The 52,314-nt window shown below is 68.5% G+C and carries 58 protein-coding genes (1 of these 58 running past the window's edge); 27 read left to right on the top strand and 31 right to left on the bottom strand.

Annotated features, from left to right (window positions below; all coding sequences use genetic code 11):
* The first annotated feature begins 112 nt into the window (after positions 1–112).
* On the top strand, positions 113–511 hold the full coding sequence (locus HHL11_RS01915; protein WP_169416694.1) for a hypothetical protein: 399 nt from the start codon (positions 113–115) through the stop codon (positions 509–511).
* Positions 512–572: 61 nt separating this feature from the next.
* Here the strand turns inward: HHL11_RS01915 and HHL11_RS01910 are convergent, their stop codons facing one another.
* The 4 genes from HHL11_RS01910 to HHL11_RS01895 all read right to left on the bottom strand — a co-directional run bounded on the left by HHL11_RS01910 (position 573) and on the right by HHL11_RS01895 (position 4,289).
* Complete coding sequence (locus HHL11_RS01910) at positions 573–1,268, bottom strand: DUF4130 domain-containing protein (RefSeq protein ID WP_169416693.1); 696 nt, start codon at positions 1,266–1,268, stop codon at positions 573–575.
* A 75-nt stretch (positions 1,269–1,343) separates the two neighbouring features.
* Positions 1,344–2,294, bottom strand: coding sequence for a lysylphosphatidylglycerol synthase domain-containing protein (locus HHL11_RS01905; protein WP_240979983.1), 951 nt, complete (start codon positions 2,292–2,294; stop codon positions 1,344–1,346).
* On the bottom strand, positions 2,291–3,514 hold the full coding sequence (clsB, locus tag HHL11_RS01900; RefSeq protein ID WP_169416691.1) for a cardiolipin synthase ClsB: 1,224 nt from the start codon (positions 3,512–3,514) through the stop codon (positions 2,291–2,293). Before clsB ends, HHL11_RS01905 begins: the two co-directional genes overlap by 4 nt.
* Before the next feature lie 7 nt (positions 3,515–3,521).
* A complete protein-coding gene (locus HHL11_RS01895) occupies positions 3,522–4,289 on the bottom strand; it encodes an endonuclease/exonuclease/phosphatase family protein (protein ID WP_169416690.1) in 768 nt (255 codons plus the stop codon).
* Positions 4,290–4,454: 165 nt separating this feature from the next.
* Here HHL11_RS01895 and HHL11_RS01890 point away from each other — a divergent pair, with 165 nt between their 5' ends.
* Both HHL11_RS01890 and HHL11_RS01885 read left to right on the top strand, forming a co-directional pair.
* Positions 4,455–5,009, top strand: coding sequence for an acyloxyacyl hydrolase (locus tag HHL11_RS01890; protein WP_169416689.1), 555 nt, complete (start codon positions 4,455–4,457; stop codon positions 5,007–5,009).
* Positions 5,010–5,137: 128 nt separating this feature from the next.
* Positions 5,138–5,566, top strand: coding sequence for a hypothetical protein (locus HHL11_RS01885; RefSeq protein ID WP_169416688.1), 429 nt, complete (start codon positions 5,138–5,140; stop codon positions 5,564–5,566).
* Between the two features lie 54 nt (positions 5,567–5,620).
* Here the strand turns inward: HHL11_RS01885 and HHL11_RS01880 are convergent, their stop codons facing one another.
* Entirely contained in the window at positions 5,621–6,124 is a 504-nt protein-coding gene (locus HHL11_RS01880; RefSeq protein WP_169416687.1) for a Spy/CpxP family protein refolding chaperone, read from the bottom strand.
* A 217-nt stretch (positions 6,125–6,341) separates the two neighbouring features.
* Between HHL11_RS01880 and HHL11_RS01875 the strand changes: the two genes are divergently transcribed.
* Positions 6,342–6,692, top strand: a complete 351-nt coding sequence (locus HHL11_RS01875) for a hypothetical protein (RefSeq protein ID WP_169416686.1) — start codon at positions 6,342–6,344, stop codon at positions 6,690–6,692.
* On the opposite strand, the gene cueR is transcribed toward HHL11_RS01875, so the two are convergent.
* A complete protein-coding gene (cueR, locus tag HHL11_RS01870; protein WP_169416685.1) occupies positions 6,689–7,105 on the bottom strand; it encodes a Cu(I)-responsive transcriptional regulator in 417 nt (138 codons plus the stop codon). The genes HHL11_RS01875 and cueR overlap by 4 nt on opposite strands.
* Complete coding sequence (locus HHL11_RS01865) at positions 7,102–7,299, bottom strand: heavy-metal-associated domain-containing protein (protein WP_169416684.1); 198 nt, start codon at positions 7,297–7,299, stop codon at positions 7,102–7,104. The genes cueR and HHL11_RS01865 overlap by 4 nt, the downstream gene beginning before the upstream one ends.
* A gap of 99 nt (positions 7,300–7,398) precedes the next feature.
* Here HHL11_RS01865 and HHL11_RS01860 point away from each other — a divergent pair, with 99 nt between their 5' ends.
* Entirely contained in the window at positions 7,399–9,573 is a 2,175-nt protein-coding gene (locus tag HHL11_RS01860) for a heavy metal translocating P-type ATPase (protein WP_169416683.1), read from the top strand.
* Between the two features lie 57 nt (positions 9,574–9,630).
* Positions 9,631–10,224, top strand: coding sequence for a hemerythrin domain-containing protein (locus HHL11_RS01855; RefSeq protein WP_169416682.1), 594 nt, complete (start codon positions 9,631–9,633; stop codon positions 10,222–10,224).
* A gap of 67 nt (positions 10,225–10,291) precedes the next feature.
* On the opposite strand, the gene HHL11_RS01850 is transcribed toward HHL11_RS01855, so the two are convergent.
* Both HHL11_RS01850 and gstA read right to left on the bottom strand, forming a co-directional pair.
* Entirely contained in the window at positions 10,292–11,395 is a 1,104-nt protein-coding gene (locus tag HHL11_RS01850) for an alkene reductase (RefSeq protein ID WP_169416681.1), read from the bottom strand.
* Positions 11,396–11,483: 88 nt separating this feature from the next.
* Positions 11,484–12,089, bottom strand: coding sequence for a glutathione transferase GstA (gstA, locus tag HHL11_RS01845; protein WP_169416680.1), 606 nt, complete (start codon positions 12,087–12,089; stop codon positions 11,484–11,486).
* Positions 12,090–12,192: 103 nt separating this feature from the next.
* Between gstA and HHL11_RS01840 the strand changes: the two genes are divergently transcribed.
* Both HHL11_RS01840 and HHL11_RS01835 read left to right on the top strand, forming a co-directional pair.
* The gene (locus HHL11_RS01840; protein ID WP_169416679.1) at positions 12,193–13,434 is read left to right on the top strand and encodes an AsmA family protein; all 1,242 of its coding nucleotides are present in this window, start codon (positions 12,193–12,195) and stop codon (positions 13,432–13,434) included.
* A gap of 97 nt (positions 13,435–13,531) precedes the next feature.
* Positions 13,532–14,368 (top strand): transglutaminase-like domain-containing protein, encoded by an 837-nt coding sequence (locus HHL11_RS01835; protein WP_169416678.1) that lies wholly within the window; start codon positions 13,532–13,534, stop codon positions 14,366–14,368.
* Positions 14,369–14,404: 36 nt separating this feature from the next.
* On the opposite strand, the gene HHL11_RS01830 is transcribed toward HHL11_RS01835, so the two are convergent.
* The 3 genes from HHL11_RS01830 to HHL11_RS01820 are packed head-to-tail and all read right to left on the bottom strand — an operon-like array spanning position 14,405 to position 16,676.
* Entirely contained in the window at positions 14,405–15,163 is a 759-nt protein-coding gene (locus tag HHL11_RS01830) for a class II aldolase/adducin family protein (RefSeq protein ID WP_169416677.1), read from the bottom strand.
* Entirely contained in the window at positions 15,160–15,735 is a 576-nt protein-coding gene (locus HHL11_RS01825) for an HD domain-containing protein (RefSeq protein WP_169416676.1), read from the bottom strand. The genes HHL11_RS01830 and HHL11_RS01825 overlap by 4 nt, the downstream gene beginning before the upstream one ends.
* Entirely contained in the window at positions 15,735–16,676 is a 942-nt protein-coding gene (locus HHL11_RS01820) for a helix-turn-helix domain-containing protein (RefSeq protein WP_169416675.1), read from the bottom strand. The genes HHL11_RS01825 and HHL11_RS01820 overlap by 1 nt, the downstream gene beginning before the upstream one ends.
* Positions 16,677–16,828: 152 nt before the next feature.
* On the opposite strand from HHL11_RS01820, the gene HHL11_RS01815 reads away from it, so the two are divergent.
* The 6 genes from HHL11_RS01815 to HHL11_RS01790 all read left to right on the top strand — a co-directional run bounded on the left by HHL11_RS01815 (position 16,829) and on the right by HHL11_RS01790 (position 22,955).
* On the top strand, positions 16,829–18,034 hold the full coding sequence (locus tag HHL11_RS01815; protein ID WP_169416674.1) for an amino acid ABC transporter substrate-binding protein: 1,206 nt from the start codon (positions 16,829–16,831) through the stop codon (positions 18,032–18,034).
* Between the two features lie 79 nt (positions 18,035–18,113).
* Complete coding sequence (locus HHL11_RS01810; protein ID WP_169416673.1) at positions 18,114–18,989, top strand: branched-chain amino acid ABC transporter permease; 876 nt, start codon at positions 18,114–18,116, stop codon at positions 18,987–18,989.
* A complete protein-coding gene (locus tag HHL11_RS01805; protein ID WP_169416672.1) occupies positions 18,986–19,936 on the top strand; it encodes a branched-chain amino acid ABC transporter permease in 951 nt (316 codons plus the stop codon). Before HHL11_RS01810 ends, HHL11_RS01805 begins: the two co-directional genes overlap by 4 nt.
* Positions 19,929–20,690 (top strand): ABC transporter ATP-binding protein, encoded by a 762-nt coding sequence (locus tag HHL11_RS01800; protein WP_342593159.1) that lies wholly within the window; start codon positions 19,929–19,931, stop codon positions 20,688–20,690. Before HHL11_RS01805 ends, HHL11_RS01800 begins: the two co-directional genes overlap by 8 nt.
* A complete protein-coding gene (locus tag HHL11_RS01795; RefSeq protein WP_169416671.1) occupies positions 20,690–21,439 on the top strand; it encodes an ABC transporter ATP-binding protein in 750 nt (249 codons plus the stop codon). Before HHL11_RS01800 ends, HHL11_RS01795 begins: the two co-directional genes overlap by 1 nt.
* 61 nt (positions 21,440–21,500) lie before the next feature.
* Complete coding sequence (locus HHL11_RS01790; RefSeq protein ID WP_169416670.1) at positions 21,501–22,955, top strand: aldehyde dehydrogenase; 1,455 nt, start codon at positions 21,501–21,503, stop codon at positions 22,953–22,955.
* A gap of 52 nt (positions 22,956–23,007) precedes the next feature.
* On the opposite strand, the gene HHL11_RS01785 is transcribed toward HHL11_RS01790, so the two are convergent.
* Positions 23,008–23,295, bottom strand: coding sequence for a YkgJ family cysteine cluster protein (locus HHL11_RS01785; protein WP_169419871.1), 288 nt, complete (start codon positions 23,293–23,295; stop codon positions 23,008–23,010).
* 67 nt (positions 23,296–23,362) lie between these two features.
* On the opposite strand from HHL11_RS01785, the gene mnmG reads away from it, so the two are divergent.
* The 7 genes from mnmG to HHL11_RS01750 all read left to right on the top strand — a co-directional run bounded on the left by mnmG (position 23,363) and on the right by HHL11_RS01750 (position 30,178).
* Complete coding sequence (gene mnmG / locus HHL11_RS01780; protein WP_169416669.1) at positions 23,363–25,318, top strand: tRNA uridine-5-carboxymethylaminomethyl(34) synthesis enzyme MnmG; 1,956 nt, start codon at positions 23,363–23,365, stop codon at positions 25,316–25,318.
* Positions 25,319–25,541: 223 nt separating this feature from the next.
* Positions 25,542–26,222: a 16S rRNA (guanine(527)-N(7))-methyltransferase RsmG gene (rsmG, locus tag HHL11_RS01775; RefSeq protein ID WP_169416668.1), complete on the top strand. Its 681-nt coding sequence runs from the start codon at positions 25,542–25,544 to the stop codon at positions 26,220–26,222.
* 36 nt (positions 26,223–26,258) lie between these two features.
* Positions 26,259–26,873, top strand: coding sequence for a LysE family translocator (locus tag HHL11_RS01770; protein WP_169416667.1), 615 nt, complete (start codon positions 26,259–26,261; stop codon positions 26,871–26,873).
* A gap of 89 nt (positions 26,874–26,962) precedes the next feature.
* The gene (locus HHL11_RS01765; protein ID WP_169416666.1) at positions 26,963–27,754 is read left to right on the top strand and encodes a ParA family protein; all 792 of its coding nucleotides are present in this window, start codon (positions 26,963–26,965) and stop codon (positions 27,752–27,754) included.
* A 19-nt stretch (positions 27,755–27,773) separates the two neighbouring features.
* Complete coding sequence (locus tag HHL11_RS01760; RefSeq protein WP_169416665.1) at positions 27,774–28,313, top strand: alpha/beta fold hydrolase; 540 nt, start codon at positions 27,774–27,776, stop codon at positions 28,311–28,313.
* Positions 28,314–28,319: 6 nt separating this feature from the next.
* A complete protein-coding gene (locus HHL11_RS01755) occupies positions 28,320–29,246 on the top strand; it encodes a ParB/RepB/Spo0J family partition protein (RefSeq protein ID WP_169416664.1) in 927 nt (308 codons plus the stop codon).
* Between the two features lie 206 nt (positions 29,247–29,452).
* Complete coding sequence (locus tag HHL11_RS01750; protein ID WP_169416663.1) at positions 29,453–30,178, top strand: DUF4124 domain-containing protein; 726 nt, start codon at positions 29,453–29,455, stop codon at positions 30,176–30,178.
* A 9-nt stretch (positions 30,179–30,187) separates the two neighbouring features.
* Here the strand turns inward: HHL11_RS01750 and HHL11_RS01745 are convergent, their stop codons facing one another.
* Together HHL11_RS01745 and HHL11_RS01740 are read right to left on the bottom strand one after the other, a co-directional pair.
* Positions 30,188–31,612 (bottom strand): FAD-binding oxidoreductase, encoded by a 1,425-nt coding sequence (locus tag HHL11_RS01745; RefSeq protein ID WP_169416662.1) that lies wholly within the window; start codon positions 31,610–31,612, stop codon positions 30,188–30,190.
* A gap of 55 nt (positions 31,613–31,667) precedes the next feature.
* On the bottom strand, positions 31,668–32,258 hold the full coding sequence (locus HHL11_RS01740; RefSeq protein ID WP_169416661.1) for an EF-hand domain-containing protein: 591 nt from the start codon (positions 32,256–32,258) through the stop codon (positions 31,668–31,670).
* Between the two features lie 156 nt (positions 32,259–32,414).
* On the opposite strand from HHL11_RS01740, the gene HHL11_RS01735 reads away from it, so the two are divergent.
* Positions 32,415–32,975: a cob(I)yrinic acid a,c-diamide adenosyltransferase gene (locus HHL11_RS01735; protein WP_169416660.1), complete on the top strand. Its 561-nt coding sequence runs from the start codon at positions 32,415–32,417 to the stop codon at positions 32,973–32,975.
* A gap of 29 nt (positions 32,976–33,004) precedes the next feature.
* Here HHL11_RS01735 and HHL11_RS01730 read toward each other — a convergent pair whose 3' ends face one another.
* From HHL11_RS01730 to HHL11_RS01700, 7 genes are all read right to left on the bottom strand, one after another.
* On the bottom strand, positions 33,005–33,427 hold the full coding sequence (locus tag HHL11_RS01730; RefSeq protein ID WP_169416659.1) for a hotdog fold thioesterase: 423 nt from the start codon (positions 33,425–33,427) through the stop codon (positions 33,005–33,007).
* Positions 33,428–33,437: 10 nt separating this feature from the next.
* A complete protein-coding gene (locus tag HHL11_RS01725; protein ID WP_169416658.1) occupies positions 33,438–34,769 on the bottom strand; it encodes a solute carrier family 23 protein in 1,332 nt (443 codons plus the stop codon).
* 49 nt (positions 34,770–34,818) lie between these two features.
* Positions 34,819–35,700, bottom strand: coding sequence for an alpha/beta hydrolase (locus HHL11_RS01720; RefSeq protein ID WP_169416657.1), 882 nt, complete (start codon positions 35,698–35,700; stop codon positions 34,819–34,821).
* 199 nt (positions 35,701–35,899) lie between these two features.
* Positions 35,900–36,502 (bottom strand): TetR/AcrR family transcriptional regulator, encoded by a 603-nt coding sequence (locus HHL11_RS01715; protein WP_169416656.1) that lies wholly within the window; start codon positions 36,500–36,502, stop codon positions 35,900–35,902.
* 47 nt (positions 36,503–36,549) lie between these two features.
* On the bottom strand, positions 36,550–37,413 hold the full coding sequence (locus HHL11_RS01710) for a hypothetical protein (RefSeq protein WP_169416655.1): 864 nt from the start codon (positions 37,411–37,413) through the stop codon (positions 36,550–36,552).
* Positions 37,410–38,105: a hypothetical protein gene (locus HHL11_RS01705; RefSeq protein WP_169416654.1), complete on the bottom strand. Its 696-nt coding sequence runs from the start codon at positions 38,103–38,105 to the stop codon at positions 37,410–37,412. Before HHL11_RS01705 ends, HHL11_RS01710 begins: the two co-directional genes overlap by 4 nt.
* Positions 38,106–38,153: 48 nt before the next feature.
* Positions 38,154–38,960 (bottom strand): cyclase family protein, encoded by an 807-nt coding sequence (locus HHL11_RS01700; RefSeq protein WP_169416653.1) that lies wholly within the window; start codon positions 38,958–38,960, stop codon positions 38,154–38,156.
* Between the two features lie 48 nt (positions 38,961–39,008).
* Between HHL11_RS01700 and HHL11_RS01695 the strand changes: the two genes are divergently transcribed.
* Complete coding sequence (locus HHL11_RS01695; protein WP_169416652.1) at positions 39,009–41,006, top strand: acetoacetate--CoA ligase; 1,998 nt, start codon at positions 39,009–39,011, stop codon at positions 41,004–41,006.
* Here the strand turns inward: HHL11_RS01695 and HHL11_RS01690 are convergent.
* Complete coding sequence (locus HHL11_RS01690) at positions 41,003–41,890, bottom strand: LysR substrate-binding domain-containing protein (protein WP_169416651.1); 888 nt, start codon at positions 41,888–41,890, stop codon at positions 41,003–41,005. The two genes, HHL11_RS01695 and HHL11_RS01690, sit on opposite strands and share 4 nt — an antisense overlap.
* 91 nt (positions 41,891–41,981) lie before the next feature.
* Between HHL11_RS01690 and HHL11_RS01685 the strand changes: the two genes are divergently transcribed.
* From HHL11_RS01685 to HHL11_RS01675, 3 genes are read left to right on the top strand one after another with little or no spacing between them, the layout of a single operon-like run.
* Positions 41,982–43,082, top strand: coding sequence for an aromatic ring-hydroxylating dioxygenase subunit alpha (locus HHL11_RS01685; protein WP_169416650.1), 1,101 nt, complete (start codon positions 41,982–41,984; stop codon positions 43,080–43,082).
* On the top strand, positions 43,079–43,861 hold the full coding sequence (locus tag HHL11_RS01680; RefSeq protein WP_169416649.1) for a class II aldolase/adducin family protein: 783 nt from the start codon (positions 43,079–43,081) through the stop codon (positions 43,859–43,861). Before HHL11_RS01685 ends, HHL11_RS01680 begins: the two co-directional genes overlap by 4 nt.
* 31 nt (positions 43,862–43,892) lie before the next feature.
* Positions 43,893–44,882 (top strand): Bug family tripartite tricarboxylate transporter substrate binding protein, encoded by a 990-nt coding sequence (locus HHL11_RS01675; protein ID WP_169416648.1) that lies wholly within the window; start codon positions 43,893–43,895, stop codon positions 44,880–44,882.
* Between the two features lie 2 nt (positions 44,883–44,884).
* Here HHL11_RS01675 and HHL11_RS01670 read toward each other — a convergent pair whose 3' ends face one another.
* From HHL11_RS01670 to HHL11_RS01645, 6 genes are all read right to left on the bottom strand, one after another.
* Positions 44,885–45,823 carry a DMT family transporter gene (locus HHL11_RS01670; protein ID WP_169416647.1) on the bottom strand — a complete coding sequence of 313 codons (939 nt, stop codon included), beginning with the start codon at positions 45,821–45,823 and terminating at the stop codon, positions 44,885–44,887.
* A gap of 29 nt (positions 45,824–45,852) precedes the next feature.
* Positions 45,853–47,127, bottom strand: coding sequence for a S1C family serine protease (locus HHL11_RS01665; RefSeq protein ID WP_169416646.1), 1,275 nt, complete (start codon positions 47,125–47,127; stop codon positions 45,853–45,855).
* Entirely contained in the window at positions 47,124–47,741 is a 618-nt protein-coding gene (locus tag HHL11_RS01660) for a hypothetical protein (RefSeq protein ID WP_169416645.1), read from the bottom strand. Before HHL11_RS01660 ends, HHL11_RS01665 begins: the two co-directional genes overlap by 4 nt.
* An 82-nt stretch (positions 47,742–47,823) precedes the next feature.
* Positions 47,824–49,215 (bottom strand): amidohydrolase family protein, encoded by a 1,392-nt coding sequence (locus HHL11_RS01655; RefSeq protein ID WP_169416644.1) that lies wholly within the window; start codon positions 49,213–49,215, stop codon positions 47,824–47,826.
* Between the two features lie 7 nt (positions 49,216–49,222).
* Positions 49,223–49,957: a sulfite exporter TauE/SafE family protein gene (locus tag HHL11_RS01650; protein ID WP_169416643.1), complete on the bottom strand. Its 735-nt coding sequence runs from the start codon at positions 49,955–49,957 to the stop codon at positions 49,223–49,225.
* 7 nt (positions 49,958–49,964) lie between these two features.
* A complete protein-coding gene (locus HHL11_RS01645) occupies positions 49,965–50,945 on the bottom strand; it encodes a Bug family tripartite tricarboxylate transporter substrate binding protein (protein ID WP_169416642.1) in 981 nt (326 codons plus the stop codon).
* 107 nt (positions 50,946–51,052) lie between these two features.
* Here HHL11_RS01645 and HHL11_RS01640 point away from each other — a divergent pair, with 107 nt between their 5' ends.
* Complete coding sequence (locus tag HHL11_RS01640) at positions 51,053–51,772, top strand: GntR family transcriptional regulator (RefSeq protein WP_169416641.1); 720 nt, start codon at positions 51,053–51,055, stop codon at positions 51,770–51,772.
* On the opposite strand, the gene HHL11_RS01635 is transcribed toward HHL11_RS01640, so the two are convergent.
* Both HHL11_RS01635 and HHL11_RS01630 read right to left on the bottom strand, forming a co-directional pair.
* On the bottom strand, positions 51,773–52,186 hold the full coding sequence (locus HHL11_RS01635; protein WP_169416640.1) for a MarR family winged helix-turn-helix transcriptional regulator: 414 nt from the start codon (positions 52,184–52,186) through the stop codon (positions 51,773–51,775).
* On the bottom strand, positions 52,183–52,314 hold the 3' portion of the coding sequence (locus HHL11_RS01630; protein WP_169416639.1) for a flavin reductase family protein. Its footprint extends 378 nt past the window's final position; 132 of the gene's 510 nt are visible here — the last part of the coding sequence; its start codon lies beyond the right edge, outside the window; it ends in the stop codon at positions 52,183–52,185. The genes HHL11_RS01635 and HHL11_RS01630 overlap by 4 nt, the downstream gene beginning before the upstream one ends.

Raw genomic sequence — 52,314 nt, 5'->3', positions numbered from 1 at the left:
CATTGTAGGGGCGAAGTGAGCACCTTCCTACGCACAAACGCGCCAGCGTCGCGACGCGCTGACGAGTGGCCGCGCCTCACACTGGTCGCCGGACCCTCTCGAGGAGCGAGAAATGATGCTGCACCACCGACTTCATCACCACCCCACCCACTGGATCGGCGTTGCGCTGGTCGTCGGTCTGGCCCTGCTGGCCTTCGAGGCCGCGGGCCAGACCGCCACCGCGGGCGCCGTGTTCGAAGGCCGTCCCGCCATGGCAGGCGCGCAGGCCGGCCTGGGCGCCATGGCCGGGCCAGCGCAAGGCGGCATCGGCCTGCAAGGCAGCGATGGCGCCGGCCTGAGCCTGCGCAAGCCCCGGGTCACCGACCAGAAGATGATGCCGCTGCCGCCAGTGGCCTGCGCCGACGTGCCGCGCGCCTCAACGGCGGAAAAGCCGCTTTGCCTGCCGGATGTCCGCGACGAACGCTTCGAACGCCGCGTCGCGATCCTCGGCATCGACCCGCAGCAGCGCTGAGGGGTGGCGCGCCGCGGTGGCGCCGAGCGCGAGGAGGATGGCCAGGCGCTCGATGCCCCTGTCAACCGTCATGGCCCGCGAACACGCGCTCGTGGCACTCCCGCCAGGCTTCCTCCGGCCCATCGAAGGCCGGCATCCGCGCCGCCGGCACCCCGGGCCCATAGAGCAGGTCCCCTTCATCGCAGCGCACGCTGCGATCCGGCGTGAACAGTGCCCAGCGCGGAGCCTCCAGCCGCTTGCAGAACCACGGCCCCACGGCTTCCATCACGTGGTGGGCCGGCTCGTGGCAACCCACCTGCCATTCGCGTCCCTGCGCATCGTGCATGGTGCGCAGGCGCATATGGGCCTTCAGCTTGTGGATGTCGCGCCGCACCGCATGCGCCATGTGCTGGGCCTGCATCATGTCGGTGTCGGAAGCGTCGTTGCGCAGCCCGGGTTCATGCACCAGGCGCCACAGCAGCCGATAGAGCAGGGCGAAGCGGTCGCCGTCGCGATGCAGCACCACGAACTCGCACAGGCGCGTAAAGGACGCCGGCACGATCGCCGTTGCTGCGCGCGCGACATTGCGGGGGCGGTTGGGTTGCGTGGACTCACCGTTGCAGTACCCGCCCGCTGCCTGCAGGTCGAGCACCCAGGACACATCTTCCGGCGGCACCTGGTGCGCCAGAAGCTGCCGCGCCTCGTCGCGGAAGCCCGCCAGATCGGTCTGCCCAGTCAACTTCACATCCATGGCTGAGCCTTCGTCCTGCCAGTTCATGCCTGAGGCGATTTGTCCATGTTGGCGATTGTTCCGAAGTTCAGAGCTTTACAGGGGTCGCGGTATGCAAATGCATCACGCGACAGCTTCTTTGTTGCGGGTGCGGACCTCGACCTTCAGGTACAGCAGCGCACCTGCGGCCAAGGGCATCAGATAGAAGACCGCGCGGAAGGCCAGCAGCGCGCCAATCAGCTCGTGCACCGGGATGCGATGCGACAGCAGCGCGACGAACACCGCTTCGGTCACGCCCAGGCCGGCGGGCACGTGCAGCATCACGCCGGCGATGGACGCGAGCAGCAGCACGCTCAGCACCGTGGGGTAGTCCACCTGCCCCTGCAGCAGCGCCCAGGGCACGGCCGCCATGAACAACCAGTGCGTGCAGGACACGCCCAGCTGCGCGCCGGCGACCTTCAAGGTCGGGATGGGCACTTCATAGCCGCGGATCTTGAAGCAGCGCTTCTTCGCGAAGGCGGCGAGGCCCAGGTACACCACCTCGAACGCCAGCAGGCCGACGCCCACCAGCTGCAGGCCTTCGCTGTCGATCTTCCAGTCCGGCGGCAACTGCAGTGGCGCGAAGCTGAAGACCAGGCCGGCCAGCAGGATGTAGCCCAGCCAGTTGGTCACCATGCTGAGGGTGACGATGCGCGTGATCTGCCCCGGCCGCAGGCCCAGCCTGGAATAGAGGCGATAGCGGAAGCCGATGCCGCCCACCAGCGAACCCAGGTTCAGGTTGAACGCATAGCTGGTGAAGCTGACCTGCATCACCTTGCGCGCAGCCAGGTGGTGGCCGGTGTAGTGCCGTCCCACCAGGTCCAGCAGGCTGTACACGAGGTGGCTGATGACGGCGAAGCCGACGGCCGTGGCCAGCACGCCGGGCGGCAGCTCGCGCATGCTCTCGACGACCTTGGGCCAGTCCACGTGCCGCGCGTAGCGGGCCAGCAGCACCAGCACGAAGGCGATGCAACCGCCGAAGCAGATGCGCCGGATCCACGGCCACCAGGGATGGGCAAGCAGGCGATGGATCAAGGCTTGTCCAGCGCCGGCGTGGGCACGGCCGGCAACAGGCGCGGCACGTGGCGCGGCAACCAGGAAGCCCATTGCGGGTAGAGGCGGGTGACGTGGTAGGCCAGGAAGCTGCGCAGCAGCGACCAGCCCTGCTGCTCGCCCAGCTGCTCCAGTTCGATGCGGTTGCAGCTCTCGCATTGCAGCTTTTCGAGGTTCGCCGCCAGCGTGCGGTTGAACTCGCGGTCGCGGATGATGACGTTCGCCTCGAGGTTCAGCGCGAGGCTCATCGGGTCGAGATTGCTCGAGCCGACCGTGGCCCATTCATCGTCCATCAGCGCCACCTTGCCATGCAGCGGGCGGTCGCAGTACTCGTAGATCTTCACGCCCGAGCGCAGCAGGTGGTGGTACAGCATGCTGGCCGCCGTTTTCACGAAGGGCATGTCGGGTTCGCCCTGCAGGATCAGGCGCACGTCTACGCCGCGCCGGGCCGCGCGCCGCAGGTCGCGGGTGAAGCGATAGCCCGGGAAGAAATAGGCGTTGGCAATGATGATGCGCTTGCGTGCGGCGCGGATCGCGATGCGGTAGTGGCGCTCGATGTCGTCCATGTGGTTGACGTTGTCACGCACCACGAACATCGCTTCGGCATTGCCGGCTGGTGCGAGCGCATCGGGCAGCTGGCGCAGCTGGCTGCGGCGGCGCCACCACTGGCGCTTGCCCTGCATGTGGCGGTGGCCGGCAGCGAGCGCGCCATGGCAGAAGCGATGGATCTCCGCCACCAGCGGCCCGCGGATTTCCACCGCATAGTCCTGCTTGGCCTGCGGGCCGAAGTCGCCGAGGTGGTCGGCCGAATAGTTGATGCCGCCGACGAAGGCCGCTTCGCCGTCGATCACGGCGATCTTGCGGTGCATGCGCCGCAGCAGGTGCGGCCGCCAGCCGAAGGGCCGGATGCCGGGGTTGAAGGTGTGCACGCGCACGCCGGCGTTGCGCAGGTCCGCCAGGAAGCGCTCGCTGAATTCGGGCGAGCCCCAGTCATCGACGGTCACGTCCACCTGGGCGCCGCGCCGTGCCGCGGCGATCAAGGCCTCCTGCAGCTGCAGGCCGACCTTGTCCTCGAACAGGATGAAGGTCTCGACGATCACCTCGCGCCGCGCATTGGCGATGCAGGCGAAGACGCGCGGGAAGAATTCCTCGCCGTTCTCGAGCAGGGTGAACTGGTTGCCGGTCAGCCAGCGCTTGTCCATGGCATGCCTACAGGTGGATTTCGGCCGCGAGCGGCGCGTGGTCGGACAGGTGCGCCCAGGGCCGGCGCGGCAGCACCACGGGCAGGTGCACCGAGCAGTTGCGCACGTAGATGCGGTCCAGCGACAGCAGCGGGAAGATGGAAGGGAAGGTCTTGGCCGGCTCGCCGTAGGCGCTGACGAAGATCTCGCGCAGCCCGGCTTCCTTCCACAGGATGTCGTTGGCGCGGCGGCGCCAGTCGTTGAAGTCGCCCGCCACGATCAGCGGCGCGTCCTGCGGAACCTCGCTGTGCGAGATCTCGCACAGCAGCCCCAGCTGCTGCTGCCGGTGCGATTCGGCCAGGCCCAGGTGCACGCAGATCACATGCACGTCCTGCGGATGGCCGTCGACCTTGAGCCGGCAGTGCAGCAGGCCGCGCTTTTCCGGGCCGATGATGGAGACGTCGTGGTTCTGGTAGTCGACGATCGGGAACTTCGACATGATCGCGTTCCCGTGGTGGCCCTTCGGGTAGACCATGTTGCGGCCGTAGGCGTGCTGCGGCCAGATGCTGTCGGCCAGGAACTCGTAGTGGGGCGCGTCCGGCCAGTCCTCGATCTTCTTGCCGTGCTCCTCGTGTGCGCCCAGCACCTCCTGCATGAAGACGATGTCCGCCCCGACTTTCCGGACCGCGTCGCGCAGCTCGGGCAGGATGAACTTGCGGTTGAAGGACGTGAACCCCTTGTGGATGTTGACGGTCATGACGGTCAGCTGCGGGGTCGTGGGCACGGTCTCGCTCATGGATGGGGCTTCTAGTTCTGGGGAGAATTCCAAGGTAACGGCCCAGCTGCTGCGGTCCCGTAGGACGGCAGGCCAATTTCATGTGCATGGCGTCGGCAGCACGCGTACGAGCCAGCGCGGGGCGACGTTTTCAGTGAAACTCGGGCGCTTCCGATAACCACAACGATGATGAAGACAAGAAACCTCGCTCCCCTGGCCGCCGCGGCCATGCTTCTTCTCTCGACCCTGCCAGCCCACGCGCTGGACCTCACGCCCAGCGGCGTCGAGGTGATTGGCGGCCCCGGCCGGCAGGGCACGGCCCAGGCGGGCGCGGGCTTGCTGTGGGACTGGAGCTGGCGCTCGCAGCATGCTTTCCTCATCACCGGCCAGACGGAACTGATCCTGACCCAGTGGCGCTACGACGCGGTGAATGGCGGCAAGGACAGCCTGCAGCAGATCACGCTGCTGCCGATGTTCCGCTTCGTGCCGGAAGAAGGCCGCTCGCCCTTTTTCCTGGAACTGGGCATCGGCGCGACCTACCTCACCCAGCACTTCGAGACCCCGCACAAGGAGTTCGGCTCGCAGTGGAACTTCTATGACACGCTGGGCGGTGGCTACCGCTTCGGTACGCGCGGCGAACACGAGGTCGGCCTGCGCCTGCTCCACGTGTCCAACGCCGGCTTGAAGAAGCCCAACCCGGGCGACGAGTTCCTGCTGCTGCGCTACGCCTACCGGTTCTGAACAGCCCGCCCGGCTGTTCCTACGGTCTGTGTAACAACCGTCCGATAGGGTCGGGGAGAGGTCGCTCCTAACTTGGTTTCACGTACCCGGCACGCCCGGGTTTCCAAAACACGAGTACGGAGTTCCTGATGCGCAAGACCACCCTTTCCGCCCTGATCGCTGCCAGTATTGTCGCCGTTGCCGGCGCAGCCCAGGCCGAGACCTTCGACACGCCGACGCAGGCCGGCGAAGCCAGCACGATGACCCATGGCCAGCCCAATGCGCTGACCACCAATTCGCCCTACTGGGACGGCACGTCCATGGTTTATTCGGACAGCTACGTGTCGCCGACCATGGTGCTGGGCGCGGGCCCGTCCACGGTGACGACCTATAGCTACAGCTATCCGCCGGTGGTCAGCTATTCGACGCCGGGCTATGTCGTGGTGCCGCAGTCCTCGTACTGGAACGGCTACTACGGCAGCGCGGCCGAGACCAGCAACGTCCCGGAACGCGCCGGTGAAGCCAGCACCATGACCGGCGGGGCGCCGAACCTGGTGACCAACAACTACGGCTACTGATGCCGCATGAAAAAAGCCCGGCGGCTGCCGGGCTTTTTGCTGCGTGAGACTGGCTCAGCCGCGGTGGTGGCGGCCGCCGCCTTCGTGGCCGCGGTGGCCGCCGCCCAGCATGTTCATGCTTTCCTGGTCGAACACCTTGCGCTGTGCGGGATCGAGCTGCGCGTAAAAGGCCTTGGTGGCGTCGAAGCGCTTGTCCATTTCGGCCTGGCGCGTGGCGCGCATGGCGCGGATGCGGTCGATGCGCTCCGGCGTGGACAGGCGCTCGAACTCGGCGCGGTCCGGACGCTGCGGGCGGGCGCCGGTGGGCTTGATGGCCGCCGTCCAGGCGCCCCAGGCGCCTTCCTGGGCCGGGGTGATCTTCAGCTTGAACTTGAAGAACTCCATCCGCTCGTTCATGCGCTGTTCCATGCGGGCGCGCATTTCCTGCATGCGGGCCGGGTCCATGGGGCGGTGCTCGCCCGGGCCGCCCGGGCCGCCCGGGGCGGGTTGGGCGAAGGCGGACAGGCCGATGCCTGCCAGCAGGCCGGCGGTGAGCAGGTGCTTTTGCATGCGTTTCATGGGGCTTCCTTTCGTATCGATGGAGGCAAGTCTGATGAGCCTGTGTAACTTGCCCGTGCGGCCCATGTTTCCTCGAGGTAAAGACGCCTGCCGACGTCGGCGGAGCACATGCTGGGTCGAATCCTTCCTACGGCAAGCATGCTCCCTCGGCCACAGCCAGCACGGCCGGGCAACGCCAGAGTGAACGCCAACCCATCGATTTTCCAAGGAGTCCGAAATGCAGTACCCGTCTTTGGTGCGAGTGGCGGCCTTGTTGCTGCCGGCCGCACTCCTCTCCAGCGGCGCGGTCTGGGCGCAGTCGTCCCAGCCGTCTCCCACGGTCATGACCGACACGGCACCCATGCCGGCGCAGGAACGCAGCAGCAACGGCGCGGTGATCATGATGGACCAGCCCGTGCTGGCCCAGCGTGAAGCGATGGCGCAGGCGCAGGCCCGGGCCCCCGACACCACCGCACTGGGCGCCGGCCCGGCCACGATGGCCACGCCCAGGCCGCAGGTCGAGCGCGTGTTCACCGAGCAGGAAGTCCAGCGCCTGCGCCGCGAAGCGCAGCGCGAGAACATGCGCTAACGCGCCAGGTCCTCCAGGATCGGGCATTCGGGGCGCTCGTCGCCCTGGCAGCTGTGAATGAGGTGTGACAGCGTCTTGCGCATCTCCTGCATGGCGGCGATCTTCTCGCCCAGTTCGTCGGCGTGCTTCTGCGCGATGCGCCGCACGCTGGCGCTGGCGCGGCGCCGGTTCTGCCACAGGCCCACCAGTTCGGCGATCTCCGCCATCGAGAAGCCGAGGTCGCGCGAGCGCTTGATGAAGCGCAGCGTGTGAACCTCGGCTTCGCTGTACTGGCGGTAGCCGCTGTCGGTGCGGGCCACCGCCGGCAGCAGCCCCAGGCTCTCGTAGTGGCGCACCATCTTGCTCGACACGCCGGACAGGCGAGCCGCTTCGCCGATGTTCACCGGCCAGGCCGCGCTGGCGGCCGGTTTCATGCCGCGACCTTGTAGCCTTCTTCCTCGATGGCGCGGGCGATCGCGGCGTGGTCCTGTTGCGAAGCCACTTCCACCTTGCCGCTCGCCAGGTCCACCTTCACCTGGGCTTGCGGGTCGACGGCTTTCACGGCCTGGGTGACGGCGTTGGCGCAATGGCCGCAGCTCATGCCTTGCACCTGGAAGGTCTGGTTCATGTTCGTTCTCCGATGATGATGCGCAAAGCCTAAAGCTTTCCACGATGGTAAGGTCAAGCGCTTGACTTTCCCATGATGGCAAGGTCCAGCATTCCATCCATGAACAGCAGCGAATCTTCCTCCGCGACCCTGGACCTCGGCGTCGGCGGCATGACCTGCGCCTCCTGCGTGGCGCGGGTGGAGCGCGCCTTGAAGAAGGTGCCCGGCGTCGAGGACGCCAGCGTCAACCTGGCCACCGAATCGGCCCGCGTCGTCTTCCAGCCGGCGGAGCAGATGGAGGCGCAGATCCGCCGCGCGGTGCGCAACGCCGGCTACGAACCACGTGCCCCCGAATTGACGCGTGACGAAGACCTTTCGCCCTGGGCCGGTTTCGGGCCCGTGGCGCTGGGCCTGCTGCTGTCGCTGCCGCTGGTCTTGCCGATGATGGGCGAACCCTTCGGCCTGCACTGGATGCTGCCAGCCTGGCTGCAGTTCCTGCTGGCCACGCCGGTGCAGTTCGTGCTGGGCGCGCGCTTCTACAAGGCCGGCTGGCACGCGCTGAAGGCGGGCAGCGGCAACATGGACCTGCTGGTCGCCCTGGGCACCAGTGCGGGCTGGGGCTTGTCGATGTGGCTGTGGCTGGCCGAGGGCCAGATGCACCTGTACTTCGAAGCTTCGGCGGTCGTGATCACGCTGGTGCTGCTTGGCAAATGGCTGGAAGCGCGCGCCAAGCGCCAGACCACGTCGGCCATCCGCGCGTTGCAGGCGCTGCGGCCGGAAGTGGCGCACGTCATGCTGAAAAGCGGGGGTGAAGCCGACCTGCCGCTGGCCGAGGTGATGGCCGGCGACCGGCTGCTGGTGCTCCCAGGCGAACGCATCCCGGCGGACGGTGTGGTGGAAGAGGGCGACACGCACGCCGATGAATCGATGCTCACGGGCGAGCCGCTGCCGGTGGCCAAGGGCCAGGGCGCGCGCCTCACCGGCGGCAGCATCAACGGCGAGGGACGTGTCGTGATGAAGGCCACCGCCGTGGGCGGCGAGAGCGTGCTGGCCCACATCATCCGGCTGGTCGAGGACGCGCAGGCCGGCAAGGCGCCGATCCAGCGCCTGGTGGACCAGGTGGCGGCGGTGTTCGTGCCGGTGGTCGTGGCGGTCGCCCTGCTCACGCTGGTCGGCTGGCTGATCGCCGGCGCCAGCCTGCAGGACGCGCTGATCCCCGCCGTGGCGGTGCTGGTGATCGCCTGTCCCTGCGCGCTGGGCCTGGCCACGCCGGCGGCGATCATGGCCGGGACCGGCGTCGCCGCGCGCCAGGGCATCCTGATCAAGGACGCGCAGGCGCTGGAGATTGCACACCGCGTCGACACCGTCGCCTTCGACAAGACCGGCACCCTGACGGTGGGCCAGCCGCGGCTGGTGGCCTTCGTGCCGGCGGCGGGGCAGGACGAAGCGACGCTGCTGGCCGCGGCGGCCAGCGTGCAGGCGGGCAGCGAGCATCCGCTGGCGCGCGCGGTGGTGGGTGCTGCGCGCGAGCGTGGCCTGGAACTGCAGCCGGCCGAGGCCGTGCGCGCGGTGCCCGGGCGCGGCACCGAAGGCAGCGTGGGCGGCGCGCAGTGGCGCATCGCCAGCCTGCGCTGGCTGGATGAACTGGGCACGCCGCTGGGAATGCTGCAGTCCGAGGTGCAGCGCCTGCAGGGCGAAGGCGCGACGCTGTCCGCGCTGCTCGAAGGCGGCGCGCTGCGCGCGCTGATGGCCTTTGCCGACGAACCCAAGCCTGGTGCCGCCGCGGCCCTTGCGGCCCTGCGTGCGCGCGGCTTGCGCTTGGTCATGATCTCCGGCGACAACCGCGCCGCCGCCCAGGCCATGGGCCGGCGCCTGGGGCTTGCGCCGGAAGAGGTGCAGGCCGAGGTGCTGCCGGGCGACAAGGCGCAGCGCGTGGCGGCCTTGCGCGCCGGCGGCCACGTCGTGGCGATGGTGGGTGACGGCGTCAACGACGCGCCGGCGCTGGCGGCCGCCGATGTCGGCATTGCCATGGGCACGGGAACCGACGTCGCCATGCATGCGGCCGGCATCACGTTGATGCGCGGTGACGTGGCGCTGGTGGAGCGCGCGCTGGCGATCTCGCACCGCACGGTGGTGAAGATCCGCCAGAACCTGTTCTGGGCCTTCGCCTACAACGTGGCCGGCATCCCGATGGCGGCGGCGGGCTTGCTGAGCCCGGTAGTGGCGGGCGGGGCGATGGCATTGTCCAGCGTGAGCGTCCTGACGAACGCGCTGCTGCTGAAGCGATCCCGTTGACGTGCGTCAAGCGGGGGAGGGCTCCCGCGTGCGACCCTGACAACAGGAGATAGCGCCATGAGCCACACCACCCGCAACGCCTTGCAGATCATCCGCGACGAACATGCCGCGGTCGCCGCCGTCCTGCGTTCACTGCAGCAGATGCTGCAGCGCGGACCGGACGAAGAACAGCCCGAGCGCTACTTCGACGTGCTGCGGGCCATGCTGTTCTACATCGACGAATTTCCCGAGCGCCGGCACCACCCCAAGGAGTCGGACCTGCTGTTCCCGAAGATGGCGCGGGCGATGCCGGCGCTGATGCCGGTGATCGAGCGGCTGGAGAACGACCACCTGCAGGGCGAGCGCCGCGTGCGCGAACTGCAGCACCTGCTGCTGGCGTGGGAACTGCTGGGCGACAGCCGCCGCGCGGCTTTCGAGGACGCGACGCGGCACTACGTGGACTTTTACCTGGCCCACATGCGGACCGAAGAAACCGAGATCCTGCCCGCGGCGCAGGAACTGCTGTCGCCGTCCGACTGGGCCCAGCTGAACACGGCCTTCTCGCAGCACATCGACCCGCTGGCCGGCGGCGAGCGGGAGCCGGCCTATGACCGGCTGTTCACGCGGATCGTGATGCGGACGCCGGCGCCGATCGGGGTCGGGCCGGCTTGACTTCGTCATCCCCGCGGAGGCGGGGACCCAGGGCGCCCTGGCTTCCCGCCTTCGCGGGAATGACGATTTACTTCAGCGCGGGGTAGTCCGTGTACCCCTTCGCCCCACCGCCATACAGCGTCGTCTTCTCCACCTCGTTCAGCGGCGCGTTCGCGCGCAGCCGCTCCACGAGATCCGGATTGGCGATGTACGGCCGGCCGAAGGCCACCAGGTCCGCGTCGCTGGCGAGCGCGCGTTCGGCCAGCGCCTTGTCGTAGCCGTTGTTCACCATCCAGGTGGCCTTGCCGCCGGCATCGCGGTAGGCCTTGCGCAGCGCGGCGTAGTCGAAGGGGCGGCCGTCCACTTCGCGCGGGCCGCCGGTGGCGCCCTCGATGATGTGGATGTAGGCCAGTCCCAGCGGCGCGAGCTGCTTCACGACGTACTCGAACAGCGGTTGCGGATCGGCGTCGACGACGTCGTTGGCCGGCGTCACCGGCGACAGGCGCAGGCCGACGCGATGGCCGCCGACTTCGCCGACCACCGCGCGCATCACTTCCAGCAGCAGGCGTGCGCGGTTCTCGATGGAGCCGCCGTAGTCGTCACGCCGCTCGTTGGAACCGGTCTTCAGGAACTGGTCCAGCAGGTAGCCATTGGCGCCGTGCACTTCGACGCCATCGAAGCCCGCGCTGGTGATCGCGTTGCGCGCAGCGTGGCGGAAGTCCTGCACGATGCCGGGCAGCTCGCCCGCGTCCAGCGCGCGCGGCTCGGAGGTGGCCGCGAAGCCGCCCTGGCCGTCCTTGACGAGATAGGTCTTGGTCTTGGCCGTGATGGCGGAGGGCGCGACCGGCTTGCCGCCGTCCGGCTGCAGGTCCACGTGCGAGACGCGGCCCACGTGCCACAGCTGGCAGTAGATGCGGCCGCCCTTGGCATGCACGGCATCGGTGACGCGCTTCCAGGCGTCGAGCTGTTCGGTGCCGTAGAGGCCGGGCACGTCGGCGTAGCCCTGGCCCTGGTGCGTGATGGCCGTGGCTTCGGAGATCAGCAGGCCGGCCGAGGCACGCTGCGCGTAGTACTCCGCCATCAGCGGCGTGGGAATGGCCTGCGGCGCGCGATTGCGCGTGAGCGGGGCCATGACGATGCGATTGGGCAGGTGCAGGCTTCCGACCTGCACCGGGTCGAACAAGGATTTCATAGAGCTTTGTTGTTGCGGCCTTGAACCGCTATCCATGCGGCCGAGGCACGTGGTTCGATCCCGGCGCGGGGCCGGGATGACACCTAGGTTATTGCAGTCCCTCGACTTTCAAGGCCTCCTGCACCGCGGGGCGGGCAGCAACGCGCGCCATCCAGGCCTGCAGGTTGGCGAAGCCGCTGATGTCGATGTTCATCGGCTTGGTCCAGCGCGTCACGGTGAAGAGGTAGCCGTCGGCCACGCTGAAGTGGTCGCCCAGCACGTACTGCTTGCCGGCGAGTTCCTTGTCGATGAACTCGTAGCGGCTGGAGAGCTTGTCGCGGAACACCTTCTTCGCGGCTTCGTCCAGCGCGGGATTGAACAGCGGCGAGAAGGTCTTGTGGATCTCGGTGCCGATGAAGGTCAGCCACTCCTGCAGGCGGTAGCGGGGCAGGGTGCCGTTGGCGGGCGCGAGGTTCTTGGTGGGCGCCTGGTCGGCAACGTATTGCACGATGGCCGGGCCTTCGCGCAGGCGGGTGCCGTCGTCGAGTTCCAGCATCGGTACGTAGCCCAGGGGGTTGATGCCGTAGTAGTCGGTGCCGTCCTGCAGCTTGTGCGACTTGGTGGAGGCCAGCACGGGCTCGAAGGCGAGGCCGGCTTCGCGCAGGGCGATGTGCGGGGACAGCGAGCAGGCGCCCGGGGAGTAATACAGCTTCATCCTTGTTTCCTTTGGTGTCGACCGTGAAGAATTCGATGCTAGCGGGTGTGAAGAATTCCTGCAGGGGTGTGGGTTGAAGCCCGGCAGTGGGGACAATAGGCGCATGGTGAAGTGGTTGAAATGGCTGGCGGCGGCCGGCGTGCTCGGCGTGCTGCTGCTGGCGGGTGTGGCGGTGGCCTTGCAGCATTGGCTGCGCACCGAGGATTTCCGTGCGCGGGTCGAAAAGGAAGCAGCGGCTGCCCTGGGCGTGCCGCTCAAGCTGGGGCGGCTGTCGGTGGACCTGTTCCCGGTGCCGGCCGTGGCAGTGGACCAGGTGCGCTTGCAGACGAAGCCCTCTGCGCTGAGCGTGGAGCGCGTCGAGGCGCGGCCGCGCTGGGCGGCGCTGCTGATGGGGCGGCTGGAGATCAAGACCCTGGTGGTGCGCCAGGCCGTGCTGCCGCAGACCGGCATCGCGGCGCTGACCGCAGTGATGCAGAAGAAGGACAAGGACAAGGGCAAGAAGCCCGAGCCGGCCGCGCCCGGCAAGCCGCTGGTGCTGCCGCAGAGCGTGCTGCTGGACAACATCACCTGGATCGACGAGAAGGGCCAGCCCATCACCATCGATGCCAAGGCGGACCTCACCGACGACGGGCTGCTCGATTCCGCGTCCTTCAAGGTCGTCGCGGGCCGCTTCGAAGGCACGCACGGCGAGATCAAGCAGGAAGGCAAGGAGTGGCCGGTGGAAATCGCCATCGGCGGCGGCCACGTGAAGGGCAAGCTCCAGCTGCAGCCGGGCAAGGCCGCGGGGCTGCAGTTGCTGACGGGCCAGCTCACGACCGAGAACGTGGAAGTCTCCGCGCTGACCGCGCCCAGCAAGCCGCTGACCGGCAAGCTGCAGGCGCAGACCACGCTGCGCTCCGAATACAAGGACCCGGGGCAGATCGTCGACGTGCTGCAGACCAGCACGCACTTCACCGTGCGCAACGCGGAGCTGCAAGGCATCGACCTGGCCCGCGCAGTGCAGACGGTGGGCCTCAGCCGCGGCGGCAGCACCCGGCTCGACACGCTGGCCGGGCAGGTCAACACGCAGGGCAAGACCGTGCACCTGACGAACCTGGTGGCGACCTCGGGTTCGCTGTCCGCCACCGGCAACGTGACGCTGGCGGCGAACAAGTCCCTCAGCGGCCGTGTGGCGGTGGACCTGGCGCATGGCGCGCTCGGCGTGCCGCTCGCCGTGGGCGGCACGCTCGACGAGCCCAGCGTGACCTTGACCAGCGCTGCTCTCGCCGGCTCGGCTGTCGGCGCGGCGACGACGAGCATCGGGGACAAGATAGGCAACGGCCTGCGCGGCCTGTTCGGCAAGTAGCGCAGCGCGTCCTACAGCTGGCGAAGGCGCCAGACTATTGGCTGGGCTTGGCGCCGGCCGTACGATGGATGTCACCCATTCGTCGTACGGAGAACGCATGCACCTGTCGACCGTGGAGACGGTGCTCGAATACCAGGTGCTGTCGACCGCGCACTTCTGCTTCAACATCGAGGCCGCGCACTGGCCGACGCAGAAGCTCCTGAGCGAACGTCTCTCCATCTCCAGCGGCGTCACGCCGCACGCCTACACCGACGCGCGCAGCGGCAACCGCTTCCTGCGCTTCGACGCGAAGCCCGGCCCGCTGAAGGTGAGCTACAAGGCGGAGGTGGAGGTGCACACGCCGGCGCCCGACACGAGCCTGGCCGAACGACCCGTGGGCAAGGTGCCCGACGGCATCTTTCCCTACCTGCTGGCCACCCGCTATTGCGAGTCGGACCTGCTGTCCAATGAAGTCGTGCGCATGTTCGGCCACGTGCCGCCGGGCTATGGGCGCGTGAAGGCGATCGTGGACTGGATCCGCAACGAGGTGGCGTATCGGCCGGGCAGCACCAACAGCAACAGCACGGCGGGCGAGGTGCTGCAGCAGCGCGCCGGCGTGTGCCGCGACTTCGCGCACCTGGGCATCACCTTCTGCCGCGCGCTCAACATCCCGGCGCGCATCGTCGTGGGCTATGTGTGGTTCGATGAGCCGCCGCAGGATTTCCACGCGGTGTTCGAAGCCTGGCTCGATGGCCACTGGGTGCTGTTCGACCCGACCGGGATGGCGCCGGTGGACCGGCTGGTGCGTATCGGCACCGGCCGCGATGCCAAGGACGTGGCCTTCGCGACCATGTTCGGCCAGGTGCAGATGGCGCGGAAGGAAGTGATGGTGCTGGAGCACGACCCGCGATTCGTCATTCCCGCGCAGGCGGGAAACCAGTGCGTCCGCCTTTAGTGCCCTGGGTCCCCGCCTGCGCGGGGATGGCGAAGCTTACGTCTTGTACGAAGGATCCAGCTTGTCCAGCCGACGTAGCAGCGCCGGCCACGCGATGTTCGCGCCCTGGCCCTTGGTGACGGCCTTCAGCACCTCGCCCATGCCTTGCATGATGCGCGCGTCGACTTCCACCAGTTCGCCGCCGCCGGCCTGCGCATCGATCTGGATGCGGCAGGTGTTCTCGAAGGTGTACATCGACAGCCAGGCATCGGCCACGCTGGGCCCCACGGTCAGCAGGCCGTGGTTGCGCAGCAGCAGGAAGTTCTTGTCGCCCAGGTCGCGCTGCAGCCGCGGCTTCTCTTCGTCGCGCAGCGCCACGCCTTCGTAATCATGCACGCCCAGCGAAGCCAGCACGAAGGTACTTTGCTGGCTGATCGGCAACACGCCTTTCTTCTGAGCACTGACAGCGACGCCGGCGCGGCTGTGCGTGTGCAGCACGCAGCCCACGTCCGGCCGGCCGTCGTGGATGCAGCTGTGGATGACGAAGCCCGCGGGGTTCACCGGGAAGGGCGAGTCGATGATCTTGTTGCAGGCCTGGTCGACCTTCACCAGCGAGGACGCGGTGATCTCGTCGAACATCAGGCCGTAGGGATTGATCAGGAAGTGATGCTCGGGTCCCGGGATGCGCGCGCTGATGTGCGTGAAGACGAGGTCGCTCCAGCCATAGAGCGCCACCAGCCGGTAGGCGGCGGCGAGGTCCACGCGCAGCTGCCATTCCTCGGCGCTGACGACTTCCTTCAACGATGCGATGTTCATGACCCCTCCTTGAGGTAGATCGAGTTGCGCGGCTGCGCCATCACCCGCCGCAGCATGGGCAGGAATTCCTCGATCGGCAGGGTCTCGGCCCGCGGGTCGAACGCCGGGTTGTCGTACAGCGCGCAGAACTCCTCGGTGCGAGTGTAGTGAGGATGCTCGCGGAAGCGGTCGCGCAGGTTACGGTCCAGCCCGATGTGGTGGAAGAAGTAGTGGCCCTGGAAGATGCCGTGCTGCTGCACCATCCAGTGGTTGGCCTCGCTGGCGAAAGGCTTGACGATGGCCGCGGCGATATCGGGATGGTTGAACGCGCCGAGCGTGTCGCCGATGTCGTGCAGCAGCGCGCAGACGACGTACTCCTCGTCGCGGCCATCGCGCAGCGCGCGCGTGGCGGTCTGCAGCGAATGCGTGTAGCGGTCGACGGGAAAGCCGCCGTAGTCGCCTTGCAGCAGCTGCAGGTGCTGGACCACGCGGTCCGGCAGCGCCTGCGCGAAAGGCATGAATTCGCCGGTAATGGCTTGCCAGTCCGCCGCCGTGCTGTCCTGCATGCGGGTGAAGTTCGCGTGTTGGTTCATCAGGAGCTTCTGAATTCGGAAGGGCTCATGCCCGTGTGGTCGCGGAACACGCGGCTGAAGTGGGACGGATTGCCGAAGCCCCAGGACAGCGCGATGTCGGTGATGGGCCGCGCATGCGGCCCGGCCTGTTGCAGGTCGCGGATGCAGGCCTGCAGGCGCAGGCGCTGGATGTAGGCGGCGATGGATTCGCCTTCGCCGCTGAAGGCGTTGTACAGGTGGCGGCGGCTGCAATGCAGCGCGCGGGCGATGGCATCGGCGGACAGCTGTGGGTCGCGCAGGTGCTGCTGCACGTAGCCGCGGATGCGATCGCGCAAGGCCTCGCGCTGTGTCAGCGCCGTGTCCTGCCCCGACAGCTCCATCAGCGACAGCCGCACCAGCTGCTTGATCAGTTCGCCGGCGCCCGCCGCTGCAGCGCCGCTCATGTTGGGCAGCTCCAGGTAGGTGTTGCGCATGGTCTCGAGCGCCACGCGCGAGATGCCGTTCGCGCCGAGACGCCGCGCCATCACGCCGTCGAAGCGCTGCCCGCGCTCCAGGATGCCTTCCTTGGGCACCATCACGATCAGGTGGTCGCTGCGCTCCGGGTTGCCGATCTCGTAGGTGCCGGTCGTGTCGTAGATGACCCATGCGCCATCTTGCGCGCACGCTTGCCGGCCCTGCTGCTGCACGACCGCGCTGCCGCGCCAAGGCGCGACGATCTTCAGGTAGGCGACGTCGCTGGTGCGGACCATCGAGGCAGTGCGCAGCACGCGATGGCGGTTGGCTTCGAGCCGCGTGAGGATGACGTCGCCGGCTTGCGAGGACACGATCTGGCCGTCGAAATCGACGTCGCCGTACAGGTCCGACTGCAGGCCGCAGAAGTGGCGCGAGATCCATTCGGCCCACTGCGGCGCGCGGTCACGCGGCGCGACCACGTCGGTGCTGAGGAGGGTGGATTGCGCCATGCCAGCACTGTGGCGCGGCCCAGCTGATGAATGCCTAAGGGTTAACCCGGTTCGTCGTGCACACGCAGGCAAGCGCTTCTGCGCGGAGAGCAAAGCAGCGCGGCCGTGGGCTTCCTAGCATGCGGCACCTGATCCCCGCAGAGGAGACAAGCATGGCGCAACGCATTCCCACCATCCCCCGCCGCCGCTTCATCCAGGGCGCCGCCGCCGTGGCTGGCGCCTCGGTGGCGCCTGGCCTGCTGGCGCAATCGGCGCCGGTGCGGGTCGGCTACACGATGTCGCGCACCGGCCCCTGGACCGGCGGCGCGCAGGTGAGCCAGGAACCCAACTACATCCTCTGGGCGGAGCAGCAGAACGCCGCCGGCGGCCTGGACGTGAAGGGCGCGAAGCGCAAGATCGAGCTCGTGAGCTCCGACGACCGCAGCGAAGTCGAGACGGTGGTGCGCAGCTACGAGAAGCTGATGGGCAGCGACAAGGTCGACCTGATCCTGCCGCCCTGGGGCAGCAACGCCAACTTCGCGCTGGCGCCGCTGGCCACGCGCTACGGCTACCCGATGCTGGCGCCGACGGCGCTGTCGCGCAAGCTGATCGACATGAACCTGCCCTACTTCTTCTCGCTGCTGCAGCAGCCCGATCGCATGATGGGCGCGCTGGTCGACCTGCTGGTGGCCAATGGCGCGAAGTCGGTGGCGATCGTCTACATGGACGACCTGTTCGGGCTGGAGAACTTCGCCGCGTTGAACGCCGCGCTGAAGAAGACCAGCCTGCAGGTGACCGATCGCAAAAGCTATCCGCTGGGCGTGAAGGACCTGTCGCCGGTGCTGCGCGGCATGAAGGAGCAGAACCCCGATGCCTTCATCGGCATCACCTATCCGCCGGACACCATCCTTGCTTCCAAGCAGAGCAAGGAAGTGGGCTTCAACCCGAAGTTCTTCTACGCCTCGGTGGGCACGGCCTTCCAGTTGTACAAGGAAGTGATGACGCCGGCCGGCGCCGAGGGCGTGCTGGGCATGGGCTCGTGGAACAGCAAGACGAGCCCGGGCGCCAAGGCCTACTTCGATGCGCACGTGAAGAAGTTCGGCAAGGAGCCGGACCGCTGGGCCAGCGGCCATTGCTGGGCCGGCCTGGAGATCATGACCAACGCCTGCAAGACCGTGGGCCTGGACCGCAAGGCGATGCGCGACTACGTGCAGAAGACCAACCACAAGACCATCGTCGGCGACATCAAGTTCACCGGCAGCGAAAACACCTCGACGCCCGGCACCGTGTCGCAATGGCAGAAGGGCGAGTTCGAAGTGGTCTGGCCCACCAGCGTGGCGACGGCGAAGCTGGAGCCGGCCAAGGCGGCCTGGAAATAACAAGAGAGGGAAGAAGGGGAAGGGAAGTCGTTCGGTTGTCATCCCGGGCCTGCCCGGGGTGACAACCCTCTTTATCACCATGTCCCTCGGCGCCTGGACCGAACTCATCGCCTCCGGCTTGCTCACCGGCGGCATCTATGCCCTGGTGGCGCTGGGCCTCAACCTGCAGTACGGGTTGATGCGCATCCTGAACATCGCGCACGGCGAGTTCCTGATGGTGGGCGCCTATCTCACCTGGATGGCGCAGGCCAGCTTCGGCGTCTCGCCGCTGCTGATGATCCCCGTTTCCTTCGTCGTGTTGATGGCGACCGGCCTGGTGATCCATCGCCTGTGTTTCCGCCGTCTTGCCGAGACCTCGCCCAACCTCGACGTGTTCGAGGCGCGCGGGCTCATGGTGGCCTTCGGCCTGCTGTTCCTGGTGCAGAACCTCGTGTCCTGGGCCTGGGGCGGTGACCTGCGCGGCTACGACTACCTGACGAATCCGGTGGCCTTCGGCGGCGCGCAATTCGCGGCCAACAAGCTGCTGGTGTTCGGCCTGGCCCTCGTGTTCGGCCTGGGGCTGATGCTGTTGTTGCGCATGACCTTGCTGGGCAAGGCGGTGCGCGCGCTGATGCAATCGCCCACGGGCGCGCAGCTGGTGGGCATCAACATGCGCGTGCTGCACCCGCTGATGTTCGGCGTCGGCCTGGGCCTGTCCGGCGTGGCGGGCGCATTGCTGTCGATGGCGTACACGATCTCGCCTTCGATGGGCGAGCCCTACACGGTCACTGCGCTGATCGTCATCACGCTGGGCGGCTTCGGCAGCATGGGCGGCGCCCTCGCAGGTGGCTTGCTGCTCGGCGTGGTGGAAGCGATCGGCATGCACTTCACCAATCCTTCGCTCAAGGCGCTGCTGTCCTACGGCGTCTTCATTGCGGTGCTGCTGCTGCGGCCGCGGGGACTGTTTGCACGATGACCTCCAGGCAGTTCCTCGCGCGTGACTTGCTGGTGCTGGCCGCTTTCGCCGGCTGGGCGCTGGCCTTGCCTTACTGGGGCAGCGAATTCCTGGTGTCGCTGGCGCTCAGCTGCCTGATGTACGTGGCGCTGTCTTCGAGCTGGGCGCTGTTCTGCGGCACCACGCGCTATCTCTCGCTGGCGACTTCCGCCTTCTTCGGCATCGGCGCCTACACCAGCGCGATCGTGCTGGCGCAGTGGGGTTGGGCGGCGACCATCGCGGCGGGTGCGGGTGTCGCCGTGCTGGTCGCAGCGGTGATGGGCGCCGCGGTGCTGCACCTGCGCGGCACGTACTTCGCTGTGCTCACCTTCGGCATGACCGAATTGATCCGCTATGCCGTGACCTATTTCGAGAAGAGCGTCACCGGTACCGTAGGCCGCGTGCTGACGGTGGTGCCGAAGAAGGACACTGTCTACCTCACGGTGCTGGGCCTGGCGGTGCTCGCGGTGGCGGTAGCCATCGTCGTGCGGCGCACGCGCTTCGGGCTGGCGCTGGCGGGCATAGGCGGCGACGAGCAGCGCGCACAGACGCTGGGCGTGAACACGCGCTGGGTGAAGACCGCGGGCTTCGCGCTGACCGCTGCTTTCGCGGGCGCGGTGGGCGCGGCGATGTCGACGCGCTGGACCTACATCGATCCGCCGACCGTGTTCAACCCCTTCATCGGGTTCCAGACCGTGCTGATCGCGCTGATCGGCGGAGCGCTCACGCTGTGGGGTCCGCTGATTGCCGCCATCGTGTTCAGCGTGCTGGCCGAGACCTTGCGGCTGCAGGCGCCGCAGATCTACATGATGGCGCTGGGCCTGTTGCTGATCCTGTCTGTGCTGTACCTGCCAGGCGGGCTGGCATCGCTCCGTTGGGAGATGCTGCGCGGCTGGTGGGGTTCATTGCGTGGAGGACGCCGTGCCTGATCGCCCGCCCTTGCTGGAAGCCCGCGAGCTCACCGTGCGATTCGGTGGGCTGACCGCGGTCGATGCCGTCAGTGCAACGCTGGAGGTGGGCGAGCTGGTGGGCATCATCGGGCCCAACGGCGCCGGCAAGACGACCTTCTTCAACGCGGTGTCGGGCGTGCTGGCGCCGACCTCGGGCCGCCTGCTCCTGGAGGGCGAGGACCTGACGGGGCAGGGCCCGCATCGCTTCGCGCAGCATGGACTGGCACGTACCTTCCAGACGCCACGCGTGTTTGCGGACATGACGGTGGCGAGCAACGTGAACTTCGGCTTGCAGTTCGCGGGACGTCGTCATCGTGCGCAGGACGTACCCTGGGCGTTGCGCGACGTGGCCAGCATCCTCGGTGTCATCGGCCTGCAGAAGCAGGCGGCCATGCCGGCCAGCGCGATCACGCCTTCACAGCAGCGGCTGCTGGAGATCGGCATGGCGCTCGCCACGCGACCGCGCCTGCTGCTGCTGGACGAAGTGGCCGCGGGCCTGACCGAAGGCGAGATCGAGGCGATGGCGTCCCTGATCCGCCGCCTGCGCGACGAGCTCGGACTGACGGTGGTCTGGATCGAGCATGCGGTGCGCACCCTGCTGCGGCATGTGGAGCGCGTGCTGGTGCTGCACCAGGGCCGCAAGATCGCCGACGGCTTGCCCAGCGAGGTCGTGCGCAACGCCGAAGTGATCGAAGCGTATCTCGGTGACGAGATGGCGGAGGCCGGCGGCTGATGCACTACGACGCGCAGCCCTTCGAACTGGGCGCGGCCGGCCGGCGCGCGCAGTTGCGCGTGCAGGGCTTGTCGGCGGGGTATGGCGCTTTTCTCGTGCTGCGCGATCTCGGCCTCGAAGTGCGGACCGGGCTCACGGTGATCCTCGGTCCCAACGGCGCGGGCAAGACGACCTTGCTGCGTGCATTGAACGGGTTGATCCCGCGCACCGGCGAGGTGCTGCTGGATGGCGAGCCGCTGTCGGAGCGCACGCACGAAGTGGTGAAGTCAGGTGTTGCGCTGGTGGCCGAAGGCCGCCAGCTGTTCCCGCAGATGACGGTGCTGGAGAACCTGGAGCTCGGTGGCTGGCTCGTGCCCAAGGCCGAGCGGACGCGCCGCCTCGAGCAGGTGATGAGCGATTTCCCCAAGCTGCGCGAGCGCGCGCGCCAGGCCGCCGGCACCATGAGCGGTGGCGAGCAGCAGATGGTGGCGGTGGCGCGCGCGATGATGAGTGCGCCACGTCTCTTGATGCTGGACGAGCCCTCGCTGGGCCTGGCGCCACGCATGGTCGACGAGCTGCTTGGCATCGCCCGCCGCATCGCCGATGCCGGCACCACCGTGCTGATGGTGGAACAGAACGTGAAGAAGGCGCTGGCCGTGGCGGACCGCGGTTACGTGATGGAGCGCGGCGCGCTGGTCGCCAGTGGCGCGGCGCCGCTGCTCGCGCGCTCCAGCGTCATCCGCGAAGCCTATCTGGGCGCCTCGTCGTAGGCTGGGTTCGCGCCGCGAAGCAAGCGACCCCAGCGCCTGGTGCAATGCAAAGGAGCAAGCAATGTCCGATCTCTCCATGTTGATCAACGGCCTGCAAGTCACGGCCGAAAACGGCGCGACCTTCGAACGCCGCAATCCCCTGGATGGCAGCGTCGCCACGCGCGCGCCGGCCGCATCGCCGGCCGATGCACTGCTCGCCGTCGAAGCCGCGGCGGAAGCCTTTCGCACCTGGAGCGAAACCGGCCCGAGCGAACGCCGCGCCTTGCTGCTGAAGGCCGCCGACAAGCTGGAGGCGAAGCTGCCCGCCTTCGTCGAGGCGATGGCCACCGAGACCGGTGCCACCGCGATGTGGGCCGGCTTCAACGTGATGCTGGCCGGCGGCATGATCCGCGAGGCAGCGTCGCTGACCACGATGATCGCCGGCGAAGTGATCCCGTCCGACGTGCCGGGCTCACTAGCCATGGGCGTGCGCATGCCGGCCGGCGTGGTGCTGGGCATCGCACCCTGGAATGCGCCGGTGATCCTGGGCGTGCGTGCGGTCGCGACGCCGCTGGCTTGCGGCAACACGGTGGTTCTGAAAGGCAGCGAGAACTGCCCGCGCACCCACCAGCTGATTGCCGAAGCGTTCACGGCAGCGGGACTGCCGGTGGGCGTCTTCAACTACATCACCAATGCGCCGCAGGAAGCGGGCACGGTGGTGGAGGCGGTGGTGGCGCATCCGGCGGTGCGGCGCGTCAACTTCACCGGCTCGACGCGCGTGGGCAAGCTGATCGCGCTGACCTGCGCGAAGTACCTGAAGCCGGTGGTGCTGGAGCTCGGAGGCAAAGCGCCGCTGGTGATCCTGGACGACGCGGACATCGACGATGCGGTGAACGCCGCGGCCTTCGGCTGCTTCGCCAACAGCGGCCAGATCTGCATGAGCACCGAACGCATCATCGTCGACGAGAAGATCGCCGACGAGTTCGTGCGCCGCTTCGCCGCCAAGGCCAAGGCGCTGCCGGTGGGCGACCCGCGCAAGCCGGAGCCGGTGGTGCTGGGCAGCGTGGTCGGCATGAACACCGTCGACCATTGCAACGCGCTGCTGGAAGATGCGCTGTCCAAGGGGGCGAAGCTGTTGTGCGGCGGCGAGGCTTCGAGCACCTTGATGGCGGCGACCTTGCTGGACCGCGTGACGCCGCAGATGCGCATCTACCACGAGGAGAGCTTCGGTCCGGTCAAGCCCATCATCCGGGTGCGCGGCGTGGAAGAGGCGATCGCCTGCGCCAACGATAGCGAGTACGGCTTGTCCGCCGCCGTGTTCGGCCGTGACATCGCCCGTGCCTTCAACGTGGCGCGCCGGATCGATTCGGGCATCTGCCATGTCAATGCGCCGACCGTGCACGACGAAGCGCAGATGCCTTTCGGCGGGGTGAAGGGTAGCGGCATGGGCCGCTTCGGCGGCCGCGCCGGCATCCACGAGTTCACCGAGCTGCGGTGGATCACGGTGCAGACCGCGCCGCGGCATTACCCGTTCTGACCCGCTTGTCGCTGTGCATGTAGGGTGCGCAGCTGCGCTGCGCACCACTCGATCAAGGCTGGGTAAGGACTTCCAGCGAAGTGAGCCAGTGCATCGCCTGCGCCTGGCTGCTCCCGCACATCTCCTGCGACGGCTGCAACCCGCCGCAGAACGCTGGCCGCTCGGGCTTCCCGAACAGCTTGCAGCGGTTCTCTTCGTCGAGTTGCACGCACCTCACCCCCGCCGGCTTGCCCTTCGGCATGCCAGGAATCGGCGAGTTGATGGACGGCGCAATGCAGCAGGCGCCGCAGTCCTGGCGGCAGTTCACGGGCGCGATTGGACCACGGGTGCAGGGTTGCATTCCGCAAAGTAAAATCTTGCCCTTTCGGCCAGCGGGCCGCCCCGCGCCCGGACCGGCGCCTCTTTCCATGCTTTATCCAGAAGAATTCGACGTCATCGTGGTCGGCGGCGGCCATGCCGGTACGGAAGCGGCTCTCGCTTCCGCGCGTATGGGCGCCAAGACCTTGCTGCTCACCCACAACATCGAGACCTTGGGGCAGATGTCCTGCAACCCTTCGATTGGCGGCATCGGCAAGGGCCACCTGGTCAAGGAGGTCGATGCGCTGGGCGGCGCGATGGCGATCGCCACCGACGAGGCCGGCATCCAGTTCCGCATCCTCAACTCCAGCAAGGGTCCGGCCGTGCGCGCCACCCGCGCCCAGGCCGACCGCATCCTGTACAAGGCCGCGATCCGCCATCGCCTGGAGAACCAGCCGAACCTGACGCTGTTCCAGCAGGCCGTGGACGACCTGATGGTGGAAGGCGACCGGGTGGTCGGCGCCGTGACGCAGGTCGGCATCCGCTTCCGGGGCAGGGCAGTGGTGTTGACCGCCGGCACCTTCCTGGACGGCAAGATCCACGTCGGCCTGCAGAACTACCCGGCCGGCCGGGCGGGCGATCCGCCGGCGGTGTCGCTGTCTGCGCGCCTGAAGGAACTGAAGCTGCCGCAAGGCCGGCTGAAGACCGGGACGCCGCCGCGCATCGACGGTCGCACCATCGACTTCAGCCAGTGCGAAGAGCAACCCGGCGACCTGGACCCGGTGCCGGTGTTCAGCTTCCTGGGCCGCGCCGACATGCACCCGAAGCAGGTGCCGTGCTGGATCACCCATACCAACGAGCGCACCCACGACATCATCCGCTCCGGCTTCGACCGCAGCCCGATGTTCACCGGCAAGATCGAAGGCGTCGGCCCGCGCTACTGCCCGAGCGTCGAAGACAAGATCAACCGCTTCAAGGACAAGGACAGCCACCAGGTCTTCCTGGAGCCGGAAGGGCTGACGACCAACGAGTTCTATCCCAACGGGATCTCGACCAGCCTGCCGTTCGACATCCAGCTGGGCTTGGTGCGGACGCTGCCCGGGCTGGAGCAAGCCCATATCCTGCGGCCCGGCTACGCTATCGAGTACGACTATTTCGACCCGCGGGCGCTGAAGTCCAGCTTCGAGAGCAAGGCGATCGCCGGCCTGTTCTTCGCCGGCCAGATCAACGGCACGACTGGCTACGAGGAGGCGGCTGCCCAAGGCCTGTTTGCCGGCATCAATGCCGCGCTGCAGGTGAAGGGCGAGGCGGCCTGGCTGCCGTCGCGTGACCAGGCTTACCTGGGCGTGCTGGTGGACGACCTCATCACCAAGGGCGTGACTGAGCCGTACCGGATGTTCACCAGTCGGGCCGAGTACCGGCTGCAGCTGCGCGAAGACAATGCCGACCTGCGCTTGACCGAAGACGGGCGCCGGATGGGCCTGGTGGACGATGTCCGCTGGGACGCCTTCAGCCGCAAGCGCGACGCTGTTTCACGTGAAACAGAGCGGCTGAAAGCGACCTGGGTGAACCCCCGGATCGTCTCGGCGGCGGAAACCGAGCGAGTGCTGGGCACGACGATCGAGCATGAGTACAACCTCGGCGACCTGCTGCGCCGGCCCGATGTGGGCTATGAGTCGCTGATGTCGCTGGAATCGGGCCGCTGGCGCAGCGCCGATGTTTCACGTGAAACCTTGGGCGAGCTGTACGCGCCGGTGGTGGAGCAGATCGAGATCGCGGCCAAGTACTCCGGCTATATCGAGCGGCAGAAGGACGAAGTCCAGCGGGCCGCGTATTACGAGAACCTGAAACTGCCGGCCGAGCTGGACTACACGCAGGTTACCGCGCTCAGCATCGAAGTCCGGCAGAAGCTCAGCAAGCACCGCCCCGAAACGCTGGGCCTGGCTTCCCGGATTTCGGGCGTGACCCCGGCGGCGATCTCGCTGTTGCTGGTGCACCTGAAGAAGAACAAGTACAAGGGCTTTGCCGAGGCGGCGAACCAGGTTGCGGGACAGGCGGCGGCATGAGGGGAGGGGTGGATCGCGGGCTGATGGAGGGTCGACGGGATGCTCGGGTTGGCCGAGGTTCTGGCGTCTGCCTCGTCCGGAAGGGCATTCGTCGGCCGGGTTCGGCGAAGCCGACCCCAGCTTCACGGCGTTTCGAAGCGGCCGCAAGCTGGGGTTCGCTGCGCGAAACCCAGCCTACGGAATCCCGCGCGCAAGGGGTGCAACCCACGGAGCAGGGCACGCGATGATGCAATCCCCCCGCGAAACCCGCCTCCGGGCCGGCATCCAGCAACTCGGCCTGGACCTCTCCGACGCCCGGGTCGCCCAGCTCCTGGCCTACCTCGACCTCATCCAGAAGTGGAACAAGGTCTACAACCTCACTGCCGTCCGCGATCCCGAGGAGATGCTGGGCCAGCACTTGCTGGATAGCCTGGCCGCGGTCGGGCCGTTGCGCCGGCAGACCCAGGGAAAGCCGGGAAGGCTTCTCGACGTCGGCTCCGGCGCGGGCCTGCCCGGCGTGGTCATCGCCATCTGCTGCCCGGAACTGCAGGTCGAATGCGTGGACACAGTGGGCAAGAAGGCCGCCTTCATCCAGCAGGCCGCCAGCCAGCTGCAGCAGTCCAACCTCAAGGGCGTGCACGACCGGGTGGAGAACCTGGCCGGCCCCTACGACGTGATCTGCTCGCGCGCCTTCGCCTCGCTCGCCGACTTCGTCAGCTGGTCCGGCCAAGCGCTGGCGGAGCAGGGCGTCTGGCTGGCCATGAAGGGCAAACGGCCGGACGATGAGCTGGCCGCGCTGCCAGCAGGAGCTGAAGTGTTTCACGTGGAACAGTTGAGCGTGCCCGGCCTAGCCGCCGAACGCTGCATCGTCTGGCTGCGCAAGCGCCTGCGTGCGGAAAGCACCACAGGGCAGCCGGCAGGCTGACGGTAAACTCAGCCCTCACCCCGGAGGGCCTCCCGAATGTTTGGCGTTGCCGACTACGGCGCGTTCGTCGCCGCGATCCTTGTCTTTCTCGCCATCCCGGGCCCCGGGAACCTGGCCCTCATCACGTCCACCGGCAAAGGCGGTATCCGCGGCGGCCTGGGCGCCACCTTCGGCATCATCGCTGGCGACCAGGTCCTGATGTGGGCAGCAGTGGCCGGCGTCGCCGCGCTGCTGGCTGCCTATCCCGCGGCTTTCCACCTGGTCCAGTGGTCGGGCGCCGTGTATCTCGCCTGGCTGGGCGCCAAGATGCTGCTGGCCAAGCCGGGCGCCGGGCCCATCCTGCACATGGAGCCGCGCCGCTACTTCCAGCAGGCCTTCTTCATCACCTTGCTGAACCCCAAGGCCATCGTGTTCTACATGGCCTTCTTTCCGCTCTTCATCGACCCGGCCCGCCACCAGGGCATGCTCACCTTCAGCGTGATGGCGGCGACCATTGCCTTCCTCACCTTCTGCTACGGCCTGGGCGCCGTGCTGCTGACCCATTTCCTGGCGGAGCGCATGCGCGCCAACCCGCTCATCGGCCGCGTGCTCGAAAAGCTCGCCGGCACCTTCCTCATCGGCTTCGGCGTCAAGCTCGCAATCTCCAAATGAATATGAGCCCCCACGTTCGCTCACTGCGTGTAGCTCTCTGCCCCCCGAGGGGTCCGTCAGTGTCCTTCGGGCGGCCGGGCGGACACTGAATGGCCAAGATCTTTTGCGTCGCCAACCAGAAGGGTGGAGTTGGCAAGACGACCACGACGGTGAACCTGTGCGCCGGCCTGGCCAAGGTGGGCCAGCGGGTGCTGATGGTGGACCTCGACCCGCAGGGCAATGCAACCATGGGTTCGGGCGTCGACAAGCGCAGCCTGCAGCACACGGTCTACGACGTGCTGCTGGAAACCGCGACGGTCGCCGAAGCGCGGGTGAAAAGCGAGCGCCTGGCCGAGGCCGGCTGCAGCTACGACATCCTGGGCGCCAACCGCGACCTGGCCGGCGCCGAGGTGGAACTGGTTGACGTCGAGCGGCGCGAACGGCGCCTGAAGCAGGGCCTGGATGCGGTCGCCCCGGACTATGACTTCATCCTCATCGACTGTCCGCCGGCGCTGTCGATGCTGACGCTGAACGGCCTGTGCGCGGCACACGGCGTCATCGTGCCCATGCAGTGCGAGTACTTCGCGCTGGAAGGCCTGTCGGACCTGGTGAACACCATCAAGCAGGTGCACGCCAATCTGAACAAGGACCTGGAGATCATCGGCCTGCTGCGCGTGATGTTCGACCCGCGCATCACCTTGCAGCAGCAGGTGAGCGACCAGCTCAAGGCGCACTTCGCCGACAAGGTGTTCAACACGGTGATCCCGCGCAACGTGCGACTGGCCGAAGCGCCCAGCTACGGCCTGCCCGGCGTGGCCTTCGACCCGTCCGCGCGCGGCAGCCAGGCCTTCGTCGAGTTCGCCGAGGAAATGGTCGCGCGCATCGGCTCGATGAAACGCTGATTGCTTCGAAAAAGATAGCGTGAAAGCGAAGAACGTCCTCATTCTCCCGGGTTGGGAGAACAGCGGTGCGAAGCACTGGCAGAGCCTCTGGGAGGAGCGCCATGGCTACACCCGCGTCGAACAGCACGACTGGATGCGGCCGTTGCGGGGCGACTGGGTCGCGCGGTTGGAGGAGGTGCTCCTCACCTGCGACGAGCCGGCGGTGCTGGTGGCGCACAGCCTCGGCTGCATCCTCACGGCGGCCTGGGCCGCGCACTCGCGCAACACGCATCGCGTGAAGGCCGCGCTGCTGGTCGCGCCTGGCGACGTGGAGCGGCCGGAGATCCGCGAGCAGATCCCGAGCTGGTCGCCGATCGAGCTGCGCGCCTTGCCTTTCCCGGCCGTGCTGGTGGCGAGCCGCAACGACCCCTATTGCGAATTCGAACGCGCGCGCCTGTTCGGGCACGCATGGAACGCACAGTTCATGGACCACGGCGAAGCCGGCCACATCAACGCCGACTCCGGCCTGGCCAGCTGGCCCGAAGGCCATGTCCTGCTGCAGGACTTGATGAAAGACTGAAGAGAGATGGTCACGAAAAAACCCAAGGGCCTGGGACGCGGCCTCGAAGCGCTGCTGGGCCCCAAGGTGGAAGAGGGCACGAACGCCAGTGCGGACGGCGCCGGCGCCAACGCCGGTACCCCCATGTCCATGCGCCTGGACGACATGGTGCCGGGCATGTACCAGCCGCGCACCCGCATGGACGAGGGCGCGCTTTACGAGCTCGCCGAGTCGATCAAGGCCCAGGGCATCATGCAGCCCATCCTCGTGCGCAAGCTGCACGATGGCGAGAACGCGGGCCGCTTCGAGATCATTGCCGGCGAGCGCCGCTTCCGCGCCGCCAAGCTCGCGGGCCTGGACACCGTGCCGGTGCTGGTGCGCGACGTGCCGAACGAAGCGGCCGCCGCGATGGCCCTGATCGAGAACATCCAGCGGGAAGACCTCAACCCGCTGGAAGAGGCGCAGGGCCTGCAGCGGCTGATCAAGGATTTCGGCCTCACGCACGAACAGGCGGCGCAAGCCGTCGGGCGTTCGCGCTCGGCGGCGTCGAACCTGCTGCGCCTGCTGAACCTGGCCGACCCGGTGCAGACGATGCTGATGGCGGGCGACCTCGACATGGGCCACGCCCGCGCGCTGCTGTCGCTGGAACGCGCGGCGCAGATCACGGCCGCCAACCAGATCGCGCAGAAGAAGCTGTCGGTGCGCGAGGCTGAGAACCTGGTCAAGCGCATCGGCGCCGAGTTCAGCCTGGTCTCGCCCAAGCCCAAGAAGGAAAAGTCGCGCGACATGCGGCGCATCGAGGAAGAGCTCTCCGACCTGCTGACCGCCGAAGTCGAGGTGCGCGTGAAGAAGCGCGTCAAGCGGCACGGGCGGATCGAGGAGCTGGGCGAGGTGTCGATCCAGTTCGGCTCGCTGGACGAGTTGAACGGCCTCATCGACCGGTTGCGGGGATGACGCGGCGCCACACCGCCTGCATCCATCCGTAAGCTCCTGCCGTTGGCGGTAGCCAACGGCTCCTTGCCGTACAAGGCCCGCGCAGGCAGTACGCGCTCACCTTTACCGCTCGTCTCCCGGCGCACGGCGTGGCCGGTGCCTACCGACCGGGCATAGCATGGCTTGAAGTTCTTTACCGGAGAGATCCGATGAAGGTGCCATTGCGAATGCTTACGGCCGTGCTGTTCCTGGCTTGCGCTAACTCCCAGGGTGCCGAGTTGTACGCCTGCCGGGATGGGGGCGGCCGCCCCAGCTACCAGCAGTTGCCCTGCAGCGAATTGCAGCAGGACGCCGCACCGCCAGTCGCGCCAGTCGCGGCAAAGCCGGCGGCCGCGGTTCCGTCGCAGGCCCTCACGCGCCGCAAGCGCGAAGTGCTGGACCTCACCGTCATGCTGCAACGCTGCCGCAGCGACCAGCCCGGTTTTGCCGAACGCAGCGAAGCCGTCCTCGTCGCCTGGAAGAAGCGCTACGCGCAGACCCTCGCCGAACAGCGCTCGCAACTGGCCAGCCAGCTGCGCGAGGCGAAGCGCATCACGATCTCGCCGCAGTTCTGCACCGACGACCTGCTGCGCAAGATGGAGCCGCTGACCGTGATGCCGGACACGCGCCTGGATTCCGTGGAGAAGACCTGGGGCCTGTTCCTGGCGGCGCTGAAAGCCGGCGATCGCTTGACCGCCGAACACTGCCTCACCGGCAAGGCGGAAGCGCGCTGGAAGCAGCGCGCCGAGCAGCTTTCGGACGAGGACCTGCGCCGTTACGCCGAAGGCATCCGCGGCTTCAAGGTACGCTGGGGCGACGACTACATGAAGGAGGCGCTGGCGGCCGACGACAGCCACGTGGCCGGCGTCGTCTTCGAGAACCTCAACGAGGAGTGGCGGATCAGCGACCTGTGACGCCGTGCCTCAGAGCGCGAAGATCTTGCCGGGATTCATGATGTTCTTCGGATCGAGCGAGCGCTTGATCGTCCGCATCATGTCCACCGCGCCGGCGCCGGCCTCGTCGAGCAGGAAGCCCATCTTGTGCAGGCCCACGCCGTGCTCGCCGGTGCAGGTGCCTTCCAGCCGCAGCGCGCGTGCCACCAGCTGGTGGTTCAGGCTTTCGGCCACTTCGCGTTCCTTGGGGTCGTCCGGATCCAGCAGGTAGCCGAAGTGGAAGTTGCCGTCGCCCACGTGGCCGACGAGGAAGTAGGGGATGCCGCTGGCATCGGCCTCGGCCACGGAGTCCAGCAGGCAGTCCGCCAGGCGCGAGATCGGCACGCAGGTGTCGGTGGAGATCACCTTGCAGCCAGGCCGCGATTGCACCGCCGCGAAGTAGGCGTTGTGGCGCGCGGTCCAGAGGCGCGTGCGCTCTTCCGGCGTGGTCGCCCATTCGAAGGCGGCGCCGCCATGTTCGGACGCGATCTCCTGCACCGTCTCGGCCTGCTCCTTCACGCCGGCCGGCGAGCCGTGGAATTCCATCAGCAGCATCGGCTCTTCGCGCAGGCCCAGCTTGCTGTGCGCGTTGACCATGCGCACCGTGTGCTTGTCGATCAGCTCGACGCGCGCGATCGGCACGCCCAGCTGGATCACCTGGATGACGCTGCGCACCGCGGCTTCGATGCTCGGGAAGGAGCAGATCGCCGCGGAGATCGCTTCGGGGACCGGGTACAGGCGCAATGTCACTTCGGTGATCACGCCCAGCGTGCCTTCGCTGCCGACGAACAGGCGCGTGAGGTCATAGCCGGCGGAGGACTTCTTCGCGCGCGTGCCGGTGCGGATCACTTCGCCGCTGGCCGTCACCACTTCGAGGCCCAGCACGTTCTCGCGCATCGTGCCGTAGCGGACGGCGTTGGTGCCGCTGGCACGCGTGGCGCTCATGCCGCCCAGCGAGGCATCGGCGCCCGGGTCGATCGGGAAGAACAGGCCGGTGCTCTTGATCTCTTCGTTCAGCTGCTTGCGCGTCACGCCCGGCTGCACGGTGACCGTGAGGTCCTCGGAGTTGACCGACAGCACCTTGTTCATGCGGCTCACGTCGATGCTGATGCCGCCCTGCACGGCGAGCAGGTGGCCTTCCAGCGAAGAGCCGACACCGAAGGGAATGACCGGCACGTCGTATTGGCTTGCCAGCTTCACTGCATCGGCCACGTCCTGCGTCTTCTCGGCGAACACCACGGCCGCGGGCGGCGGCACTTCGAAGGAGGACTCGTCGCGACCATGCTGTTCGCGCACCGCTATTGCCGTGGAACACTGTTCGCCGAAGCGCGCCTTCAGCGCGGCGACGAGTGCAGCAGGGACATCCCGCTGGTGGACTTCGGGGACCAGGTGCGAGAGGGCGGCAGGGGCGTTCATGCCGCCCAGTGTAGTCGGGCAAGGGCGGCAAGTCAGCGGGTCCAACCCGCGGCTGCTACTGCAGCGAATCGTCGTATTCGAAGCGCGAGATGACGCCGTCGAAGTTGCGGTCCATCTGCTCGAAGCTCATGGTGGGATTCGGCAGCCGGCGGAACTCGCTGCGGCTCAGCTCGCCGTCGTGGTTGCCGTCGGCCTCGAGGAAGGCGCGCGCGGCGTCCACCGCATTGACGCCGCCAGCGCCGCTGCCCAGGTACTGGCTGGGCCCGGCCGCGCCGCCTGCGCCGAGCACGTTGGTGGCCGGCGAGGCCACCCCCGTGTCCACGCCGCCCGTGGTGCCGATGGCGCCGCCGGTGGAGAAGCCGCCGGCCACGTTGTTGGTGCTGGGCACCGATGTGCCGACGTTGCCGTTGGGGTTCGCGCTGGCCGCGACGCGATCGGTCGAGGTGCCGGCACCGCTGCCGGCGGTGAGGCCGGCCGGGAAAGACGAGCGCAGCCCCGCCGGATTCGGCGTGGCCTGGGCCGCCACGGTGTTGGCCGCCGGACGGCTGCTGGTGGACCCTTGCACGCTGCGGGTCTGCGCTTGCGCAGCCGCGGCAGACAGCAGGGCGAGCGCGAGCACGGGGACGATGCGGAAAGCATGAGGCATGGTGGACTCCTGGACTTCGTTGCCGCTCGAGACGCACGGCGGCCTGCCGCCATGCTCGCGCTGTGCTCGCCTGCCGCACAGTCGGCGAGGCCCACAGTTGCTGTAGGCGCAGGCGGACTTGCGCGCCTGGGCCACAATGCAGCCAAGGAGACGCATATGGGCAAACGGCTGACGCAGATCGCAACGCGGACCGGCGACGACGGCACCACCGGTCTGGGCGACAACACGCGGGTCGGCAAGGACCACCTGCGCGTGCACGCGATGGGCGAGGTGGACGAACTCAATTCCCACATCGGCCTGCTGCTGTGCGAAGAGCTGCCCGCGCCGGCGCGCGAGCTGCTGGTCGACATCCAGCACCAGCTGTTCAATCTCGGCGGCGAACTGTCGATCCCGGGCTTCGAGCTGCTGAAGGCAGATGCAGTGGCTCAATTGGACGACGCGCTCGCGGAGTACAACGCGCAATTGCCCAAGCTGCAGGAGTTCATCCTGCCCGCGGGCAACAAGGCTGCGGCGCAGTCGCACGTGTGCCGCACCGTGGCCCGCCGCGCCGAGCGCGCGCTGGTGGCGCTGGGCCGCCAGGACAAGCTGCGCGAGGAGCCGCGCCAATACTTGAATCGGCTGTCGGATTTGTTGTTCGTGCTGGCGCGCGTCTTCAACCGCATGCATGGCGGTGATGACGTGTACTGGAAGAGCGAGCGGCTCGCGCGCTCGGAGTGAGTCTCGCGCGCCAGCGCAACCCAGCTCCCTTAGCGTTCCTTCAACACCGCCATCGTGATCCGCGACACGCAGGTCAATTCGCCTGCGTCGTTGTGAAGCTCGATGGCCCACACCTGCGTGCTGCGCCCTACGTGCACCGGCCGCGTCACGCCGGTCACCCAGCCGGACGTCGCACCGCGCAGGTGGTTGGCATTGATGTCCAGGCCGACGACGCGGTAGCCCGGCTCGGCGCAGTACATGGCGCCGCAGGAGCCCAGCGTCTCCGCCAGCACCACGCTCACGCCGCCATGCAGCAGGCCATAGGGCTGGCGCGTGCGGGCGTCGACCGGGATCCGGGCCTTGATGAAATCGTCGCCGACCTCGAGGAACTCCATCCCGAGATGTTCGGGTGCGGTGTCCTTGTGGACGGCCGCGAGGGCGGCGACGGAGATGGGACGCTTCCAGATGGCCATGCGGCCCATCTTAGCGGCTGCGCGTCTCCACCGAAGGCGCGTCCGCGACGCTGACGCCGGACGAGCCGTCGCGGTTCAGGATGGCGTACAGGAGGATCGCGCCGAAGGTCGCGGTGCCGATGCCGCCCAGCGCGAACCCGCCGAACTTCAAGGTGAAGTCGCCGGTGCCCATGATCAGCGTGATGGCCGCGACGATGAGGTTCTTGTTGCGCGAGAAGTCCACGCGGTTGTCGACCCAGATCTTGGCGCCGGCAATTGCGATCAGGCCGAACACCACGATGCTCACGCCGCCCATCACCGGCAGCGGGATCGCCTGGATGACGGCGCCGAACTTGGGCGAGAAGCCCATGATGATGGCGAAGGCCGCGGCGAACAGGAAGGCCGCCGTCGAATAGATCTTGGTGGCCGCCATCACGCCGATGTTCTCGGCATAGGTCGTCACGCCGGTGCCGCCCACCGAGCCGCTCACGATGGTGGCGACGCCGTCGCCGATGAAGGCGCGGCCGATGTACTGGTCCAGGTTGCGGCCCGTCATCGCGGTCACGGCCTTGATGTGGCCCAGGTTCTCGGCGACCAGGATGATGGCCACCGGCACGATCAGCAGCATGGCCGGGCCGCTGAACACCGGCGCCGTGAAGCTGGGCATGCCGAACCAGGCGGCGTTGGCGATGCCGGAGAGGTCCAGCGGCTTGCCCATGCCGGCGCCATTGGTGAGGATGGCGTAGATGATGGTGGCGACGATCAGCCCGAGCAGGATCAGCAGGCGCTGCACCATGCCGCTGGTGAACACCGCGACCACGCCGACGCAGACGAAGGTCACCAGTTGCATCCAGCTTTCGAAGTTGTTCGCGGCCATGTTCTTCACCGGCACGCTGGCGAGGTTGAGGCCGATCACTGCGACGACCGAGCCGGTCACCACCGGCGGCATCAGGCGTTCCACCCAGGCGGTGCCGATGGCGTGCACGATCGCACCGATGATGGCGTACACGATGCCGCAGGCGATGATGCCGCCCAGCGCCACGCCGATGTTGGTGTTCGGGCCCTTGCCCGCATAGGCCGAGGCCGCGATCACGACACCGATGAAGGCGAAGCTCGAGCCCAGGTAGCTGGGCACCTTGCCGCCGGTGATGAGGAAGAAGAGGAGCGTGCCGACGCCACTCATCAGGATGGCGATGTTGGGGTCGAAGCCCATGAGGATGGGCGCGAGCACCGTCGCGCCGAACATCGCGATCACGTGCTGCACGCCCATTGCCGCAGTTTGCGGCCAGGGCAGGCGTTCGTCGGGGGCGATCACGCCGCCTTGCTGCAGCACCGCTGCCGGTTTTTCCGTCCAGTCGAACATCGCTCTTCTCCTCTTCGTCGTTGGAATCGAGCGATGCTAGGTGCAACAGTCAGGGGGCGCAAGCAAATGCGAGGACTTCGGCGATGACGCTCTCCTCGCGGAGCATCTTGCGATGCCCCAGGCCATCGGTCGCGACCAGCCGCGCGCCGGCGATGGCGGCCGCGAAAGCCTGGCCGTCGCGGAACGGGTTCACGCGGTCGCCGCGGTCGTGGACCACCAGCACCGGCACGTCAATGCGCGGCCCCACGCTGGCCGGCTCGAAGGACGGCATCAGGATGGCCTCGCGCTCCTCGATGCGCTTTTGCATCGCGGAACGCGTGGTTTCGCTGAGGCCGAAGACATGGGCGAAGTAGCGCGTGTACTCGCGCGGCGAGGCAGGCGGCGCCAACAGCGCCATCCTCTCCACCGGCAGGCCACGGCTGGCGGCAAAGGCCGCGGCGTTGGCGCCCAGCGAATGGGCGGCCAGCAGGCGCAGCTCGTGGCCCTGCTGGCGCAGGCGGCTCGCGGTGTATTCGATGGCGCGTGCGAACTGAGGCAGGTTGCTCGCCAGGCCGGCGCTGCGGCCATGGGCCGGCATCTCCAGCAGCACCGGTTGCAGGCCTTGCTGCAGCAGCGCCTCGGCCAGCGCGCGCAGCTGCCCGGCGTGGCCGCCCCAGCCGTGCACCAGCAGGGCCAGCGGCGCATTCGACTCCGCCCGCGGCAAATACAGCGTGAGGTTCGCGTCTTCGAAAGGCCAGTGCTCCGCCTGCCAGCCCGGGCCCCAGGCCGTGCGCCGGTTCAGCCACTTGGGCGGCAGCGGCGTGCCGAACAGGCGAGTGGCGGCACGCACCGCCAGCGCCGGCCACAGCCGCTGCGAGGTGGCGAGCGCCATGCGGAACAGGCGGATGCCGGTGCTGGCCTGGTAGTAGCCGGCCGTGGCTTCGCGCGTCATGCGGATTCCTTTCAGAAGAAGACCATGTCGTCGTTGCTGCGCGGCAAGCGGCGCAGGGTGTCCAGTGCGGCGCTCACGGCGCGCCAGCCGCCCCAGGCGGCGACCAGGATCAGGAGGGTGAACATGGAGAACTCCTTTCTCCGCACGAGTGTGCGAAATATGGACGAGGAAGAACGCGAGGTGGCATGGAGCAAGGCGCTCAGGCTTGGTACGTGGAAAGCAGCCGCAGCCAGCTGGCCTGCGTGCGTTCGGCGGCGCGCGGGTCGCGCAGGAAGCGGACGTCGTGGACCAGGCCCATGACCAGTGCGCAAGCCTCGCCCACGAGCTGCTCCGGGTCGGTGTCGGCCTTCAGGTGCCCGGCTTCGATGGCCTGCAGCACGGTGCGGCGCAGGGCGGCGCGCCAGCGGGTCACTTCGTCCAGCAGCTGGTCGCGCAAGGGGCCTTCGCGGTCGTCCAGTTCGAAGGCGCCCGCGGTGTAGAGGCAGCCGGTGTGCGCCTCGACATCGCGCACCCGGATGATCCAGCGCCGCACGATCTCGTTCAGGCGCGGCAGGCCCTTGGGCTGCTGCATGGCAGGCGCGAACACGTCGGCGAGGAAGCGGCGGCCGAACTCCTCGATCACGGCCTTCTGCAAGGCTTCGCGCGAGCCGATGCGCGAGAAGACGCCGCTCTTGCTGAGGCCGATGCGGTCCGCCACCACCTGCAGCGAAAGCGCCTCCAGCCCCTCGGCCGCGGCCAGGTCGAGCGCCGCGCCGACGATCGCGGCGCGGGTCAGTTCGCTCTTCTGGGTCTTGGCGTCCATGCGGCGGAATATAGCACGCGTGTGCGAAACCGCAAGTCCGGCCCTTGCTACTGGGTGGCGAGCTCCGAAGCGTCGCAGTCCGCCATGGACGCGGATCGCACGGGCGCCGACAGCAGCCAGCCCCGCAGGGTCCGCATTACCTGGCGCTGGCAGCCTGCTTCCAGGGGCTGGGCGCGTTCCAGCTTCATCTCGTGGCCTTGCTGGAACCGCAGCGTGCGCATGACGGGCTCGGCGTCGGCGGGCCGGGCCGCATCCCGCAAGGCCAGCTGCAAGGAGTGGGCAAGCAGCCTTGCACTCTCCTGCTTCAAGGCATCGCCGGTGCGCCAGGCTGCCATCGGGTCCTCGTCGGGCCGCGCGCGGCCGACCACGCGCACGGTCACCGTGTAGACGGGCTTGTCCGGCTGTCCGGGCGCGAAGACGCCGATCGTGTTGTCCAGGAGCAGGGCACGCCGGTCGTACGTGAACCAGAACACCGGGGTCGTGCTCACCTGCCAGCCCGTCGCCGCCGGGTCCGGCGGCCCGAAGCCGCTGGGGCCCGAGCCTGCAGGCAGGCCGGCCAGCGCCAGCTGTACCAGCTCGGCATGCGAGACCTCGAGCAAGGGCCGCAGCGGCTCCAGGTCCTTGTCCGCCGCCAGCTGCTGCTTCTGGACTTCCGCCTGGCGCAGGCTTTCGCTGACGGCGGCATGGGCCGCGATGGCGATCAGGAAGCCCGCGAGATTGGGCGCCGGGTACACCATGGTGCCGGGCTTGCCGGTGGACTCGCTGTACGGCAGCCCATGGTACGGCACCGGGTCGACCGCCGGATGCCGCAGCGTCCACGGTCCTTCCGGCGTCTGCGCCCAGGAGGCGGGCGCAGCGCAGGCCAGCGCGGCCACCAGCCAGCGGCGGCCAAGGCGGGTGAGCGCGTTCACGGCGTCCAGGGTCGCAGCAGTTGGTCCTTGCCTTCTTCCACGGCCTGGTAGAAGGCGTTCGTCAGGCCCGGGTACTTGGGCGGCTCGTCCCAGTTGCCGTCCGCGGCCCGCGCCACGTTGATCGGCAGGTACCACTCGTAGGAGTTGCTCGCGAGGTTCACCATGCGGCCGGAAGCGCGCAGGTAGATGCGCGGCGCGCCTTGCGGAATGTAGGCGGAGTAGTTGCGCTGCAGGCCCCAGGCTTCGAGGCTCACCACGACCATCTTGTCCACGCCGTACTTCTGGCGCAGCGGGGCGAAGTTGCGCATCGCTGCGCGATCGCGGTCTCCAGGCAGCTCCGCCAGCGTCTCCAGGTCCAGGGCATCCGGGATCACGACGACCTGCATGCCCTTCTTGCGCAGCGCGTCGGCGATCTGGTCCCGCACCGGGTTGAACTCGTTCACGTCCAGCGTTTCGACATGGCCAGAGGCGCCCGAGTTCGCGACCTGCGCAGCGGCCAGGCACAGCAGGCAGCCCGCACCGGGCAGGTCGAGCGCGGCCTTGGGGGTCTTGGCCAGGACGACGCCGACCTTGCCGGCAGCGGGTGAAAGTGCGGATGTATCGAGCGCCACAGGGGCCTGGGGCTTGGTTGCGCAGCCGGCCAGCAGAAGTGCCGCCAGCCCGATCGCGGGCAGCGAAATACGGAATGCCAAGATTGCTCCTCCTCGTTATGAGCCGCGCAATCCTAGCAGCGCGGCCCGCTAGCGCGCCGCCATCAACGCATCGTCGAAGATCGCCACCGCCCGCGTCCAGCCGGCTGACGCGCCGCGGATCTTGTGCGGGAAGCAGCTGATGTAGAAACCGTTCGCCGGCAGCGCTTCGAGGTTGTGCAGCTTCTCCAGGTGGCAGTAGCCGATGTCGCGGCCCGCCTTGTGGCCTTCCCAGATCAGCGAGGCGTCGTGCGTGGCGCCGTACTTCTTCGCCGTGTGCACGAAGGGCGCGTCCCAGCTCCAGGCGTCGGTGCCGGTCAGGCGCACGCCGCGTTCCAGCAAGTACATGGTGGCTTCGTAGCCCATGCCGCAGCCGGCCGATACGTAGTCGTTGTTGCCGTAGCGCGAGCCGGCGCGCGTATTCACCACGACGATCTCCAGCGGCTGCAGTTCGTGGCCGATGCGCTTCAGCTCCGCGTCCACGTCTTCCGCCGTCACGACGTAGCCGTCGGCGAAGTGGCGGAAGTCCAGCTTCACGCCCGGCTGGAAGCACCACTCCAGCGGCACCTCATGGATCGCGATCGCGCGCTCCTTCTCCCCCAGCTTCTTGTTCATCGTGGAATGGAAGTGGTAGGGCGCGTCGAGGTGCGTGCCGTTGTGCGTGGACAGTTGCACCATCTCCACGGCCCAGCCTTCGCCATCGGGCAGGTCTTCCTTCTTCAGGCCCGGGAAGAAGGGCTCGATCTGCGAGAAGGACTGCTCGTGCGTGAAGTACTGGATCTTCGGCGCGAAGGCGGGCGGGTCGGAAACGACATCGTTCTCGAGGAAGATGGACAGGTCGACGAACGTGCGTGGCATGGGCAACTCCTGTGTTCTGGCTTCGTGCGCGATGCTACGCTGCCTCCCATGCAGACGCCGCCGTACATTCCCCAGATCCGCCGCTACCAGGACTGGCTGCAGGCCGAACGCGGCCTCGCCTTCGACGACTACCAGGCGCTGTGGGAGTGGTCGGTGCGCGACCTGCGCGCCTTCTGGCAAAGCGTGTGGGACTACTTCGAGCTGCAGTCGCCAACGCCGCACCGCAGCGTGCTGGCCGAAGAGAAGATGCCCGGTGCCCGCTGGTTCGAAGGCGCGCAGTTCAACTACGCGCAGCAGGTGTTCCGGCACGTGCAGCCGGCGCATGCGGCGGGCTTCCCCGCCATCGTCAGCCTCGATGAGCGCGGCGACCGGCGCGAGCTGTCCTGGCCCGAGCTGCGCCGCCAGGTCGCGTCGCTGGCGCTGCACCTGCGCGCGCAGGGCCTGCAGCCCGGCGACCGGGTCGCAGCCTACCTGCCCAACATCCCGGAAACGATGGTCGCCTTCCTCGCCGTGGTCAGCCTGGGCGGCGTGTGGAGCGTCTGCGCGCCCGACATGGGCACGAACGCGGTGCTGGACCGCTTCCGCCAGATCGAGCCCAAGGTGCTGATCGCCTGCGACGGCGTGCGCTATGGCGGCCGCGACATCGACCGAACCGGCGTGGTCGCGGAGTTGAAGGCGGCGTTGCCCAGCGTCACGCATCTCATCGTGCACCATGCGCTGCGCAGCGACGATGCGGCATTGCCGCCGCACACGGAATTCGCGCAGGCGACGGTGCAGCAAGGCGCCATGGTCGATGCCTTTGAGCCGCAGTGGCTGCCCTTCGACCATCCGCTGTGGATCGTCTACTCCAGCGGCACCACCGGCCTGCCCAAGCCCATCGTGCACGGCCACGGCGGCAGCGTGCTGGTGGGGCTGGCGCTGAAGTGCCTGCACAACGACATCGGCTGCAGCTACGACCGCAACAACTGGGGCGAGCGCTTCCACTGGTACAGCTCCACCGGCTGGGTGATGTGGAACGCGCAGACCGCCGGCCTGCTGAATGGCACCACCTGCTGCATCTACGACGGCAACCCGGGGGGCAGCAAGGACAAGCCGGACTGGACGGTGCTGTGGCGCTTCGCCGAGCAGCTCGGGGTCACCTTCTTCGGCGCCGGCGCGGCCTTCTTCGCCAACTGCATGAAGGCCGGCGTCGACGTGGCGCAGTTTCCCGGCTTGAAGACCGTGCGGGCGCTGGGAACGACCGGCTCGCCACTTTCGGAAGACGTGCAGCGCTGGGGCACGGCGCAGATGGAGCGCGTGGGCGTGCACGACATCTGGTGGTGCAACATCTCCGGCGGCACCGACTTCGCCGGCGCCTTCATCGGCGGCAACCGCGAGCTGCCGCAGGTGCCGGGCGAGATGCAATGCCGCATGCTCGGCTCCGCGGTCGAAGCGTGGAACGAGAACGGCGAGCCGGTGATCGGCGAAGTTGGCGAGCTGGTGTGCACCAAGCCGATCCCCTCGATGCCGCTGTACTTCTGGAACGACGAGGGCGACAAGCGCTACCTCTCCAGCTATTTCGACATGTACCCCGGCGTCTGGCGTCACGGCGACTGGCTGAAGATCGCGCCCGGCGGCAGCTGCATCATCTACGGCCGCAGCGACGCCACCATCAACCGCCACGGCCTGCGCATGGGCACCAGCGAGTTGTATAGCGCGGTGGAAGCCTTGCCCGAGGTGCTGGACTCGATGGTGGTGGACCTGGAGTACCTGGGGCGCGAAAGCTACATGCCGCTGTTCGTGGTGCTGCGCCCTGGCGTGGCATTGGATGCGGCGCTGCAGGCGAAGATCGGTGGCGCGATCCGCAATGCACTGAGCCCGCGCTTCGTGCCCGATGCGGTGTTCCAGGTGCCGGAGATCCCGCGCACGCTGTCAGGCAAGAAGCAGGAGCTGCCGATCAAGAAGCTGCTGCTGGGGCAGCCGATCGAAAAGGTCGTGAACCGTGACGCGATGGCCAATCCGGGCTGCCTGGATTGGTACGTGGAGTTCGCGCGCAAGCGCGGCTAGGCCAAGGTCCCCTTCGCCTCTTCCTCGAGCAGCTCGAGAAACCTCCGCACCTTCGCCGGCACCAGCCTGCGCCCCGGCAACAGCGCATAGATCCGCAGCGGCTCGCTCTGCCAGCCTGGCAGCAGCTGCACCAGCTTGCCCTCCGCCACCGCTTGCGCGCAGAAGGTGCCCGTGATGCGGGCCACGCCCAGGCCCGCGATCGCCGCTTCCAGGCGCACGCCCGCGTTGCCGCTGCGCAGCCGCGGATTGCGCACCTCCAGTTCGGCCGTGCTGCCGTCCGCGTGCCGGAAAGCCCAGGCCGTGTCGTCGGCGCCTGCGAGCAACGGCACGCTGTTCAGGTCCTCCGGCCGCGCCAGTTCCGGCCTGGCCAGCGAGGGCGAGGCGAACAGGCCGCGCTCCAGCGAATACACCCGCTTGGTGACGACGGTCGACGGCGCGAAGCTGTGTTCGATCGCCGAGAACACCAGGTCGCAGTTGCGCTCGAACAGCGCCACCCGGGCGTGCTCCACGTCCACGTGCACGCGCAGCTGCGGATGGTCCTTCATCATCCGGCAGGCGACCGATGCGAGGTGGTGCGCGCCGAACTCGTAAGGCGCGGCGACACGCAAGGTGCCTTGCACGGCCACGCCCTTGGCCAGCGCATCCACCGCATGTTCGCGCAGCTGCGCGAAGGGCTTGCTGATGTCGCGGTACAGCGATTCGCCGGCGTCGGTCAGGCGGAAGCGCCGCGTCGTGCGCTCCAGCAGGCGCGTGCCCAGCTCGGCCTCCAGCCGTGCCACCGAGGCGCTGAGGCTGGACTTGGGACGGTCGAGCGCGCGCGCCGCGGCGCTGAAGCCGCCGTGGTCCACCACCTGGCAGAAGGCATCGAAGTCGTCCCAGTTCACTGTCCAGGAATTGGAACACAGCGGCCAGCCCAGGCCATTGATCCGGCGGCTCCCGCTTCCTAGCATCGCGCCATTCGCAATGGAGCCTTCGATGTTTCTGAAGAACTGCTGGTACGTCGCCGCCTGGGACCATGAACTGCTGGACGGGAAAATGCTGCCCCGCACCATCCTCGAGGAGGCCGTGCTCCTCTACAAGTCCGAGAGCGGCAAGGTCGTCGCGCTGCGCGACCGCTGCTGCCACCGCGGCGTGCCGCTGCACCTGGGGCGCCGTGAGGGCGACTGCGTGCGCTGCATGTACCACGGCCTCAAGTTCGACAGCAGCGGCAAGTGCATCCAGATCCCCGGCCAGGACAAGGTGCCCGAGAAGTTCGGCGTGAAGAGCTATCCCGTCGTCGAGAAGGACCACCTGGTGTGGATCTGGATGGGCGACCCGGACCAGGCCGACCCGGCGCTGATCGTCGACTTTCCCTACCTGCGCGACCCGCAGTGGAAAGGCATTCCCGACTACATGCACTACGACGCCAACTGGCTGCTGATCGTCGACAACCTGAGCGATTTCGCCCACCTGGCCTTCGTGCACACCAAGACCCTGGGCGGCTCCGAGGAGTACGCCTACGTCACCAAGCCGGTGGCGGTGGAACGCCTGAACGACGGCTTCCGCGTCGAGCGCTGGCACATGAACGCGGCGCCACCGCCCTTCCACCGCAAGGTGCTGCCCGCGGCGGAGAAGGACCAGCCGGTCGACCGCCGCAACATCGGCCGCATGTTCGTCCCCGGCATCTTCTTCCTGGAGTCGATGTTCTCCCCGGCCGGCAGCGGCTCGGAGCAAGGCAAGCGCGAAGGCAGCCGCGAGTACCGCAATTGCCAGTTCATGACGCCGGAGACGCGCAGCACCACGCACTTCTTCTGGACCTACCTGAACAACTACGAGGGCGAGGACCACAACATCTCGCGTTCGCTGCACCAGAGCCTGATCGAAGGCTTCCTGGAAGACAAGCACCTGATCGAGGCGCAGCAGAAGGTGCTGGATGCGGACCCCAGCTTCGAGCTGCAGGCCGTGGTGGCCGACGCCGCGCTGTCGCACTTCCGCCGGACGCTGGCTGCGCAGATCGCGAAGGAGCAGTCCGAGCAGGCTGCAACCCCTGTGCCCATCGCCGTGCGCAAGCCGCACCAGGTGGGGCTGGGCGCATGACGCCGGGCGCGCTGCGCGACGCGTTCCAGCAGCATCGGCCTGCGGGCTGCGAAGCCGCCGAATGGCAGCAGCGCTGCGAACTGGCCGCGGCCTATCGCCTGTTCGCACTGCTCGGGTGGCACGAGCTGATCTACAACCACTTGACGGTGCGCGTGCCCGGCACGCCGCACTTCCTGATCAACCCTTTCGGGTTGATGTACCGCGAGGTGAAGGCCGGCAACCTGGTGAAGATCGACCTGGACGGCCGCAAGGTGGACGACAGCCCCTGGCCGGTGAACCCCGCGGGCTTCATCGTGCACAGCGCCGTGCATGCGGCGCGGCCGGACGCGCATTGCGTGGTGCACACGCACACGACGGCGGGCCAGGTGGTGTCCTGCCAGCGCGACGGGCTGCTGCCCCTCAGCTTCAATTCGACCTTCTACACGGGCCGCGTCGCGTACCACGACTTCGAAGGCATCACGCTGGAGCGCGAGGAGTGCGAGCGCCTGGCCGCCGACCTGGGCGACCGCAACGTGATGATCCTGCGCAACCACGGCCTGCTGGTGTGCGGGCCCAGCGTCGGCGATGCCTTCGCCGAGCACTACATGCTGCAGCGAGCCTGCGAGGTGCAGGTGGCCGCGCAGGCGACCGGCGCGGCGCTGGTGCAGCCGCGCAGCGAGATCGCGCAGCTCGCCGCGGAGCAATACGAACGCACCGCGCGCCGCGGCGACCAGAACACCTTGCTCTGGGACGCGATGTTGCGCTGGGCCTGGGACCTGGATCCCGGTTTCGCCACCTGACCCTTGCAGTTCATTCAAAGAGGAGACAAGCATGACCGTATCCCGCCGCCAGGCCCTGGCCGCCGTTCCCGCCGCCGGCCTGCTGGCCGCCCTGGGCCGCAGCGCCTGGGCGCAGTCCGGCTTCGAGACCGCGCGCATCATCACCGGCTTCGCCGCCGGGGGCACCGCCGACGTCATCAGCCGCCGCGCTGCCGAGAAGATGCAACCGGGCTACGCCCGCACCGTGCTGGTGGAGAACCGCACCGGCGCCGGCGGCCAGATCGCCGTGCAGTACGTCAAGGCCGCCGCGTCCGATGGCGCCACCGTGCTGCAGACACCGATGTCGATGCTGTGCATCTACCCGCACATCTACAAGAAGCTGCCTTACGACCCGGTGGCGGACCTGTCGCCGGTGTCGCTGGGCGCTGTGTTCGACCTGGCTTTCGGCGTCGGGCCCATGGTGCCGGCCAGCGTGAAGACGGTGAACGACTATCTCGCCTGGGCCAAGGAGAGCCCCAAGCGCGGCAGCTTTGGCGTGCCGGCAGCCGGATCCATCGCGCACTTCATGGGCGTGCTGCTGGGGCGCGCGGGCGGCGTGGAGTTGCAGCAGGTGCCGTATCGCGGCACGCTGCCCGCGATCCAGGAGATGGTGGGCGGCCAGCTGCCCGCGGTGTGCGGCCCGGTCGGCGAGTTCACGCAGTTCGTGAAGGCCGGCAAGTGCCGCCTGCTGGCCACCGCCGGCGCCAGGCGCAGCCGCTTCGCGCCCGAAGTGCCCACGCTGGTGGAGCAGGGCTTCAAGGACATGGTGTACCGCGACTGGTTCGCCTTCTACCTGCCGCCCAGGAGCTCGCCGGAGCAGGTGCAGCGCCTGCACGCGGCGCTGGCGTCCGCGCTGGCTGCGCCCGATGTCGTGGCGGGCCTGGCGGCGATCGGCCTGGAGGCGCAGTCTTCGACGCCGGCAGAACTCGCCGCCATGCAGCGCAAGGAGCTGGAGCTTTGGGATCCGCTGGTGAAGACGATCGGCTTCACCGCGGATAGCTGAAGTCAGCGGACCGTTGCGGTCGGGTGTGCAGCTCCGCTGCGCACCGCCTGCTTCTTCCGGCTCACCAGCACGATCCCCACCGCCACGCCCGCCAGCGCCAGCACCAGCTGCAAGGTCAGCGGCTCGTGCAGCACCAGCACGCCGAACAGCAGCCCGAACACCGGCGTGAGGAAGGTGAAGGACGACAGCTGCGTGGCCGGGTAATGGCGCAGCATCCACATCCAGGCGAGATAGCTGGCGAAGGCGCCGATCGCCGTCTGCAGGAAGATCGAGCCCCAGGCCTGCCCTGAGTACGCGAAGGACCAGGTTTCGCCCAGCATCAGCGACAGCACCGGCGCCACCGCGGACGTCACCGCCACCTGGTAGAACAGCGTCTTCTCGGCGCTCGCGTTCGACAGCTTCGTCGCGCGGATCACCAGCGTGGTCAGGCCCCAGAAGATGCCGCCGCCCAGGGCCAGCGCATCACCGCGCAGCTGGCGCGCCGTGGCATGGCCGGCGAAGCCTTCGCTGAAGGCGAAGGCGACGGCGGCGAACGCGATCACCAGTCCCACCCACTGCACCGGGCGCAGCTTCTCGGCGGGCACCAGCCGCGGCAGCAGCAGCGCCACCACGAAAGGCGAGGTGTAGAGGAACACGGTCAGGCGCGAAGCGGCTGTGTCACGCAGGCCCAGGTAGATGCAGGTGAACTCGCCTGCGAACAGCAGGCCGGCGAGCAGGCCCGCGCCCAGGGTGCCATCGCGCTCGAACAGCGGCACCTTGCGCCACCAGCACCACAGCCACAACAGCGCGGTGCCACCGACGAAGCGGATCGTGGCCTGCCACAGTGGCGGCACTTCGCCCACCGTGGACTTGATCAGGATCTGCTGGAAGCCCCAGAACAGGCAGCAGGCAAGCAGCAGCGTCGTGGCGAGCGCGTCGAGGTGGTCTTTGCGATCCGGCATGGGGCGATGGTAACGAAGCCCCCGCTCTCCTATCGCACCCAGAGCAGCTTGTCGTCCACGGCATAGAGGCCGCAGCCCGCGTCGGGCCCATACCAGGCGCGGCAGATCGCCATGGCGCGCACGGCGGGGTCGGGGTCGGCCGAGATCTGCGGCCGGCTGGCCGAGCGCGTGCGCTGCCAGGCGCAATCGCCCTTGGTCGTGATCGCGAAAGCCCGCGGCGGCGCCGAGTCGACGAACTTGCGGTATTCGTCGCGGCACTTCTCGTTGACCGGGATGGCTGCGACGTCGTTCACGTCACGCCGGCCCGGCGCGGGCGCAGGCGCGGTGGGTGCGGGTGGCGGCGCAGCGCTCGTCACCGGCTTGTAGACGACCTTGCTGTCCACCGCATACAGGCTGCAGCCCGTGCGGTGCCAAGCCACGCACAGCTCCATCGCGCGCACCGCCGGGTCGCTCGCGGTGCTGAGCTGCGGTCGCGGCGAGACGCGGCCCGCAGCCCACGCGCACTTGCCCTCGGTGTTGACGGCGTAGGCCTTGGGCGGCGCGGTGGCGATGTATCGGCGGTATTCCTCGCGGCAGCCCGGAAGCACCGGGACGGCGTTGGCGTCGTTCACGTCCGACGAGCCGGTCGCGGCCGGCACCTGCGCCTTGGCGGCCGCAGCCGCCTGCAGGGCCGCATCGCTGCGCTGCGCCAGGTCGCGCACCCAGTTGATGGGGATGGCGAAGTTGAGGTTCTGCGCGTCGTCGAAGCCGCTGCTGGTGATGCCCACCAGCCGGCCCGCCGCGTCGAACAGGCCGCCGCCGCTGGAGCCGTGCGAGATGGGCGCGGTGAACTGGATGCGCAGCAGCTGCCTCTGGTCTTCCGAACGCCGCAGCGCGGACACGAGGCCGTCGCTGAAGGTCCGCTCCAGCCCGCGCGGATTGCCCAGCGTGTAGACCTTCTGCCCCACGGCCACCGCGTCGCTGTCGCCCAGCTCCACGGCCGGGGCGCGCAGGTTGCGGGCACTGACCTGGCACAGGTCGCGTTCCGGGTCCAGGTACTGCAGCTTCGCCTCGTGGGCGACGTTGTCGTTCTGGATGCTGATGCGGGCCGCGCGGCGCAGCACGTGGCAATTGGTCAGCAGCGCCTCCGGCCCGATGACCACGGCGCTGCCGGCCGCCAGCGCCGCGCCGTCGCGGTCGAAGGTGCGCACCAGCCACACGCTGGGCGACAGGCGCTGGTACAGCTGCTGCGGCGTCGCCTCCTGCGCTTGCGCGCAGTGTGGCCACAGGCTGGCGAGGACGAGCGCGGCGCAGAGGGTTTTCATGGCTTGGGCAGCAGGTCGCGATAGTCGTCCAGCGACGCGGCGCCGCCTTGCGGGCGCGCGGTGCCGGGCAGGGTCGTGCTGGTGAGCGGCTGGCAGGCGTCGTCCGCCAGGTTCTGCCCGCGGCGCTGGCGTTGCAGGCTGGGCACCGCGCGGCCGCTGCCACCGGCGCCGACCTCGGCGATGTCGGCACCGCACTGCTGGCCGTCCATCTGGTTGCGCATCAGGTAGGTGTGCCCGCGCGCGGGCTCGAAGGACAGCAGCACTTCGCAGGCGCGCCGGTGGTCGGCGCTTTCGAAGTACACGGCCACCGTCTGCAGCCGGTCGGCGGCGATCCGGGTGCTCACGCGCTCGGGCTCGTGCTCGGTGCCGGCGGTGATCTGGCGCCGGCCCGAGCAGCTCACGGGCTGCTGGAAGGCGGACACCACGTAGCGGCTGCCGGCCTGCGTCACGCGGACCAGCAGCGTGGCGTCCGGGCCGCTGGCGGGCGGCGAGTAGGCAGGCAAGGGGCCGCTGGCGCGTGGCGCGGCGCAGCCGGCCAGCAGCAAGGCCACCACGATGCCTCCCAGGCGGCGCCGGGGGACCGGTCGAAAGCTGGCGATGGCAGGCGCGAGCATGCGGCCATTATTAGTGGCGCTATTGGCAAATCCAGTGCCCGTTGGGCGGTGGCCGTCGCCTGCGGGCAACGGCGGTGGGGCTTCAGCCCGCGTGACGGCGCCGGTGTTCGTCCGCGGTCGGATGCACGCGCTGGATCGGCGCGCGCGCGATATCTTCGCGCGCGATGGCGCGCACCTGCGCAAGCAACGCACGCGCGTCCCAGTCGGTCGGCCAGCCTTGCCACAGGCGCAGTTGCCCGTTCACGAACACGGCCTCGACCTGGCTGCGGTCGGCCAGGCGCACGACTTCCCAGCTCAGGTCCCAGCTCGGGGCCAGCTCGGGCACGTCCAGGTCCAGCAGCAGGAAGTCGGCGGCCAGCCCTTCCTCGATCGCCCCGGTGACGGCGCCCAGGCCGCAGGCGACCGCGCCGCGATGCGTGCCGTGGTCCAGCCAGGTCCAGCCGGCGCCGCAGGAGGAATCGCCACGGTCGATGCCGTAGGTGTAGCGCTGCGCCGATTCGGCGGCATCGAGCAGGCGGAAAGCGTCGTAGCGCGTGCCGTCGGTGCCCAGCGCGAAGGGCACGCCTTGCGCCTGCAGCTGCAGCGCGTCGAGCACGGCGTTGCCTTTCCAGGCACTGGCCACCGGGTTGTAGGCGATGGCGCCGCCCTGGCGTTGCAGCAGCGCGAGCTCGGACGGCGTCAGCAGGGTCGCATGGGCCAGCAGCGTGCTGGGATGCAGCGCGTCGCAGGCCGCCAGCAGTTCGATCGGACGCAGCCCGCGCGCGACCAGCGAGCGTTCCACCGCGACGAGGTGTTCGTTGGCGTGGGTCTGGAAGATGCGGCCCGCTTCGCGCACCAGCGCGGACACGCGCGCCAGCATGCGGTCGCTGCCGACTTCGGGGATGGAGATGGCAAGCGAAGGATGGACCAGGGCATCGTGCTCGTACTGCGCGAGGTGCTGCTCCGCGCGCTTCACCAGCTGCGGGTAGGCGTCGTCGCCGGCCGGGTGGCCGATGTCGTTGCAGGTCAGGCCCAGCACGCAGCGCACGCCGACCTCGTGCGCAGCGCGGGCGATGCCGTCCAGGCCTTCTTCCGAACGCGTGCCGGCGTCGACGACGGTGGTGAAGCCGCCGCGCAGCGCTTCCAGCGCGGCCAGCTTGGCGCTGACGTAGGCGGCTTCGGGCCGCAAGGTCTGCTCCATCGGCACCCAGATGCGGCGGAAGATCTCGGACGGTTCGCCGAAGGCCAGCGCCTTGCCCAGGGCCTGCGTCAGGTGCGTGTGGGCGTCGATGAGGCCCGGCATCAGCAGTCGCTGCGGCAGTTCGACCGGCCTGAGCTGCGGGAACTCGGCGCGCACCTGCGCGGCGGGGCCGACGCGCACGAAGCGGCCGTCGCGCACGACCACGGCCTGGCCGCTGGCGCAGCCGTCCTTGCGCATCACCTGTTCGGGAACGAGCAGCAGTTCGCGCGCGGCGAAGGTCGAAAGGTTGTTCATCGCGGTCTCAGGCAAGCAGGCGCCAGGCGTACCAGGCGCCGGTGAGGATCAGGAGCACGCACACCAGGTGGTGCAGCGCGCGCGCCGGCGTGCGCGGTGCGGCCCACTGGCCGGCGAGGGCGCCGAGCAGCAGCACGCCGCCGATGGCCAGCGCCAGGCGCAGGTCCAGCGCGCCGGCGATCGCATGTCCCGTCGCTGCGCACAGCGCCACGGGCAGCTGGATGGCCTGCGCCGGCGGCAGGATGTTGCGCACGGGCTGGCCCGCCAGCAGCAGCAGCGGCACCAGCAGCACCGGGCCGCCGGTGCCTGTGAGGGCGGAGCCCAGGCCCACGGCGGCACCGAGCGCACCCATGGCGAGCGGGCTGAGCGCCTCGCGGTCCTCGCGCGCATGTGGCGCGCCGCGCAGGCCCCAGAGGCCGCTGGCGAGAGCCAGCACCGCGAGTCCGGCCAGCAGCCAGGACACCGAGACGTGGTGCACCAGCACGGCGCCGATGGCCGCGCCGGGCAGGCTGGCCAGCGCCATGGTGCCGGTGCCGCGCGGGACTGCGCCGCCGCTTTGCCGCAGCTTCCACGCCGCGGCCACGCCGGGCAGGGCGAAGGCGAGCGAGGCGGCGGCAATCGCGTCCTGCAGCGCCACGCCCTGGACCTGGTTCAGCATCGGCACGACCAGCACGCCGCCGATGCCGGTGGCGCCGATCAACCAGCCGGCAATGAGGATGGCCGCGGCGCTGCCCAGGACCATGCGTTCTTCACTCCACCTTGATGTTGGCGCGGGTCACGGCGTCCTGCACCAGCCGGCGCTCGTGCTGCAGGTAGTCGGCGAACTTGGGCCCGCTGATGACGCTGGGCTTGTTCGCGATGTCGGCCAGCTTGCGCGCGATTTCGGGGTCTTTCATCGCGGAGTCCACGGCTTGCACCAGCGTCGCCGTCACGTCGGACGGCAGCTTGGCGGGACCGAGCAGGCCCAGCCAGGATTCGATGTCCAGGCCCTTCAGCGCGGGCGTCTCGGCGAGCGCCGGCACGTTGGGCAGGCCGGGCCAGCGGGCCGCGGTGGTCACGCCGAAGGCGCGCACCTTGCCGTCCTTGATGAAGGGCTGCGCCAGCGTCAGCGGCAGCACGGCCAGATCGAGCTGGCCGCCGGCGACGTCCGTCAGCACCTGCGGGCCAGCCTTGTAGGGCACGTGCACGATGTTCAGGTCGGCGCGCTGCTTGATCATTTCCGCGGTGACGTGCAGCGAGGTACCGACGCCGTCGGTGCCGAAATTCAGCTTGCCCGGTTGCTGGTGGACCAGCTGCACCAGTTCCGCCGTGTCCTTGGCCGGCAGGCTGGTGCGGCCGATCAGCACGAAGGGGCCGACGGCCACGGTGGCGATCGGCGTGAAATCCTTGAAGGTGTCGTAGCGCACGGCGGCGGGCGCCACGAGCGGCGCCACGTTCAGCGGGCTGGCCACGGCGAACAGCAGCGTGTAGCCGTCCGGCTTGGCGGCAGCGGCCTTGGCGGCGCCGATGGTGCCCGAGGCGCCGGCCACGTTGTCGATGACGATCGGCTGCTTCAGCACCTGGCTCACCCTCTCCAGCACGACGCGCGCGGTGGCATCGACGCCGCCGCCGGCCGCGAACGGTACGATGACGGAGATCGGCTTGGCCGGGTAGGTCTGGGCATGGGCGGCTGGCAGCAGGGCCAGGGCGCAACCCAGGACGGTGGCTTGGGAAAGGTGGCGCAGCAGCATGGTCGGCTCCTCGAGGAAGAAGGGTGGGGTGCACCGCGGGGGTGCGATGAATATACTTGTCATAACAAGTTATGACAAGCTAGCAATGGCCATGCCAGGGACTCTTCATGGCTGAGGCGCCGCAACCCCTCTATGCCCGGCTGCGCGACGAGCTGCGCGCCGGCATCCTCGACGGCCGCTTGCTGCCGCATGCCAAGCTGCTGTCCGAAAGCGAGATGACGGCGGCCTATGGCGTCAGCCGCATCACGGTGCGGCAGGCGCTGTCGGACCTGCAGAAGGAAGGCCTGATCGTGCGGCTGCAGGGCAAGGGCGCCTTCGTCTCGCAGGCGCAGGCCGCGCCGCAGCTCAATCGCCTGGAAGGCCTGGCGGAATCGCTGGCCGCGCAGGGCCAGGCGGTGCACAGCAAGCGGCTGGCGATGAAGGCGCTGCGCGCGCCGGCGGAGGTGGCGGCGGCCTTGGGCCTGGCGCCACGCAGCGAGGTCTACCAGCTCAGCACCTTGCGCTACCTGGACCGGCAGCCGCTCTCGGTGAACGTCTCGCACTTCATCCCGGGCCTGGGGGAGCGCGTGGCCCGCATCGACCTGTCCGGGCGCGACCTGATCGACGTGCTGGAACGCGAGCTGCGCCTGCGCGTGGGCCGCGCCGACGTGGAGATCCGCGCGGAGGCCATGCCGGCGAAGGAGGCGAAGCTGCTGCAGGTGGGCGCGGGCGTGCCGGCGCTGCGGGTGCAGCGGGTGATCCGCTCCGAGGATGGCGCGCCGCTGCAGACGGAGAACGCGCTCTATCGGGCGGACATCTTCAGCTACAAGCTGAGCCTGTCACGCTGATTACGCGGCCCTTGCGGCCAGCTTTGCCAGCAGCTTCTTCAACGCCGCCTGCTCCGGCGCCGCCAGTGCGCGCAGCATCTGCGCCTCGTGGTTGCGTGCCTTGTCCAGCAGCGGCCGCGCCAGCTTGCGGCCGGCCGGACTGGCATCGACCAGGGTGCGGCGCTGGTCCGCCGGATCGGCCAGCAGTTCCACCCAGCCCTGGTCGGCCATGCGCTGCACCAGCTTGGTCACCGTGGGCTGCTTGGACAGCACCTCGTGCGCGAGCTGGCTCACCGTCAGCGGTTCGCTGCCGTGCAGCGCGGCGAGCACCCGCCACTCGAGCATGCTCAGTCCGGCGGCCCGCAGTTGCTGGTCGAAATCCTTGTACAGGGCGTGGTTCGCCCGCCCGAGGAGATAGCCCAGCGTTTCGCTCATAGCGGATGCTCGGTGTAGTAGCGCCCGCCATGGAACAGCAGCGGCGACGCGCCATGGCGATGCGTGCAGCGCTCCACTTCGCCGACGAAGATGACGTGGTCGCCTTCCTCGTAGCGGCTGCGGTTGAA

Origin of the sequence: Ramlibacter agri (assembly GCF_012927085.1) — a bacterium.
GTDB classification, from domain to species: Bacteria; Pseudomonadota; Gammaproteobacteria; order Burkholderiales; family Burkholderiaceae_C; genus Ramlibacter; species Ramlibacter agri.
This window is presented reverse-complemented; position numbering and strand designations above follow the sequence as displayed.

What these genes read in the sequence shown, in the direction of transcription:
- HHL11_RS01915 (WP_169416694.1), top strand. Translation starts at nt 113, where the DNA reads ATGATGCTGCACCACCGACTTCATCACCACCCCACCCACTGGATCGGC.
- HHL11_RS01910 (WP_169416693.1), bottom strand. Translation starts at nt 1,268, where the DNA reads ATGAACTGGCAGGACGAAGGCTCAGCCATGGATGTGAAGTTGACTGGG.
- clsB (WP_169416691.1), bottom strand. Translation starts at nt 3,514, where the DNA reads ATGGACAAGCGCTGGCTGACCGGCAACCAGTTCACCCTGCTCGAGAAC.
- HHL11_RS01895 (WP_169416690.1), bottom strand. Translation starts at nt 4,289, where the DNA reads ATGAGCGAGACCGTGCCCACGACCCCGCAGCTGACCGTCATGACCGTC.
- HHL11_RS01890 (WP_169416689.1), top strand. Translation starts at nt 4,455, where the DNA reads ATGATGAAGACAAGAAACCTCGCTCCCCTGGCCGCCGCGGCCATGCTT.
- HHL11_RS01885 (WP_169416688.1), top strand. Translation starts at nt 5,138, where the DNA reads ATGCGCAAGACCACCCTTTCCGCCCTGATCGCTGCCAGTATTGTCGCC.
- HHL11_RS01880 (WP_169416687.1), bottom strand. Translation starts at nt 6,124, where the DNA reads ATGAAACGCATGCAAAAGCACCTGCTCACCGCCGGCCTGCTGGCAGGC.
- HHL11_RS01875 (WP_169416686.1), top strand. Translation starts at nt 6,342, where the DNA reads ATGCAGTACCCGTCTTTGGTGCGAGTGGCGGCCTTGTTGCTGCCGGCC.
- cueR (WP_169416685.1), bottom strand. Translation starts at nt 7,105, where the DNA reads ATGAAACCGGCCGCCAGCGCGGCCTGGCCGGTGAACATCGGCGAAGCG.
- HHL11_RS01865 (WP_169416684.1), bottom strand. Translation starts at nt 7,299, where the DNA reads ATGAACCAGACCTTCCAGGTGCAAGGCATGAGCTGCGGCCATTGCGCC.
- HHL11_RS01860 (WP_169416683.1), top strand. Translation starts at nt 7,399, where the DNA reads ATGAACAGCAGCGAATCTTCCTCCGCGACCCTGGACCTCGGCGTCGGC.
- HHL11_RS01855 (WP_169416682.1), top strand. Translation starts at nt 9,631, where the DNA reads ATGAGCCACACCACCCGCAACGCCTTGCAGATCATCCGCGACGAACAT.
- HHL11_RS01850 (WP_169416681.1), bottom strand. Translation starts at nt 11,395, where the DNA reads ATGAAATCCTTGTTCGACCCGGTGCAGGTCGGAAGCCTGCACCTGCCC.
- gstA (WP_169416680.1), bottom strand. Translation starts at nt 12,089, where the DNA reads ATGAAGCTGTATTACTCCCCGGGCGCCTGCTCGCTGTCCCCGCACATC.
- HHL11_RS01840 (WP_169416679.1), top strand. Translation starts at nt 12,193, where the DNA reads ATGGTGAAGTGGTTGAAATGGCTGGCGGCGGCCGGCGTGCTCGGCGTG.
- HHL11_RS01835 (WP_169416678.1), top strand. Translation starts at nt 13,532, where the DNA reads ATGCACCTGTCGACCGTGGAGACGGTGCTCGAATACCAGGTGCTGTCG.
- HHL11_RS01830 (WP_169416677.1), bottom strand. Translation starts at nt 15,163, where the DNA reads ATGAACATCGCATCGTTGAAGGAAGTCGTCAGCGCCGAGGAATGGCAG.
- HHL11_RS01825 (WP_169416676.1), bottom strand. Translation starts at nt 15,735, where the DNA reads ATGAACCAACACGCGAACTTCACCCGCATGCAGGACAGCACGGCGGCG.
- HHL11_RS01820 (WP_169416675.1), bottom strand. Translation starts at nt 16,676, where the DNA reads ATGGCGCAATCCACCCTCCTCAGCACCGACGTGGTCGCGCCGCGTGAC.
- HHL11_RS01815 (WP_169416674.1), top strand. Translation starts at nt 16,829, where the DNA reads ATGGCGCAACGCATTCCCACCATCCCCCGCCGCCGCTTCATCCAGGGC.
- HHL11_RS01810 (WP_169416673.1), top strand. Translation starts at nt 18,114, where the DNA reads ATGTCCCTCGGCGCCTGGACCGAACTCATCGCCTCCGGCTTGCTCACC.
- HHL11_RS01805 (WP_169416672.1), top strand. Translation starts at nt 18,986, where the DNA reads ATGACCTCCAGGCAGTTCCTCGCGCGTGACTTGCTGGTGCTGGCCGCT.
- HHL11_RS01795 (WP_169416671.1), top strand. Translation starts at nt 20,690, where the DNA reads ATGCACTACGACGCGCAGCCCTTCGAACTGGGCGCGGCCGGCCGGCGC.
- HHL11_RS01790 (WP_169416670.1), top strand. Translation starts at nt 21,501, where the DNA reads ATGTCCGATCTCTCCATGTTGATCAACGGCCTGCAAGTCACGGCCGAA.
- HHL11_RS01785 (WP_169419871.1), bottom strand. Translation starts at nt 23,295, where the DNA reads ATGCAACCCTGCACCCGTGGTCCAATCGCGCCCGTGAACTGCCGCCAG.
- mnmG (WP_169416669.1), top strand. Translation starts at nt 23,363, where the DNA reads ATGCTTTATCCAGAAGAATTCGACGTCATCGTGGTCGGCGGCGGCCAT.
- rsmG (WP_169416668.1), top strand. Translation starts at nt 25,542, where the DNA reads ATGATGCAATCCCCCCGCGAAACCCGCCTCCGGGCCGGCATCCAGCAA.
- HHL11_RS01770 (WP_169416667.1), top strand. Translation starts at nt 26,259, where the DNA reads ATGTTTGGCGTTGCCGACTACGGCGCGTTCGTCGCCGCGATCCTTGTC.
- HHL11_RS01765 (WP_169416666.1), top strand. Translation starts at nt 26,963, where the DNA reads ATGGCCAAGATCTTTTGCGTCGCCAACCAGAAGGGTGGAGTTGGCAAG.
- HHL11_RS01755 (WP_169416664.1), top strand. Translation starts at nt 28,320, where the DNA reads ATGGTCACGAAAAAACCCAAGGGCCTGGGACGCGGCCTCGAAGCGCTG.
- HHL11_RS01750 (WP_169416663.1), top strand. Translation starts at nt 29,453, where the DNA reads ATGCTTACGGCCGTGCTGTTCCTGGCTTGCGCTAACTCCCAGGGTGCC.
- HHL11_RS01745 (WP_169416662.1), bottom strand. Translation starts at nt 31,612, where the DNA reads ATGAACGCCCCTGCCGCCCTCTCGCACCTGGTCCCCGAAGTCCACCAG.
- HHL11_RS01740 (WP_169416661.1), bottom strand. Translation starts at nt 32,258, where the DNA reads ATGCCTCATGCTTTCCGCATCGTCCCCGTGCTCGCGCTCGCCCTGCTG.
- HHL11_RS01735 (WP_169416660.1), top strand. Translation starts at nt 32,415, where the DNA reads ATGGGCAAACGGCTGACGCAGATCGCAACGCGGACCGGCGACGACGGC.
- HHL11_RS01730 (WP_169416659.1), bottom strand. Translation starts at nt 33,427, where the DNA reads ATGGCCATCTGGAAGCGTCCCATCTCCGTCGCCGCCCTCGCGGCCGTC.
- HHL11_RS01725 (WP_169416658.1), bottom strand. Translation starts at nt 34,769, where the DNA reads ATGTTCGACTGGACGGAAAAACCGGCAGCGGTGCTGCAGCAAGGCGGC.
- HHL11_RS01720 (WP_169416657.1), bottom strand. Translation starts at nt 35,700, where the DNA reads ATGACGCGCGAAGCCACGGCCGGCTACTACCAGGCCAGCACCGGCATC.
- HHL11_RS01715 (WP_169416656.1), bottom strand. Translation starts at nt 36,502, where the DNA reads ATGGACGCCAAGACCCAGAAGAGCGAACTGACCCGCGCCGCGATCGTC.
- HHL11_RS01700 (WP_169416653.1), bottom strand. Translation starts at nt 38,960, where the DNA reads ATGCCACGCACGTTCGTCGACCTGTCCATCTTCCTCGAGAACGATGTC.
- HHL11_RS01695 (WP_169416652.1), top strand. Translation starts at nt 39,009, where the DNA reads ATGCAGACGCCGCCGTACATTCCCCAGATCCGCCGCTACCAGGACTGG.
- HHL11_RS01685 (WP_169416650.1), top strand. Translation starts at nt 41,982, where the DNA reads ATGTTTCTGAAGAACTGCTGGTACGTCGCCGCCTGGGACCATGAACTG.
- HHL11_RS01680 (WP_169416649.1), top strand. Translation starts at nt 43,079, where the DNA reads ATGACGCCGGGCGCGCTGCGCGACGCGTTCCAGCAGCATCGGCCTGCG.
- HHL11_RS01675 (WP_169416648.1), top strand. Translation starts at nt 43,893, where the DNA reads ATGACCGTATCCCGCCGCCAGGCCCTGGCCGCCGTTCCCGCCGCCGGC.
- HHL11_RS01670 (WP_169416647.1), bottom strand. Translation starts at nt 45,823, where the DNA reads ATGCCGGATCGCAAAGACCACCTCGACGCGCTCGCCACGACGCTGCTG.
- HHL11_RS01665 (WP_169416646.1), bottom strand. Translation starts at nt 47,127, where the DNA reads ATGAAAACCCTCTGCGCCGCGCTCGTCCTCGCCAGCCTGTGGCCACAC.
- HHL11_RS01660 (WP_169416645.1), bottom strand. Translation starts at nt 47,741, where the DNA reads ATGCTCGCGCCTGCCATCGCCAGCTTTCGACCGGTCCCCCGGCGCCGC.
- HHL11_RS01655 (WP_169416644.1), bottom strand. Translation starts at nt 49,215, where the DNA reads ATGAACAACCTTTCGACCTTCGCCGCGCGCGAACTGCTGCTCGTTCCC.
- HHL11_RS01650 (WP_169416643.1), bottom strand. Translation starts at nt 49,957, where the DNA reads ATGGTCCTGGGCAGCGCCGCGGCCATCCTCATTGCCGGCTGGTTGATC.
- HHL11_RS01645 (WP_169416642.1), bottom strand. Translation starts at nt 50,945, where the DNA reads ATGCTGCTGCGCCACCTTTCCCAAGCCACCGTCCTGGGTTGCGCCCTG.
- HHL11_RS01640 (WP_169416641.1), top strand. Translation starts at nt 51,053, where the DNA reads ATGGCTGAGGCGCCGCAACCCCTCTATGCCCGGCTGCGCGACGAGCTG.
- HHL11_RS01635 (WP_169416640.1), bottom strand. Translation starts at nt 52,186, where the DNA reads ATGAGCGAAACGCTGGGCTATCTCCTCGGGCGGGCGAACCACGCCCTG.